The sequence below is a fragment of the Streptomyces longisporoflavus genome (genome assembly GCF_014649775.1).
GTDB classification, from domain to species: Bacteria; Actinomycetota; Actinomycetes; order Streptomycetales; family Streptomycetaceae; genus Streptomyces; species Streptomyces longisporoflavus.
Genome location: NZ_BMTR01000002.1, coordinates 1 through 56620, shown reverse-complemented (window position 1 = coordinate 56620; position 56620 = coordinate 1). Strand labels below are relative to the sequence as shown.

At 69.5% G+C, this 56620-nt stretch carries 51 protein-coding genes and 1 pseudogene (1 of these 52 cut by a window edge); 25 read left to right on the top strand and 27 right to left on the bottom strand.

Annotated features, from left to right (window positions below; all coding sequences use genetic code 11):
- The 3 genes from IE226_RS04275 to IE226_RS04265 form a co-directional block, all read right to left on the bottom strand.
- Positions 1–1954, bottom strand: partial view of a GxGYxYP domain-containing protein gene (locus IE226_RS04275; protein ID WP_190079636.1) — the 5' portion only. Its footprint begins 65 nt before the window's first position; only the first 1954 of its 2019 coding nucleotides appear in the window; the start codon lies at positions 1952–1954; the stop codon falls past the left edge of the window.
- A 297-nt stretch (positions 1955–2251) separates the two neighbouring features.
- Positions 2252–2461, bottom strand: coding sequence for a hypothetical protein (locus IE226_RS04270; RefSeq protein ID WP_190079635.1), 210 nt, complete (start codon positions 2459–2461; stop codon positions 2252–2254).
- A 484-nt stretch (positions 2462–2945) separates the two neighbouring features.
- Positions 2946–4448, bottom strand: coding sequence for a sulfatase-like hydrolase/transferase (locus IE226_RS04265; protein WP_229870477.1), 1503 nt, complete (start codon positions 4446–4448; stop codon positions 2946–2948).
- Positions 4449–4766: 318 nt separating this feature from the next.
- Between IE226_RS04265 and IE226_RS04260 the strand changes: the two genes are divergently transcribed.
- Both IE226_RS04260 and IE226_RS04255 read left to right on the top strand, forming a co-directional pair.
- Positions 4767–5741 (top strand): S8 family peptidase, encoded by a 975-nt coding sequence (locus IE226_RS04260; RefSeq protein ID WP_190079634.1) that lies wholly within the window; start codon positions 4767–4769, stop codon positions 5739–5741.
- A gap of 53 nt (positions 5742–5794) precedes the next feature.
- Positions 5795–7009, top strand: a complete 1215-nt coding sequence (locus IE226_RS04255) for a cation:proton antiporter (RefSeq protein ID WP_190079633.1) — start codon at positions 5795–5797, stop codon at positions 7007–7009.
- 48 nt (positions 7010–7057) lie between these two features.
- Here the strand turns inward: IE226_RS04255 and fxsT are convergent, their stop codons facing one another.
- Positions 7058–10753 (bottom strand): FxSxx-COOH system tetratricopeptide repeat protein, encoded by a 3696-nt coding sequence (fxsT, locus tag IE226_RS04250; RefSeq protein WP_190079632.1) that lies wholly within the window; start codon positions 10751–10753, stop codon positions 7058–7060.
- A 130-nt stretch (positions 10754–10883) separates the two neighbouring features.
- On the opposite strand from fxsT, the gene IE226_RS04245 reads away from it, so the two are divergent.
- Positions 10884–11021: a hypothetical protein gene (locus tag IE226_RS04245; protein ID WP_190079631.1), complete on the top strand. Its 138-nt coding sequence runs from the start codon at positions 10884–10886 to the stop codon at positions 11019–11021.
- Positions 11022–11133: 112 nt separating this feature from the next.
- Entirely contained in the window at positions 11134–11901 is a 768-nt protein-coding gene (locus IE226_RS04240; protein ID WP_190079630.1) for a MerR family transcriptional regulator, read from the top strand.
- 97 nt (positions 11902–11998) lie between these two features.
- Here IE226_RS04240 and IE226_RS04235 read toward each other — a convergent pair whose 3' ends face one another.
- Entirely contained in the window at positions 11999–12562 is a 564-nt protein-coding gene (locus IE226_RS04235) for a GNAT family N-acetyltransferase (protein ID WP_190079629.1), read from the bottom strand.
- 631 nt (positions 12563–13193) lie between these two features.
- On the opposite strand from IE226_RS04235, the gene IE226_RS04230 reads away from it, so the two are divergent.
- Positions 13194–13682 (top strand): hypothetical protein, encoded by a 489-nt coding sequence (locus tag IE226_RS04230; RefSeq protein ID WP_229870475.1) that lies wholly within the window; start codon positions 13194–13196, stop codon positions 13680–13682.
- Positions 13683–13821: 139 nt separating this feature from the next.
- Here the strand turns inward: IE226_RS04230 and IE226_RS04225 are convergent, their stop codons facing one another.
- The gene (locus IE226_RS04225) at positions 13822–14055 is read right to left on the bottom strand and encodes a DUF8825 domain-containing protein (protein WP_190079628.1); all 234 of its coding nucleotides are present in this window, start codon (positions 14053–14055) and stop codon (positions 13822–13824) included.
- A gap of 410 nt (positions 14056–14465) precedes the next feature.
- On the opposite strand from IE226_RS04225, the gene IE226_RS04220 reads away from it, so the two are divergent.
- Positions 14466–15176, top strand: coding sequence for an alpha/beta fold hydrolase (locus IE226_RS04220; RefSeq protein ID WP_190079627.1), 711 nt, complete (start codon positions 14466–14468; stop codon positions 15174–15176).
- A gap of 19 nt (positions 15177–15195) precedes the next feature.
- On the opposite strand, the gene IE226_RS04215 is transcribed toward IE226_RS04220, so the two are convergent.
- Positions 15196–15822 (bottom strand): ANTAR domain-containing protein, encoded by a 627-nt coding sequence (locus IE226_RS04215; protein ID WP_190079626.1) that lies wholly within the window; start codon positions 15820–15822, stop codon positions 15196–15198.
- 401 nt (positions 15823–16223) lie between these two features.
- On the opposite strand from IE226_RS04215, the gene IE226_RS04210 reads away from it, so the two are divergent.
- The 3 genes from IE226_RS04210 to IE226_RS04200 all read left to right on the top strand — a co-directional run bounded on the left by IE226_RS04210 (position 16224) and on the right by IE226_RS04200 (position 18450).
- Complete coding sequence (locus IE226_RS04210) at positions 16224–16967, top strand: GAF and ANTAR domain-containing protein (RefSeq protein WP_190079625.1); 744 nt, start codon at positions 16224–16226, stop codon at positions 16965–16967.
- Positions 16964–17692 carry a GAF and ANTAR domain-containing protein gene (locus IE226_RS04205; RefSeq protein ID WP_190079624.1) on the top strand — a complete coding sequence of 243 codons (729 nt, stop codon included), beginning with the start codon at positions 16964–16966 and terminating at the stop codon, positions 17690–17692. The genes IE226_RS04210 and IE226_RS04205 overlap by 4 nt, the downstream gene beginning before the upstream one ends.
- A gap of 74 nt (positions 17693–17766) precedes the next feature.
- The gene (locus tag IE226_RS04200) at positions 17767–18450 is read left to right on the top strand and encodes an ANTAR domain-containing protein (protein WP_190079623.1); all 684 of its coding nucleotides are present in this window, start codon (positions 17767–17769) and stop codon (positions 18448–18450) included.
- Between the two features lie 96 nt (positions 18451–18546).
- On the opposite strand, the gene surE is transcribed toward IE226_RS04200, so the two are convergent.
- The 4 genes from surE to IE226_RS04180 all read right to left on the bottom strand — a co-directional run bounded on the left by surE (position 18547) and on the right by IE226_RS04180 (position 23106).
- Complete coding sequence (gene surE, locus IE226_RS04195) at positions 18547–19593, bottom strand: 5'/3'-nucleotidase SurE (RefSeq protein ID WP_190079622.1); 1047 nt, start codon at positions 19591–19593, stop codon at positions 18547–18549.
- Positions 19594–19673: 80 nt separating this feature from the next.
- On the bottom strand, positions 19674–21014 hold the full coding sequence (locus tag IE226_RS04190) for an MFS transporter (RefSeq protein WP_190079621.1): 1341 nt from the start codon (positions 21012–21014) through the stop codon (positions 19674–19676).
- A gap of 210 nt (positions 21015–21224) precedes the next feature.
- Positions 21225–22256: a LacI family DNA-binding transcriptional regulator gene (locus IE226_RS04185; protein ID WP_190079620.1), complete on the bottom strand. Its 1032-nt coding sequence runs from the start codon at positions 22254–22256 to the stop codon at positions 21225–21227.
- Between the two features lie 37 nt (positions 22257–22293).
- On the bottom strand, positions 22294–23106 hold the full coding sequence (locus IE226_RS04180) for an SAM-dependent methyltransferase (protein ID WP_190079619.1): 813 nt from the start codon (positions 23104–23106) through the stop codon (positions 22294–22296).
- 292 nt (positions 23107–23398) lie between these two features.
- Between IE226_RS04180 and IE226_RS04175 the strand changes: the two genes are divergently transcribed.
- Positions 23399–25138 (top strand): chitinase, encoded by a 1740-nt coding sequence (locus IE226_RS04175; protein WP_229870473.1) that lies wholly within the window; start codon positions 23399–23401, stop codon positions 25136–25138.
- 126 nt (positions 25139–25264) lie between these two features.
- On the opposite strand, the gene IE226_RS04170 is transcribed toward IE226_RS04175, so the two are convergent.
- Together IE226_RS04170 and IE226_RS04165 are read right to left on the bottom strand one after the other, a co-directional pair.
- Positions 25265–26161 (bottom strand): SigB/SigF/SigG family RNA polymerase sigma factor, encoded by an 897-nt coding sequence (locus IE226_RS04170; protein WP_229870471.1) that lies wholly within the window; start codon positions 26159–26161, stop codon positions 25265–25267.
- A 180-nt stretch (positions 26162–26341) separates the two neighbouring features.
- The gene (locus tag IE226_RS04165; RefSeq protein ID WP_190079617.1) at positions 26342–26686 is read right to left on the bottom strand and encodes an STAS domain-containing protein; all 345 of its coding nucleotides are present in this window, start codon (positions 26684–26686) and stop codon (positions 26342–26344) included.
- A gap of 753 nt (positions 26687–27439) precedes the next feature.
- On the opposite strand from IE226_RS04165, the gene IE226_RS04160 reads away from it, so the two are divergent.
- Positions 27440–28759, top strand: coding sequence for an amidohydrolase family protein (locus tag IE226_RS04160; RefSeq protein ID WP_229870561.1), 1320 nt, complete (start codon positions 27440–27442; stop codon positions 28757–28759).
- Between the two features lie 56 nt (positions 28760–28815).
- On the opposite strand, the gene IE226_RS04155 is transcribed toward IE226_RS04160, so the two are convergent.
- From IE226_RS04155 to IE226_RS04145, 3 genes are all read right to left on the bottom strand, one after another.
- Complete coding sequence (locus IE226_RS04155; protein ID WP_229870470.1) at positions 28816–30357, bottom strand: MFS transporter; 1542 nt, start codon at positions 30355–30357, stop codon at positions 28816–28818.
- A 123-nt stretch (positions 30358–30480) separates the two neighbouring features.
- A complete protein-coding gene (locus IE226_RS04150) occupies positions 30481–31308 on the bottom strand; it encodes a GntR family transcriptional regulator (protein WP_190079616.1) in 828 nt (275 codons plus the stop codon).
- A 227-nt stretch (positions 31309–31535) separates the two neighbouring features.
- Positions 31536–32324 carry a SigB/SigF/SigG family RNA polymerase sigma factor gene (locus IE226_RS04145; RefSeq protein WP_229870463.1) on the bottom strand — a complete coding sequence of 263 codons (789 nt, stop codon included), beginning with the start codon at positions 32322–32324 and terminating at the stop codon, positions 31536–31538.
- A 317-nt stretch (positions 32325–32641) separates the two neighbouring features.
- On the opposite strand from IE226_RS04145, the gene IE226_RS04140 reads away from it, so the two are divergent.
- Positions 32642–32869 carry a DUF5133 domain-containing protein gene (locus IE226_RS04140; RefSeq protein ID WP_190079614.1) on the top strand — a complete coding sequence of 76 codons (228 nt, stop codon included), beginning with the start codon at positions 32642–32644 and terminating at the stop codon, positions 32867–32869.
- A 97-nt stretch (positions 32870–32966) separates the two neighbouring features.
- Complete coding sequence (locus tag IE226_RS04135) at positions 32967–33488, top strand: hypothetical protein (protein ID WP_190079613.1); 522 nt, start codon at positions 32967–32969, stop codon at positions 33486–33488.
- Between the two features lie 82 nt (positions 33489–33570).
- Here IE226_RS04135 and IE226_RS04130 read toward each other — a convergent pair whose 3' ends face one another.
- Positions 33571–34335, bottom strand: coding sequence for a hypothetical protein (locus IE226_RS04130; RefSeq protein ID WP_229870462.1), 765 nt, complete (start codon positions 34333–34335; stop codon positions 33571–33573).
- A 213-nt stretch (positions 34336–34548) separates the two neighbouring features.
- Between IE226_RS04130 and IE226_RS04125 the strand changes: the two genes are divergently transcribed.
- On the top strand, positions 34549–35130 hold the full coding sequence (locus IE226_RS04125; protein WP_190079611.1) for a DUF6328 family protein: 582 nt from the start codon (positions 34549–34551) through the stop codon (positions 35128–35130).
- A 79-nt stretch (positions 35131–35209) separates the two neighbouring features.
- Here IE226_RS04125 and IE226_RS04120 read toward each other — a convergent pair whose 3' ends face one another.
- A complete protein-coding gene (locus tag IE226_RS04120; RefSeq protein ID WP_190079610.1) occupies positions 35210–36061 on the bottom strand; it encodes an SDR family oxidoreductase in 852 nt (283 codons plus the stop codon).
- A gap of 2 nt (positions 36062–36063) precedes the next feature.
- A complete protein-coding gene (locus IE226_RS04115) occupies positions 36064–38598 on the bottom strand; it encodes an ATP-dependent Clp protease ATP-binding subunit (protein WP_190079609.1) in 2535 nt (844 codons plus the stop codon).
- Positions 38599–39032: 434 nt separating this feature from the next.
- Here IE226_RS04115 and IE226_RS04110 point away from each other — a divergent pair.
- The 3 genes and pseudogenes from IE226_RS04110 to IE226_RS04100 all read left to right on the top strand — a co-directional run.
- A pseudogene (locus IE226_RS04110) lies at positions 39033–39305 on the top strand (hypothetical protein); the annotation flags it as partial.
- Positions 39306–39334: 29 nt separating this feature from the next.
- Entirely contained in the window at positions 39335–39727 is a 393-nt protein-coding gene (locus tag IE226_RS04105) for a hypothetical protein (RefSeq protein WP_190079608.1), read from the top strand.
- Between the two features lie 41 nt (positions 39728–39768).
- Positions 39769–41598 (top strand): thiamine pyrophosphate-requiring protein, encoded by a 1830-nt coding sequence (locus IE226_RS04100; protein ID WP_190079607.1) that lies wholly within the window; start codon positions 39769–39771, stop codon positions 41596–41598.
- A 103-nt stretch (positions 41599–41701) separates the two neighbouring features.
- Here the strand turns inward: IE226_RS04100 and IE226_RS04095 are convergent, their stop codons facing one another.
- Positions 41702–42115 carry an SRPBCC family protein gene (locus tag IE226_RS04095; protein ID WP_190079606.1) on the bottom strand — a complete coding sequence of 138 codons (414 nt, stop codon included), beginning with the start codon at positions 42113–42115 and terminating at the stop codon, positions 41702–41704.
- Between the two features lie 346 nt (positions 42116–42461).
- Between IE226_RS04095 and IE226_RS04090 the strand changes: the two genes are divergently transcribed.
- Complete coding sequence (locus IE226_RS04090) at positions 42462–42728, top strand: DUF5133 domain-containing protein (protein WP_190079605.1); 267 nt, start codon at positions 42462–42464, stop codon at positions 42726–42728.
- A 183-nt stretch (positions 42729–42911) separates the two neighbouring features.
- Here the strand turns inward: IE226_RS04090 and IE226_RS04085 are convergent, their stop codons facing one another.
- Entirely contained in the window at positions 42912–43436 is a 525-nt protein-coding gene (locus IE226_RS04085; RefSeq protein ID WP_373306872.1) for a DoxX family protein, read from the bottom strand.
- Positions 43437–43693: 257 nt separating this feature from the next.
- Here IE226_RS04085 and IE226_RS04080 point away from each other — a divergent pair, with 257 nt between their 5' ends.
- The gene (locus IE226_RS04080; protein ID WP_190079603.1) at positions 43694–44809 is read left to right on the top strand and encodes an acetate/propionate family kinase; all 1116 of its coding nucleotides are present in this window, start codon (positions 43694–43696) and stop codon (positions 44807–44809) included.
- 283 nt (positions 44810–45092) lie between these two features.
- Positions 45093–45755 carry a phosphoribosyltransferase gene (locus IE226_RS04075; RefSeq protein ID WP_190079602.1) on the top strand — a complete coding sequence of 221 codons (663 nt, stop codon included), beginning with the start codon at positions 45093–45095 and terminating at the stop codon, positions 45753–45755.
- Positions 45756–46151: 396 nt separating this feature from the next.
- Here the strand turns inward: IE226_RS04075 and IE226_RS04070 are convergent, their stop codons facing one another.
- On the bottom strand, positions 46152–46559 hold the full coding sequence (locus IE226_RS04070; protein WP_190079601.1) for a four-helix bundle copper-binding protein: 408 nt from the start codon (positions 46557–46559) through the stop codon (positions 46152–46154).
- Between the two features lie 517 nt (positions 46560–47076).
- Here IE226_RS04070 and IE226_RS04065 point away from each other — a divergent pair.
- The 3 genes from IE226_RS04065 to IE226_RS04055 all read left to right on the top strand — a co-directional run bounded on the left by IE226_RS04065 (position 47077) and on the right by IE226_RS04055 (position 49194).
- On the top strand, positions 47077–48216 hold the full coding sequence (locus IE226_RS04065) for a baeRF2 domain-containing protein (RefSeq protein ID WP_190079600.1): 1140 nt from the start codon (positions 47077–47079) through the stop codon (positions 48214–48216).
- 41 nt (positions 48217–48257) lie between these two features.
- Positions 48258–48665 (top strand): DUF2795 domain-containing protein, encoded by a 408-nt coding sequence (locus tag IE226_RS04060; protein ID WP_190079599.1) that lies wholly within the window; start codon positions 48258–48260, stop codon positions 48663–48665.
- 295 nt (positions 48666–48960) lie between these two features.
- A complete protein-coding gene (locus tag IE226_RS04055; protein ID WP_190079598.1) occupies positions 48961–49194 on the top strand; it encodes a hypothetical protein in 234 nt (77 codons plus the stop codon).
- Between the two features lie 177 nt (positions 49195–49371).
- Here IE226_RS04055 and IE226_RS04050 read toward each other — a convergent pair whose 3' ends face one another.
- Positions 49372–50487 (bottom strand): amidinotransferase, encoded by a 1116-nt coding sequence (locus IE226_RS04050; RefSeq protein ID WP_190079597.1) that lies wholly within the window; start codon positions 50485–50487, stop codon positions 49372–49374.
- A gap of 215 nt (positions 50488–50702) precedes the next feature.
- Between IE226_RS04050 and IE226_RS04045 the strand changes: the two genes are divergently transcribed.
- Positions 50703–51059: an ANTAR domain-containing protein gene (locus tag IE226_RS04045; protein WP_229870459.1), complete on the top strand. Its 357-nt coding sequence runs from the start codon at positions 50703–50705 to the stop codon at positions 51057–51059.
- 233 nt (positions 51060–51292) lie between these two features.
- On the top strand, positions 51293–51988 hold the full coding sequence (locus IE226_RS04040; protein ID WP_190079596.1) for a UdgX family uracil-DNA binding protein: 696 nt from the start codon (positions 51293–51295) through the stop codon (positions 51986–51988).
- A gap of 58 nt (positions 51989–52046) precedes the next feature.
- On the opposite strand, the gene IE226_RS04035 is transcribed toward IE226_RS04040, so the two are convergent.
- From IE226_RS04035 to IE226_RS04020, 4 genes are all read right to left on the bottom strand, one after another.
- Positions 52047–53300 carry an MFS transporter gene (locus IE226_RS04035; RefSeq protein WP_190079595.1) on the bottom strand — a complete coding sequence of 418 codons (1254 nt, stop codon included), beginning with the start codon at positions 53298–53300 and terminating at the stop codon, positions 52047–52049.
- A gap of 229 nt (positions 53301–53529) precedes the next feature.
- Positions 53530–54525: a sigma-70 family RNA polymerase sigma factor gene (locus tag IE226_RS04030; RefSeq protein ID WP_268251274.1), complete on the bottom strand. Its 996-nt coding sequence runs from the start codon at positions 54523–54525 to the stop codon at positions 53530–53532.
- A 13-nt stretch (positions 54526–54538) separates the two neighbouring features.
- On the bottom strand, positions 54539–55282 hold the full coding sequence (locus tag IE226_RS04025) for an SDR family oxidoreductase (protein WP_190079593.1): 744 nt from the start codon (positions 55280–55282) through the stop codon (positions 54539–54541).
- Between the two features lie 157 nt (positions 55283–55439).
- Positions 55440–56489 (bottom strand): hypothetical protein, encoded by a 1050-nt coding sequence (locus tag IE226_RS04020; RefSeq protein ID WP_190079592.1) that lies wholly within the window; start codon positions 56487–56489, stop codon positions 55440–55442.
- Positions 56490–56620 lie beyond the last annotated feature (131 nt).

The following is a 56620-nucleotide window of genomic DNA, read 5'->3' as shown; positions in this document are numbered from 1 at the left end:
GCAGCGCGGCCAGCTCGGCGATGTCGCTCGGTGTCCAGCTCCAGGCGTTGATGGCTGCGGCGATGAACAGGGGTTTCGACTCGTCCCTGCCCTCGATGCGGCGCAGCAGTGAGTCGCGGAACTCCGTGCCCTTGCCCTGCGGATAGAAGTTGCCGATCACCGGAAGCCCGGCCGGTCTGATCTGCAGGTCACCGGTCTCCCAGGACTGGATGATCCCGCGCAGCGGCGTGTTCTTGCGGTACGAGCCCACGACGCGCTCGTCGAAGGGGAGCCAGCCGTCGTTCGCGGCGTTGCGGGGGTTGTAGGCGTAGGCCAGGTCCATGCCGGTGCGGCGCAGGTATCGGCCGGAGAGTTCCGTGTAGGCGTCCAGGTCCTTGTCGGGCCAGGAACCCGGGTAGGTGTAACCGGCGCCGGAGGGGCCGCAGATGAGCAGGTCGTTGTCGGTGGCGGTCTTCTGGTAGTAGGCAAGGAGGGCGGGGCCGATGTCGGCGAGCAGCGGGCTGACCGTCCAGTTGACGGGAACGCTGCCGCGCCGGGGATCGTCCCAGATGTCGCGCATACGGCGCTGGCAGTACTGCACGTTGTCACCCTCGCCGACCGTGAACGTGACGTACACGCGGTTGCGCGGCTCGGCCTTCGGACGGCGTCGGATCTTGCCGGAGACCTTTGCGGGGACGCCCGCGTGGACGGTGCCGTTCATGTAGAAGTCGGCGGGGACGACCTCGATGCCGTGCTGCGAGGCGCGGTCCACGCCGCCCCACTCGCCTGCGACGTCATTGGAGAACCAGCCGGTGTACGGGGTGGTGGGCCTGAGTCGGGCGAAGGTCTCGTCCAGCAGCTTTCCGGTTTCACCGGACGGCGGCAGCCACAGCACCATGGCTTTGCTCGCCACCACGTAGTCACGGAAGTAGGGGAAGGGCTCGACGCGGGTCGGTGCGGTGCCCGTGGCGGTGACCAGGTACTGGTTCCACAGGTCGACCTCGATCGTCAGGTGCTGGGTGCCGGCGGGCGCGGTGAAACGGTAGATGAAGTAGCCGCCGCCGTCGCTGAATCGGTTGGACTGCTCACCCAGGGAGGAGTTGAGGCCGTCGAAGAGGTAGGGCTTCTCGCCGTCCGTGCCAGGAGTGAACGAGGCGATCTCCCTGCCGTCCGCCTCGACCAGGACGGCGGCGACCGACGCGCCCCACCCGTCGTCCTTGAACGAGTCCTGGAAGCGTACGTAGACATCGTTGTCGCCACTCATGCCGCCGCTCATGTCCGCGCTCAGGTCGAAGGTGCGTACCCGGCGGTTGGACACATCGCGGATCCGCTCGGTCTCGCGCGCCACCTCCCGCCACCCCACGTCGTCGACGGACACGGTCCGCGTGGGCGGCAGACCGGCGAGCAGAGCGTGGCTGCACCGGGGGAAGAGGTGGTCGAGCTGCCAGCGGTAGGTGGCGAGCGCATCGTCGGCGTCGAAGCGGCCGCGCAGATCCATGACGGTCCGCAGGCCGTGCTTGTGCGCCTGCTCGGCGGTGGCGGCGACGGCGTTCTCGAGTCCGGCGAGTGTGGTGGCGATGTTGACCGAGTCGGGTACGTCCGGGTCGAGAAGGATCGCGCCGCGCACCTGTTTGCGGTAGAGGCGGACCAGGTCGAGCGCGTCGTCGTGACGGGTGACGGTCGCGCCGGTGGCGGGGAGCCAGCGCAGGTCGACCTCGCTCTTGTCGAAGTTGAAGTACAGGCGAGGCTCATGCCGGTTGACGACGCCCTGGAGGGTGGTGAGCAGCAGTTGGTCGTGGCCGTCCAGTGTGCTGACGTCGGCGACATCGAGGCGGACGGGGCGGCCGAAGGACGGCAGGAGGCGGGTAGCGGCGCCGGACTCGGCGGCACCGGCCGGCTGTTGATACGTGAAACCCAGCCCTGCGCCCGCGAGGGCCGCGCCGCCTGCTTGCAGAAGGATTCTCCGTGACACCATCGACGATCACTGCCTCTCAAAGCCGACCGGAACGTCACTGACATCGTTGTCAATCGGTGAAGTCAAGCGGGGCGGTGGGGAGTTGTCCATGGGGTGCACAGACATTTCTGCGTCCGAGGGTGCGTCCGCCCGGCATCCGGGGGCGCGGAGCATCAGCCCAGGGGTGACACACCGCAGGCGGCCCCGCCGCAGCTGCCACTGCACGTGACGGGCCCGGAGGTCTGGCACCCCGGGCCCGCACGCACCTCCTGCTAGACGACCGCCCGGCCGTCGGCAACGGTCACGAACCGCCGAGGATCACGCCCGGTTGGGCGGTGGCGGCGCATAGGCGTACAGCTCCACGGCGACTCCCTCCTCTCCGACGGCCGGATGGGGTTGCGAGGGGCCGGTCGCGTCGAGACGGCCGGCGATCTCATAGGCGACGGCCACAGCGGTATCAGCTGTCCCGGCGTGGACGGTGATCCGGGCGAGGTCGGGCTGGGTGAGGTGCTCAGCGTTTGAGGTCATGCCCGGGCCGACGCTGCTGTGGCATAAAGCGGTTCGGCTCTGGCGGCGGGTTCATCCGGATCAGGGATCTGCGGGGCGCGGGATACGGAGTGCGCGGTGTGGGCGGCGAGCTGTTCGGCAGGGACCTGAGTGTTGAGGACCGTGCAGACGAGCGGCCTGCATCCGCCGCACGTACTCGGCCCGCCACTGTGGCGACGGGCGTGTGCCCGGCTCGGTCCGGTCCAGTACTCCCGCCCGGGCACGATCCTGCCGCCCCGAACGGTCCAGACCGACGCCACGCGGTGGACCCCCCACGGTGCAGCGGGGGCCTCCACCTCCTGGAGACCACCGCTTCGCCACCGGCCGCGATCCGCAGCACCACCCGGATCTACCGCCGTTCCGCGCACTGCGCGTTGACGCGACGCAAGGTGGCGACGACGCCGGTGGTGATGCCGGACAGCCGGCGGGGGCGTGCATCGCCCTTCGGGCACGCGATCGGCCGGTGTTACTTGCGTCGGGTGGTTTCGGAGATCTCCAGGCCGGTGGTGTAGTCGAGAAGGCGGGGCACGTAGGCGGGATCGTCGGGGCGTTGGCGGGTCATGCCGTCGTGGTCCCAGGTGGCCGCGGGGGCGTCGGCGCGCCAGGGGCGGCGTTGCCAGTGGTAGCCGCGAAAGGGGTCACGCGTGGTGTTCATCCAGTGCAGCAGCCGATCGTGGAGGTCATCGCGCACGGAGGTGTGAGCGGGGGAGCCGATGAGGTTGTTCAGTTCGCCGGGGTCGGTGCCCAAGTCGTAGAACTCGTCCGAGGAGAGCAGGTTGACGACGAGTTTGTGGCGGCCGTCGAAGATGCCGCGCATCGGCTGGAAGCCGCCGAAGCCGTCGTGGTCGACTTCGTAGCGCCCGAACTCGACGAACACCTCGGAGGTGACCCGGGCCGCGGGATCGCGCAGGGCGGGCAGCAGGGAGGGGCCTTGCAGGTAGGCGGGAACGGGGAGGTCGTGGTGTTCCAGCACCGTCGCGGTGAGGGAGATGTGCGAGGCGGGGTGCGGGTTCACGCTGCCCGCGGGGGTGGTGCCCGGCAGCCGGACCAGCAGGGGGACGCGGGTGATCTCGTCGTACATGGCCGGCCCTTTGGCGTACAGGCGGTGGGAGCCGAGCATGTCGCCGTGGTCGGAGGTGTATATCACCAGGGCGTTCGGAGCCTCGGCGTCTACCCGGTCGAGGATGCGGCCGATCTGCGTGTCGACGAACTCCTGTGCGGCGAAGAACTGGCGGTTGCGGCGCTCGTATTCCTGCCGGTCCTCGCTCAGCCGTTCCCCGGCCCATACCTGCTGGTGGGACGGTTTTCCGGACAGTCCGTCGGTGACGTTGTCGTCGTGCGGGAACGTGTGATCCGCGTACCGGTCGCTGTAGGCGCGCGGGGTGAGTGCCGGATCGTGGGGTTCGTCGAAGGACACCACGAGCAGGAAGTCGCGGTCGCGGTGTTCTTCCAGGAACCGTAGCGCGCGGTCGGCGCACCGGTGCGCGTAGGTGAAGTCCGGTGCGACGTCGATCGCGTCGACCGTTTGCGGGTTCCGGGAGGCGGTCCGCTGTTCTGGGGTCAGCTCCTGCAGGTAGGCGCGCATGTCGTACCAGTACTCGGGGTCCCAGCCCTGCGGGCAGCGGCCGGAGCCGAAGTAGTCCGTGCCGTCCAGGTGCCACTTTCCGATGAACCCGGTCGCCACGTCGGCGTCGGAGAGCCGGGTGCCCAGCGTGGGGACGTCTCGTCCGGGCGCCTGGTTGTTGGCCCATACCCCGTTGGTGTGCGGCCAGGTGCCGGAGAACAGCGCGGATCGTGCCGGGGCACAGACCGGCTGGGTGGTGTAGGCGCGCTCGAAGCGCATGCCGGATCCGGCCAGTGCGTCCAGGTGCGGAGTGGCCACCCCGGTGTCGCGGTAGCAGCCGAGCATGTCCCAGCGCGTCGCGTCCGTCATCAGTACCACCGTCTGGCGCGGCTCTCGCTGCGTCACGTCCTGCCTCCCCATTCCGTTCGGAACACTCGGCACGCCGGTGCGGCGCGCCGGTCTGGGGGTCAGCATGATCGCGCCGTGCCGCCCGTGGCCATGGACGGACAAGCGCGCTTGTTGGACGGAGGAGTTGTGGCCCGACCCGGCTGGGACCGTTGCAGGCGGGAGAAAAGAGTGGCCTGGGACCTGCCCCGCAGCGCGCCCAGAGCGCGCGCCGCCCGCCACGCATCCGGGCCCGGTCGGCGAAACAGCCTCCGGCGCCGTTCGCCCGCACGGTCCGCCCCGCATGCGCCGCGCCTCCGCCGCCCCGAGGCTCGGACCATGCGCACCCGTACTTGTTCCCGGACCCGTACACCATTCGCCGTTGCCCTGGCCGCTGTCCTGCTGGCGGCCACCGCATGCGGCGAAGACAGCAAGCCCGACCCGATGCGGGACAAGCAGTGGGCGCTCGACGCGCTGAAGCTGCCCGAGGCGTGGGACAAGGCCAAGGGCGACGACACGGTCATCGCGGTCGTCGACACCGGCATCGACCTCGACCACCCCGACCTCAAGGGCCGCCTGGTCGCCGGCCACGACTTCGTGGACGGCGACGACGAGCCCAAGGACATGAACGGCCACGGCACACATGTCTCGGGCATCGCGGTCGCCCACACGGACAACGGAACCGGTATCGCGGGCGGCGCCCCCGGCGCCAAGATCATGCCGGTGCGGGTGCTGGGTGCGGGCGGCAGCGGGGACAACGCCGACATCACCAAGGGCATCGTCTGGGCCGCCGACCACGGCGCCGACGTCATCAACCTCTCCCTGGGCGAAAGCGGCCTGATGGCCCGCCTGCTCAAGGGCGGCACCCTCAACGACGCCATCACGCACGCCCACGACAAGGGCGCGGTCGTGGTCGCGGCGGCAGGCAACGAAGGCACCGCGCTCCGGCCCTACAAGGTCGGCACGCCCGTCCTGGTGGTCGGCGCCAGCGACCGGGACGGCAAGCCCGCCGACTTCTCCAACTTCGGCGCCCAGCAAGCGGTTTCCGCGCCCGGCGTCGGCATCCTCTCCACCCTGCCGACGTACAAGACCAGGGAAACCCTGAAGAACGACAGCGGCTACGGCGAGCTGGACGGCACCTCGATGGCCGCTCCTTACGTCTCCGCTGTCGCCGCCCTCCTCCACCAGCAGGACCGCACCCCGGACCAGATCATGACGGCCATCCGCAGTACGGCGAAGAACCCGGACAAGCTGGCCAAGCTGGGCCTGGGGATCGTCGACGCCAAGGCCGCAACCGCCTCCGCCAAGGAGTGATACGCCGTGCATGAGGCGACGACACGGACCGGCGCGCGGGTGCGGACGGCGACATGACTCATCCGGGGACCCTCATCCTGATCGCGGCCGTCGCCGTGCTCGCGCCCCTCCTCGCCCACGGCGCCGGCCGCCGGGTACGCATCCCCCTGGTCATCTTCGAGATCGTGCTCGGGATCCTCATCGGGCCCGACGTCCTGGGCTGGGCACATCACGACGAGGTCATCGACACGCTCTCGGAACTCGGCCTGTCCATGCTCATCTTCCTCGCCGGCTACGAGATCGAGTTCGCCGCCGTCCGCGGCGACACCCTGACCCGCGCCGTCCGGGCCTGGGTGATCTCCCTCGCCCTGGGCCTTGGCATCGCCCTGGCGCTGACCGGCATGGACCTCTCCCGCAGCGTGGTCATCGGCACCGCGCTCACCAGCACAGCCCTGGGAACCGTGCTGCCGATCCTGCGCGACAGCGGCGATCTGCGCGGCCGCTTCGGCACCGTGATGATGGCCTTCGGAGCGGTCGGCGAGTTCGGGCCCATCATCGCCATGGCGGTCCTGCTCAGCGGCCGTGAGCCCGGAGTGTCCACCCTGGTTCTCGCCGCCTTCGCGCTCATCACGGCGGCAGCGATCTTCTGGTCACTGCGCCCCCGACCGCCCTGGTTCGCCCAGATCATCCGTACGACGTTGCACACCAGCGCCCAGTTCGCCGTCCGCTTCGTGATGCTGCTGCTCCTCGCGATGCTCGCCCTGTCCGCCGCACTCGGCCTCGACGTGCTCCTGGGCGCCTTCGCAGCCGGACTGCTGACCCGGCTCGTGCTCCAGGGGGCCGCCCCCGACAGCAGCGAGGAGGTCCTGGGCAAGGTGGAGGCGATGGGCTTCGGGTTCCTCGTCCCGCTGTTCTTCATCGTCACCGGCATCAACTTCGACCTCGCCTCGCTGCTCGACGGCGGCAGGCCCCTCCTGCTGCTGCCGGTCTTCCTGCTCCTGTTCCTCCTCGTGCGCGGGCTGCCTGCCTACGCACTGGCACCGCGTGACCTGAGCATCTCCGAGCGCAGAGCCCTGACCCTGTACTCCTCGACCTGCCTGCCGCTCGTGGTCGCCATCACCACGATCGGCCTGGACGACGGCGCCGTGCAGAAGGGCGAGGCCGCCGCCCTGGTGGGCGCCGCCATGCTCTCCGTACTCCTCTTCCCGCTCCTTGCCCTGCGGGTGCGGACCAAGGCGGGTAAGACCACGACTCCGGACGGGCCCGCGCCGGAGTCCGAGGCGTGGTGAGGAGGAGATCCCCTGCGGCCGCCGCGCACCGACTCTCGCCCGGCGGCATCAGGCGGGTAGCGCGTCGAAGGTCCAGACGGGATGGCTGAGGGCCCGGGCGGCCGCGGTGAGACGGTGTTCCTCTCCCAGCGTTTGCGTCAGGTCCGCCAGAGCGCGTGCCTGTATCGCGTCCGCTTCGCGGCCGGCCCCGGTGGAGCCGAGTTCCGAGGCGAGGGCCACGTGCGCGAGCAGTGTCTGCGGGTGGCGGGGACCCAGCGCCGCGGACGCATCTCGCGCCGTGTCCCTGGCCAGCCGCAAGGCTGCCTCATGCCGCCCGCGGTGGCTCCAGTCCGAGGCGAGGTTGTACGCGATGCCCAGGGCCCAGGGGTGCCGGGGGCCGAGGGAGGCCACAGCGGACGTCAGTGCCTGTTCGTCCAGTGCCACCGCGCCTTGCGTGTCGCCTCCCATACGCACGGCTGTCGCGAGGTTGGTCAAGGCTCCTGCTGTGTAGGGGTGTTGGGGGCCGAGCAGGGACCGGTAGCGCTCGACCACGTCCTGACACAGCGCTGTGCCGTTGTCGAGGTCGCCGTGCGAGCGCTCCGCGGCCGCGAGGCTCGTGGCGGCCCTGAGCGCCAGCGGAGTATCGGGCCCAAGCAGTTCCTCGGCGGCCTGACGCACCTCCCGCAGTCTGGTCAGGCCTTCTCCCACGGCATCGTTGAGCAGCTCGCACAGGGCCAGTTGATGCTCCGCGCACAGGGTGGCGGGGTTGTCGAAACCGAGCAGTTCACGGTGTCCGAGCGTGGCCTGCAGTTGTCGGTCCAGAGCGTTCCCGTAGTGGCCCAGCAGGCGCAGGTCCATCGCATGGCGTGCCTCCGCCAGGAGACTGCCCGTGTCCGGAGGTTCCGCGAGCCTTTGATACTCCGCCAGCGCCCGGCGGTCCAGGAGCAGCGCCTCGGTGTACTGCCCGAGCAGCCGCTGTGAGTCGGCCAGGCCGATGACGGCAGCGAGGGTGCAGGGATGGTCAGGGCCGTGCAGGTCCTCGCACCCCTTGCACGCGGTGCGATCCTGCTGCAGCGCCTCCTCGTAGCGGCCGAGCCCCCGCAGGTCCGCGGCCACGCCCCCCGTCGTCTCGATGGGGTCGGCGCACTCGGGGCGCTCTGTCGTACGAAGCCTTGCCTGCTCCTCGTAATCGCCGTCCAGGGCCCGGCGGTAGTGGCCGAGCCCTCTGAGGACTTCGCCGCGTCGAACTGCGAACACGTGTGCGTGGGGCGGATCGCCGTCGCCCGGTCGGCTGGTCCACGCGCGCTCGACCCGCTCGACGAGGGACAACGCGGATCGGGACTCGCCGCGCAGATGGAGGTAGCGCGCGCAGTTGAGGATCAGTCCCGAATCCTCCGCGATGGCGTCACCCGGCGCCGCCGACGCTTCCAGGTGCGGCACGATCTGGGCGTACTGGGGCCACATCCGTACGTTGTCGGGGTCGCGCGGGTCCGCGGCGACCAGGGCGTGACGCACTCGCCGAAGGAGCGTGGAACGATAACCGCCGGCCATGTCGTCGCGGACCACCCGGCGCACCAGCGGATGCATGCGCAAAGTGGCGCCGGGCGTCTCGAGCGTTTCCTCGTTCTCCTCGACGGCCTCCACGTCGGCGAGGGAGTGCGCCACGAGGGTGCCGACCATCTCCTGCCACCGGAGCGAATCCAGGCACTGCCCGCGCAGGGGCTCGGGAAGACTGAGCCTGAGCAGGCCGAGCGGCGCCCCGCTGTCGGCGAACAGGACACAGACGTGCAGGAGGTCCACGGCCTCGGGGGAAGACGCGCGCAGCCGACCGAGGACGGCCAGCAGGGCGCGGCTGAACGTCGTGGGGTAGTCGCCCGTAGCCCGCAGGGGCGCCCATTCCCACGAGGTGTCCCGCAGCCGCTCGAGGTACTCCGGCACGGCGATCCGGGTGTGATCGAGGTAGGCGAGCGCCTGGGCGATGGCCAGCGGATGGTCACCGAGTTCGTCGGCCAGCCGATCGGCCCGGGCAGGCTCCATGCGGGGAATCCTGCGGTGGATCAGCCGAACGCTCTCCGGCCGGTCGAGGGGGAGCACCCGCATGGTCTGCACCTGGTGCTCGGCCCAGTCACTGTTCTGGGAGGTGATCAGTACGTGCCCCGGGCCGTCGGGGAGGGAGCCCGCGATATCAGCGGGTTCGTCGGCGCCGTCGAGGATCAGCAGCCAGCGACCGTAAGGGCTTCCTCGCCGCAGGGCCTTGAAGACTGTGTCGGTCGCGTCGCCGCCTTCCTGGCCGCCCACCCCCAGGGCCGGAGCGACGTCGGCGAGCCCCTGCCGTAACTCCTCCCGCGTTCCCGCCGGAACCCACCACACCACGTCGTACTGAGCGGCGAACCGGTGGGCGTATTCGGCGGCACACTGTGTCTTGCCGATGGCCGGCATGCCGACCAGTGCGGCCATGGCCGCGCCCGGCGGGGCTTCGTCCAGCCAGTGGCGCAGTTGTCCCAGCTCCGTGTTTCTGCCGGTGAAATGGGGGTTACGGCGGGGGACGCCGCCCCACACGGGTGGCGGCTCGGCGGGGTAACGCGGGGCGCTGGCGCCGGTTTTGACGCCGCCAAGAGCCGGATCGACGTTGAGCCGCTGGAGGATGCGGCGCTCGTCGTCGTCCGCGTCGGCGCCGAGCAGACGCGTGCTCGGCAGTACGGCGAACAAGTGGGGGAACTCGCGGTCGGTGAGGGTGAACGCGGTGAGCCGATGCGTCTGCCCCGAGGAGGAGGCGGCGCGCAACGCCTGTACCCAACTCTCCTCCGTGTGGCTGCCCGCCAGCACGAACTCGTCGCTGAGGAGCAGTATGTGGGTGCCGTCCACCACCAGCAGCGCCCCGAGGGCCTCCTGCAGGGACAGGCCGAAGGGCGGATCCCAGCTTCGGATGGCGGCGTCATGGCCGATGGTCTCCAGCCGGTGCCGTATCCACACCGCCCACGGCCGGTCCGGTCCCGCGTAGCTGATGGTGAAACGGCCCGGTTCGATGCCGGAACGCGCCTCGGCCTCCGCAGCCAGCGTCTCCTCCGCCGCCAGCATGTGGTGCTCGAGCGCCTCGCAGCGCTGCTCCGCCTCGATGACCTGGTGTTGTGCCTGGTCCAAGGCCCGGCGAAGCTGCGCGATCTCCCGTAGCAGCCGGTGGTACGCGGTGCGCAGATACTCCGCCTCCCGCCGGTCTTCGCTCTGCTGGACGCTGAAGGTCAGCTGTAACCGCTGCTGTTCGGCGTCCATCTCGGCGATCCGGCGTTTCTTGTCCAGCAACACCTCGGAGAGCGCTTCGACGTTGGCTTCGGCGGACTGCAGTTTCCTGTCGGCGTCGAGGAGTTGGTCCTTGAGAACCTGCACCTCGTAGCCCATTTTGCTCGTGGCCTTCAGCGCGGTCCGTTGCAGCACGGTCACGCGGTCGGTGACCTGGACGGACACGGATCGGCGCATGGCCTCGCCGGCATCGGTCAACAGCCGTTCGACGAACTCCGCCGGGGCGACCGCCGTGCCGTTGAGGTAGCGGGAGACCGTGCCGGGGTCGTAGTGGGTACGGACCGCGTAGCGGCGCACAGATACCCGCAGACCGGCGAAGATGCTGCGCAAGGCTTGGGCCAACTCGCGGCACTCCGGCCCCACATGAGGTGGTATCGCCTTCAGGACGCTTCCCTCTGCCGCCTCTCCCGGTGCCGGCACGAGGTTCTCGTGTGTCGTACTCCCCGGCTGCTCCACCAGTTCGTCCACGTCCCACCCCCGTCGGATGCGCACGCCGTTGGGAGGACTCGCAACGCGTGCGTACCTCCGCAACACATGCTCCGCGAAGGAGAGTGCATATACCCGGCAACCATGCCGCTTTCACCAAGGGACTTTCAGAATGCCACGTTCGAGCCGCAAGAGCCCGGTCCGGGAAGAGGACAGCAGGCACCCCGCTCTCGCCATGGCCACCGCAGCCGTGTCCGGCGCGGTGGGTGCCGTCCTGGCATGGCTGCTGGAGGCGATCCCCTGGCCGTGACGGACCGTGGCAGACGCCTGCCGCCGGTATCCGGCTTGCGCTTTCCGTTGCGTCAACTTCTACGGTCTTCTGTGGGGCCGGAAAGACTGGCCCGGCGATGGGAGGCAGGGCAATGGCCTGGTCGATCGCGGATGTGGCCCGGATGTCGGGCGTGACGTCCCGGACACTGCGGCACTACGACGAGATCGGCCTGCTGCCACCGGCGTGGATCGGGAGCAACGGGCACCGCTACTACGAGGAAGCCGGGCTGCTGCGCTTGCAGCAGATCCTGCTGATGCGTGAGCTGGACGTGGGACTGCGCGAGATCAGGGCGGTCCTGGAGAGCCAGGCCGATCAAGTGGCCGTACTCCGCGAGCATCACAGACGGCTGCTCGCGGAACGAGATCGGCTGGAAATGCTCGCCCGCACGGTCGGCCGCACCATCGCCGAACTCCAGGAAGGCGAGGACAACAACGACATGGTGAAGATCAACAGGCCGGAGAACCTGTTCGAGGGCTTCGAGGCCTCGAACCCCCGGATCGATGCCGAGGTCCGGGAGCGGTGGCCCCGGGCCTGGGAGCAGTCCCGGCAGGCCGTCGAGGGGATGACGGCCGAGGACACCGAGCACTACCAGCGCGAGGTGACCGCGCACCTGATCCGCATGGCGGAGTTCATGGCGGCCGGCACACCGGTTGCCGACGGCGCGGTGCAGGACGCGGTGGACGCCCAGTACCAGTTCGTGTGCCGGTACTGGACCCCGAACGCGGCCGCATACAAGGGGATGGGGGAGCGCTTCGCCGACGACCCGCAGTCTCGCGCGAACTTCGACAAGATCGCCGAAGGCCTTGCCGACTACCAGCGCGATGCGATGGTCTTCTACGCCGATGCCCGGCTGAGCTGACCGGCGGACCCGCTCGCCGGGGGCTGCAGACCCCGGCGGCAACGGCAATGCCCCCGCCACCCCTGACGCAAACGCCGACCGGCCGCGCACACCCCGCCTACGGCTGCTTCCACTGCTCCCGGGTGATCTCGTACCGTACGCCTCCCCGCTCGGCACCCTCGATCAACTCCATGTCCGCGGGCATGGGGATGGTGCCCGCGAGTGTCATCTCGAGCTTCTCCATGACGTTGCGCGAGCCCTGGTTCACCGACATCGTCTCGGCCCAGACCATACGCACACCGAGCTCCGTGAATGCCTTGCGCAGCAGGGCCCGCGAGCCTTCGGTGGCGTAACCCTTGCCCCAGGCCGCCTGCCGCAACCGGTAGCCGAGCTCGACTTCGTCCGGCGGACCCTCCTGCTTCGGCCGGAGGATGAACCAGCCGGTGAACGTGCCGTCCTCCTTCTCGTGGGCGGCGAACAGTCCGAGGTCGCCGCCCCACTTCTCGTAGCCATCGAGGATCCTCGGCAGGTGGCGCTCGCGGATGACCTCCGGCGCGGTCGGCTCGCCGCCGCTCAGATAGCGCATCACCGCCGGATCGCTGTCCAGCTCGATCAGGAGGTCCGCGTCATCGGCAGTGAAACGGCGCAGGGCCAGACGCTCGGTCTCCAGGTAGGTGTCCATGGGCCGATCATGTCTGACGCAGGTCGGGCGGCCCAATGGTTTTGGGTGTGGATGGTTTTGAGTGTGGCCCGGGTCCGCTTGACACGTGTTGAACGAACGTTGACCAGGGGTACGTAGGGCCGGTACCGATCCTGTCGCAGGCGAGGACCGGTTCAAGTCGACGGGTTGTGTCCGTGCCTCGGCCAGTCAGGATCGTCATCGGCGACCGGAAGTTCCTGATGGCCCTCGTCCCACGGGTTGGTCCAGCCGCACACTCCGCAGGCGTAGCGCCCGCTGATGCCTGACACCTGCGAGCCGCAGCCTCGGCAGTCCGTCGTGGTGATTCCCGAGGGCTCCGAGGGCTCCGCGGCCGGCGTGGGGGGTTGATCTGCCGTCATGTCGTCGACCCTACCCACGAGACAGGCCCTGAACGGGTGATGGGACCACACTGTCCGCAGGCCCAGGAGCCGTCCGGACCCTGCTGTGCCGCGCCTCCGCACGATGGGCAGTTCACTGCGCTCGGCCTCCTTCCCCCGACGACCGTCGTGCACTGTTCTCTATGGCTGCCCAGCAGATGAGGTGATATGCGAACGGCCGTCCGTATCAGGCCAGCAACTCTGCCTTCTCGGCGGCGAGTTGAGAGACTGCTGCCATGGGATCTTGGGGAAGCTTGGGGCCGGCGTTGTTCTCTCTGGCAGGTGTTGTGCTCGGTGCGGGCGGGTCGCTGTTCGGCCAGTATCTGGTGACACGGGCGAGCACCCGGCAGTCGGAGATCGAAGAGGCGGCCGTGCACCGTGCGGAATTGAAGCAGGTGATCCTGAAGTTCCTGAGTATCGCGTCGCGGGTGGAGAAGGCGGTGCTCACGCCTCCGCACGCCGACGTCGGCGCAGCCGGTACTGCGATCGAACCCCTCGTCGATGACCTGTGGCTCGCGCAGGCGGAGATCGACCTGTCGGCCAGAAGCGAGCCTCTGCGAGGTGCTGCCTATCGGTACGCGGCCCGCCTGGCCGAGGCGGCCCGGGGCGAGCTGACCGACGCGGCTGCGCTGCGCGCGCCGCAGGTGCAGTTCTTCGACGCCGCGTATGCGGACATGTGGCCCGGTCAGCGACGGGCGGCCGGGGGGATCTCCACGCCCCGGTGAGGCGCGGCCGGAGGTGAGGCGAGCATTCCGTGGGGTGGCGGGGCCGGGGCGTCGGCGCCCCCGGCCGTCCCTGGAGCCTGGCGCCGGCGGGCCGCCTGCTGTCCTTCGGAGCGCACCGCATCCAGATCCGCGTCGCGCGTCACGAGCCCGTCTGCGTTCGGGCGCGGGCAACCTCCTTCAGGGCCACCCGCGCGGCCGGTGTTCCGGCAGGTGTCTCCCAGAAGGGATGCCCCACGACGCGGCGGGAGAGTTCCAGCAGGCGGCGGCGTGCGGAGGTACGCGATCCGGCCGGGGCGAGGGCCAGCTCGTCGTAGGTGAGGTACCAGGCGGTCTGAGCCTCGAGAAGGTCCTTGGGGAAGTGGTCACGGTCCATGCCCCTCAATAGATCATACGTTCGATTTCCGAGGCAAAGTCGCGGACCGGGGGTGAGGACTCCTTGATCGTCCGGTGGGCCCCGAGCCTCTCTGGTCTCAGGGGGGGCGGGCGGCTGGTCCTCCGGCCGAAGCGGCTTCGGCGCGCCCGCCGGTGGGGCGATCTTCGCGTACCGCCGAGTCGTGGTCGGGGCCGATTGCCGAAGACACCCGCCGCGCCACCGGTGAAGAAGTGCGGGACCAGGCCCGGCCTGCGCCCGCGGGCGCGAAGGCGCGCCGCACCCCGGAGGCGTGTGCGGGTCTCTTGCCTGCCGGGCGTTCTGTGCTCAAGGATGCTTACACGTGTAATCACCTTGTAGGCACCTGATGTGTAAGCACCTGGCTGATCACCTCTGCAGAAAGGCTTCCGTCGATGAAGCTGAACGTCCATGACAGCGGTCCCCGTGACGGCGCCACCGCCGGTGACAAGGTCGCGCTGCTGATCCACGGCGGCATGTCCGACCACCGCACCTGGCATGCGGTCGAGGAGTACCTCGTCGGTCTCGGATACCGGGTCGTGGCCCCCGATCTGCGCGGCCATGGTCACAGCCCGCGCGGCGAGTACCGTCCGGAGCTGCTTGCCGGGGACCTGGTGGAGAACCTGCCGACCGGCGCCGATGTGGCGATCGGGCACTCGCTGGGCGGTCTGTCGCTCGCCCTGGCGGCGTCCAGGCTGCGCCCGAAGCGCGCCGTGTACTGCGACCCCGGGTTTCTGCTGGGCAACCTGCCGGCCGGGGCGATGGCGGGCATGCGGCAGATGGTCGCCTCGGCGACAGCCGAGAGCGTCCGTGCCATGAACCCGCGGTGGTCACAGGAGGATGTGGCGGCGGAGCTGGCGGGCTTCTCGCTGTTCGACCCGGAGTTTCTGTCTGCCGTGGAGCGCTTCGAGCAGCAGTACCTCCCGGAGTCGGCCGTAGTGCCCTCGTTGGTGCAACTGGCCGATCCCAGCCTGTGCATCGACTCCCGGGGCGTGGCGCGTCTTGAGGAACGCGGCTTTGCGGTGTGCCGGGTGCCGCGGGCGGGGCACTGCATCCACCGCGACGACCCGCAGGCATTCCTGAAGTCCCTGGAGGGCTGGATCTGAGCTTCTTCGCTGCGGTCCTTCAGGGGTTGCTGGGGTCCGGCGGGGGGAGCTGCGGCAGACGCAGGCCGTCGTGGACGATGGCCTTGGCGAGATCATGCAGATCGCTCTGACCGGCGTGAGCATGGGCACGCAGCAGTGCCAGTGCCTGGCTGGTGGTGACCTGGTGGCGGGAGCTGATCATGCCGGTGGCTTGGTGGACGACGGCGTCAGCCGGCAGGAGCCAGGTGTCGGCGGCGTCGTTCTGGCCGGGGCGGGGAGTGGTGAGGAGCAGGAGGTCGGCGGCGTGTACGTGGGTGCGTACGGTCTCCACGTCCTTCTGGGACAAGGGGCCGGGCCGATCGCGGTAGACGGACAGGACCAGGCCCGGCTGAGGGCCGGTGTGGTCGGGTTGGGTGACGGTGCAGAGCGCGAAGGCGGCCCGGATGCCGTTGGCGCGGGCACGTTGGGCGTAGACGGGCCAGGCCCCGGTGAGTTCCGGGTCGTCGAGGTCGGGGACAAGGACCGCCCTGCGCCGGGTGAGCGCCTCGATGCACGGGCCTTCCCCGAGGTTGATCTGCAGGGCTTCACCCCGAGCGGCCAAGGGGCCCTCTGCGGCAAGGGAGACGCGTTGGGCGAGGACGGCGTCCACCGCCAGCGTCAGGCCCACCGAGCAGGCGTTCCTCAGCTCCTCCCTGCACGACCGTACGAGGCTGCTGGGGGGATTGGGGCGATCCAGGTGTAGGGCGGCCAGCTCGACAGCTGTCGTCCGGGAGGCCGTCACGGGAAGAGAGCGAAAGAAGGAAGGGATGGGGAGCGCGAACTCCGAAGCCTGAACATGACGGTGCTTCCGATCTTTGGCACTCAACTGCCGATGCTGCCCGTGATCGGAAGCCAATGTCAGGGGTTGTCGTGCGAGACGAACCATCTGCTTTGTCGGGGACAGCCTTGCCGTCCACTCTACGCCCGCCGAGCCGAGCGGCGCAGGGTCGACCTCGTCATCCTCTTGTCCGCATAGACTGGCCGTGCCGTTTCTCGGACGGGTTCGATCAGGCAGGAGGGCGGCGGACCATGGCCATGGACGACCTTGCTGCCGTACTGGAGAGCTTGCGCCCGGCGCCCGGCAGCGGGGGGATGGCCGGCGTGGATGCCCAGCGGTGTGCCCGGGCGCTGGGCGTCGACGGGGTGGCCGTGTCCGTGACACCCGGCAGCGGCCTGAACGAACTGCTGTGGGTGACCCCCGGTGCCAGTACGCGGCTCGAGGATCTGCAGTTCACGCTGGGGCAGGGACCGGGCCCGGAGGTCGCCTCGTCCGGCGCGGCTGTCGTGGTGCCGGATCTGGCGGCGGAGCCGGCTGCCCGGTGGCCTGTCCTGCTGCCCGAGGTTCTGGCTCTGGGGATCGGAGCGGTGTTCTGCCTGCCGCTGCGTCTGGGAGAGGTCTGCCTCGGCACGATGACTCTGCAGCGGGCGAGGCCCGGACCGCTGGCGCAGACGCCGATGAGCGACGCGCGGATCATCACGCACGCGCTGACCGCCGCGCTGGTCAAGGACGAGCAGTCATGGGATGCCTTTGCCGCCGCACATGACAGTTCACACTTCTACCGGGCTGCCGTGCACCAGGCCACCGGGATGGTCAGTGCGCAGGCGGGCGTGTCCGTGGCCGAGGCATTGATCCGGCTGCGGGCGTACGCCTTTCAGCAGGGACGGTCGTTGCTCGAGGTCGCTGAGGACGTCGTGGCCCGACGGGTGCACTTTCGCGATGATGATGGAGATGAGCCGGGCCCCGCGCCCGGCGGAGGGACTGAGGGGCCATGACCCGAGAAGAACGCCTGCTGGCGGCCGTCATCGACGCCGTCGACACACTCGTCGACGATTTCGACCTGATCGACTTCCTGCACACCCTGTGTGATCGCTGCGTCGAACTGCTCGATGTGTCGGCGGCAGGAGTCATGCTCGAAGACCCCGGAGGTGAACTACAGCTGATCGCTGCCTCCGACGAGCACACCCGGCTGCTGGAAATTTTTGCCCTGCAGCACGACGAAGGCCCCTGCGTGGAATGCCACCGCAGCGGCATTCTCCGGCTGAACATCGACCTCACCTCGCCGGCGGAGACGGGTACCTTTCCCGTCTTCGCGGCCCGCGGTCGCGAGAGCGGTTTCGTCACCACCCACGCGCTGCCGATGCGCCTGCGCGATACGGTCATCGGCGCGCTGAACCTCTTCGACACCCGCCGGCAGAACCTTTCCCCGGCGGACGCGCGGGTCGCCCAGGCGCTGGCGGACGTGGCGACCATCGCCATCCTCCAGCACCGCACCGCCGCCCACGCCAACCAGCAACGCGCCCAGATGCACGCGGCCCTGAAAAGCCGTATCGCCATCGAACAGGCCAAGGGCATCCTCGCCGAACGCTGGAGCACCACCGTCGACGAGGCTTTTGACGCCCTGCGCCGCCATGCCCGCTCCCACCGGCTGGGCCTGACCATGGTCTGCCGTCAGATCATCGACGGCCAACTTCCCACCGACGCCATAGACCGGCCCTGACCCGCACCCGCCTGCAAGCCCGGCGATTCGTACAGGCCGCCCGGCCCCCGACCGCTACGTGTGATGAGGCACCGATGGATGACGACCATGCCGCCGCCTGGCGCCGGATCGGCGCCGCTGCCAGCGGCATCAGCCTCGCCTCCGCCGCCCGGGCCTGCGCGGCCGATCTGGCCGTCGACAGCCTCGGCGTGAGCCTGGTCGCCGCCGGTGAACTGCGCGTCATGGGCTACGCCAGCGACGAGGACGCCCGGCTGTTGGAGGATGCCCAGCTCACCGCAGGAGAGGGCCCCTGTACCGACGCGTACGTACAGCGCACCCTCGTCGAAGAAGCCGACCTGCACCAGGCGTTCGAGCGGTGGCCGGCCTTCACCCACGCCGCAGCCGGGCACCAGATGCGTTCCGTAACGGCCCTGCCCCTGGCCACCGGCCACCTGTGCCTCGGCGCCCTGGACCTCTACCGCGCGGCGCCCGGTCTCCTGACCGCCCGGCACAAATCCCGGGCAAGGGCTTACGCCCGCATTCTCGCCCTGCTCGCCTTCGACGAACACCCCCACCTGCTGACCGCCGCGCACCGAACCACCCAGCCCGGCCCGCAGGGTTTCCCTCCCAGCGTCCACCTGGCCGCCGGTGTCCTCGCCGAGACGGAGCAGCTTCCCCCGGACGACGCCCTGGCTCGTATGCGCGCACACGCCTTCCGCCACGGCCGGTCCCTCCACCAGACGGCGGACCACATCCTGGCCCACCACACCCTCGACTGACCCGCAGCGGACCGGAGCCTCGCGGCCGGATTTGGTCTGCCTTCCGAGACAGCTGAGGGCCAACAGCGCGCAGTGGGGCGGCGGTTGGGAGTGTCTTCAGCGCCCGTCGCGTACGAAGCGTTCGAGTCCCCGGGTCGCCCGGCCGGTGTGTGTGCGGTCCGGGCTGACCGGTGTCACGGTGACGTAGCCCTGCTGGAGCAGCGTGAAGTCCGCTCGGTGCTTGGTCTCGGGGCGGCAGTCCGGTGAGCCCGCAACGCACAGTCTTGAGCCGATGGTGAACGTGTCGCCCGTAGCCGTGTAGTGCAGACCGACGATCTTCTGCGTGCCCACGGACGTCCAGGCCGTCCCCCGAGGCCGCTGCCGTTCCGCACGGTGCGGATAGTTCACGTTGATGACGTACTTCGATGCGAGCAGGTCACGTTCGCGCAGACCGACGATGAACTCGGCCCCGAACGTGGCCGTCCGGCGGTAGGTGTGGTCCGCCACCTCGAAGGAGTCGGCCACGGCGGGGGCGTAGGCGCTGTTGAGGGCGACGGCGGGTACGCCCTCGTCGATCGCGGCGAGCGCGGCACCGAGCGTGCCCGACTCGTTGACGACAGAGGCGACGTTCGGGCCGAAGTTGCTGCCGGTGACCACCAGGTCCGGGCCGTCCTTCCAGCCGGCCTTGGCGGCGAGCCCGCCGTTGATGCCAAGGCGCACGGTGTCGGCGGGCGTCGCGCTCGGTGTGGACGTTCCGCAGGGCGCCGCCCCCTTGCAGACGCCGTACACCGCGCCGCCACCGGGTGCTCCCGAGCAGTCGTTCGCGTACCCGGCGGGCAGCGCGGTCCGTCGCTCGACGGTCAACCGGCCACCGCTGGTGGCGCTGGTTCCGGCGCCGCTCTGGTTGGCCCACGGAGCCATGACGACGACGTCCGCGCCGGCCGCGCACAGGGCGCGTCGCACCTCGTACAGGCCCTTGCCGTCGGAGGCGTCGGGGCGGGCCATCTGCATCGAGTCGTCGTTGCTGAGCAGGACGCGCAGGCCGGTGAGCGAGGGCCGGACAGGTCCGGTTTCCGGTCGGCCGTGGGCGGCCTGCGCCTGTGTGCAGGCGAGCAGCATGGCGCTTGTGGTGGCAAGGGCGGCGAGTGTTCCGCGTCGGTTCATGGTGAAGCTCCTCAGAAGACGGTGGCGGATGGGGCAAGTGCCGGAAGGGCGGGCGGTGTTGCGCGGGACGCCGGAGGGGTTCACCGGACGCCGCGCACGCGCAGTACGCCCAGCGCGCCGATGAGCGAGAAGAGGGCGGCGATGGGGAAGAGGGCTTCGTAGCCGCCGGCGGCGACTATCCAGCCGGCGATGGAGGGAGCCAGGATCTGCGGGCCGGCGTTGGCGATGTTGATGACGCCCAGGTCCTTGCCGGCGTCCTCGCTGCGCGGAAGGACCTTGGTGATCAGGGCCATGTCGACGGCCATGTACACCCCGAAGGCCAGTCCGCCGGCGATGTTGTACGCGAGCATGCCGTTCTCGGTGGGCCACAGCATCGGCAGGGTCAGCGCGAGCGCCGCGGCGATCCCGGACGTCAGCACGAAGGGCTTGACCCTGCCGACGCGGTCGGCGATCGGTCCTGCCAGGACGGAGGCGATGACCGTGCACAGGGCGTTGACGATCATCAGGAAGCCGACCGTCGGCAACAGGTCCTGCGCTGGGATCTTGATGTGCTCGGCGAGCAGGAACATGTTGTAGGTCAGGACGATGAAGTAGCCGAGCATGACGCCGAGACGCGAGAGGAACGCCCAGCCGAAGTCGGGGTGTTTCCGGGGACTGACCCAGAAGTTGGCGAGGAATGCTTTGAAGGAGAACCTCTCGTGGGGCAGGGCGCGCGCGTCCCGGTCCGGCGACACGATCACGAAGACGGCGGCGGCCGCGACGACGGCCAGCGCGATCAGGTAGTACCCGTTCTCCCCGGCGAACCGGCCGCCGAAGCCGCCGATCACTCCGTCCAGGCCGAACCTGCCGCCCGGCACACCGCCGATCACCAGCGCCGCTGCCATCGTGCCGAGCGGTATGCCAAGGCCCACCAGTGCGGAGAAGGTGCCGTACTTGGCGGGCGGTACCCGGTCGGGCAACGTGGCGGTCAGGGCGGCCTGGTAGCCGTTCATGATGAACTGCACCACGCCCCAGCTCAGTCCGAGCATGGCGATGCTCGTGGCGTGCGCCTGTGCTGTCAGGGCCAGGGCCCCGAGGAAGGCGCAGAGCAGGATCCAGGGGGCCCTGCGGCCGAGGCGGGAGCGGGTGCGGTCGGAGAGCTGGCCGAAGACCGGGTTGCCGACGGTCGCGAGTACAGCGCCGATGGTGCTGGCCGTGGACAGCGCGGCGGTGTCGTTCGTGCCGGTGATGCGCGCGACCTGGAGAGGCAGCAGGAAGCTGCCCACGCCGAACCAGAGCAGATACAGGGCGACGTTGGCGACCGGCAGCGTGAGGTACAGCAGGCGCAGCCGCGAGGCGGTGACGGGATCGACGCCGTTTGCGCTGCCCGCACGATCTGCCGCGGCGGCTGCGGGCGCGTCTGCAGGAAGTGAATGAGTCATGAGGGGCCCCTTGGAAGGCGATTCCTGAGAGAACGGGACGCGTCTGGGGGCACGCGTTCCGCAGGAGCGTAGATGACACGTGTAACCAGCGGAAGGTGTCGTACTGCCCGCGATGGTTTCGTTACTTGAGGCGGTGGTGCCCGTATACCGAGGCCGCGTTGAGGAGTTGAAGGAACGCCAGGGGCGCCAGGAGCGCCAGGAGCGGCGGGGTCAGGCGGATTCGCGTACGACGAGTCGCGCGCGGAGCATGTCGTGTGTTTCCGGCGGCGTTTCGGGGGCGCCGATGAGCCGGTCGAGCAGCTCGGCGATCTCGCGCGAGGGCATGTAGTCGAGACGGACGGTCGTGAGCCGGGGGCGGAGCAACCTGCCGATGAGCAGATCGTCCGCGCCCACGACCGCGATGTCCTCCGGCACGCGCACGCCGGTGTCAAGGAGTGCGCGTACGGCCAGCGTGGCGTACTCGTCGTTGTACGCGAACAGGCCGTTGACCCCGGCGGCCGCGCATTGACGGGCCCAACTCGGCGCCGCTTCCTCGTCGAGTGCGAGCTCCTGCCGTACGACGGTGCCCGCGCCATGGGCCCGCACGGCCCGCTCGGCACCGGCAAGGCGGGGCTCGGCGAATCCGCGCAGCGAAGGATCGGCGGGCATGATCACGCCGAGGTTCCCGCGGCCGGTCGCCAGCAGGTGACTGGCCGCGCGGAAGCCGACCTGCTCCTCGTCGGTGATGAGTGCGTGGGCGCCCGCGACCGGCTCAGGGCCGAGGCCGAGTACGACCTTGACGCCGGCCTGGTGCAGTACGGCCACCGCGTCCTCGTCCAGGCTGTCGTCCATCAGCGACAGCACCGCGTCGGGCCGCAGCTCGGCCCAATGCCGGCCGGCCGCCGCACCGCGGGTCCCGGTCGGGCCGTACAGCACGGCCGTGTGGCCCAGATCCGACAGTGTCTGCTGCAGCTCGGAGAATGCCCGCGCGAACAGCTGCCCGACCGTCACCGCCGGCGCGGTCAGCAATACGATCCCGCTGCGCCCGGACCTCAGGGCCCGCGCCGAGGCGTGCGGCACGTAGCCGAGCTGACGGGCCGCCTCCCGCACCCGTGTGCGCGTCCCTTCGCTGACCCGTCCGCCCTCGGTGTTGTTGAGGACATAGGAGACCGTGGCCCGTGACACTCCGGCGGCACGTGCCACATCACTACTGGTGGGCGGGGTGCGGACGGCGCGGGGCGGGGGCGGGGCCATGGCGGTCATCTTCGCAGAGGAGGGGCCCATGAGCCCGACCCCCGGGTCAGGGTTTGCGGGCGAGGGCGCCGAACTGCGGGAGCACGGGACCGGAGTCGGGCTCGGCGCGCCATCGCGAGCACGACACCAGGCCGGGGGCGACCAGGTCCAGGCCGTCGAAGAAGGAGCTGATCTCCGCGCGGCTGCGGGCGGTGATCGGCGGGGTGGCGTTCTCGTTCCAGAACGCCATGGCCTCGACGTTGCCCTCGCCGCCCAGGTCGGTGTCGGTGGTGGGGTGCGTCAGGGCGAGGTAGCTGCCGGAAGGGACCGAGGCCATGATCCTTCGTACGATGTCCCGTGCCTCGTCCGTGTCGAGGACGAAGTTGAGGATGCCCAGCATCATGACCGCGACGGGCTGGTCGAGGTCGAGGGTGGCCGCCGCGCCCTGCATGACTTTGTCCGGGTCGCGGACATCGGTGTCGATGTAGTCGGTGGCTCCCCGGGCGGTGCCTGTCAGCAGGCTGCGGGCGTGGACCAGCACGATGGGGTCGTTGTCGACATAGACGATCCGGGATTCGGGTGCGATCCGCTGGGCGATCTCGTGGGTGTTGTCGAGGGTCGGCAGGCCGGTTCCGATGTCAAGGAACTGCCGTACCGCACAGTCGGCGGTCAGGAATCGGACCGTGCGGCCGAGGAATCGGCGGTCGGCGCGTGCCACGTCCCGGATCACCGGGAACATCGTGGCGACCTGGTCGCCCACGCGTTGGTCGATCTCGTAGTTGTCTTTTCCGCCGATCCAGTAGTTCCACACGCGTGCGTTGTGCGCGACCGCGGTGTTCAGCCTGCCCGACACAGCTGACGGGTGCTGGCTCTCCCTCACGTCATCTCCCTTTCTCGTTCGCCCACGAGGTGTTCCGGACGGGCAACCGCCGTGACGGCAACGAATTGTTGGTCATTGTGGTGTACGTAGATCACGGTGTCCGGTGAACGGGGGTTCCGGAGGAGGGGTTTCGTGGTGCCTCCGTGTGCTCCGCGTTCGAAATGTCTGACTCCGGCGTCGGCGCGTTTCGCCAGAGGTCTTGACAACTCGATTGGTCTGGACCAGCTTTGCGCACAGTAGCGGTGGCCACCGGCTCTCACCCTCGTTCTTCGCTTCTCCCTGGAGGCATTCCGTGGACCGTGTACGTAAGGGCAGATCCGGCGTTCGCCGGAGAATCGGCGCAGCGATCGCCGTCGGTGCGGCCACGGCACTCGCCGTCACCGCGCTTGCCGCGCCCGCGCAGTCGGCGGACGCCGGGGTGGCGGACTCCGCGGCGGCGGACGTCAACGTCGCCAAGAACGCCGGGTTCGAGTCGGACCTGAGCAACTGGACCTGCGCCGCAGGCAGCGGCGCCGCCGTCACGTCACCCGTGCACGGCGGGGCGAAGGCGCTCAAGGCCACGCCGTCGGGGCAGAACCACGCCGAGTGTTCCCAGATCGTCAAGGTGAAGCCCAACTCGACGTACAAGCTCAGCAGTTGGGTGCAGGGCTCCTATGCCTATCTGGGTGCCCGCAGTACCGGCACCACCGACGTGTCGACCTGGACGCCGGGCAACTCGTCCTGGCAGCAGCTTTCCACCAGCTTCACGACCGGCGCGAACACCACGTCGGTCACCGTGTACACGCACGGCTGGTACGGGCAGAGCGCGTATCACGTGGACGACGTGAGCGTCCTCGGCCCCGACGGGGGCGGCGGCACCGACCCGGTGGAGATACCGGCTGTGCCCGCCGGCCTCAAGGCGGGCACGACGACATCCACGTCGGTCGACCTGTCCTGGACCCCGGTGTCCACGGCCACCGGCTACACCGTCTACCGCGACGGCACGAAGGTCGCCGCGGTCAGCGGCGCTTCCGCCACCGTCACCGGACTTGCGCCGGAGACCACCTACAGCTTCCAGGTGAGCGCCACGAACGCGGCGGGGGAGTCCGCGAAGTCGACGGCGGTGTCCGCGAAAACCGCCAAGGGGGACGGCGGCGGAGACGGCGGCACCGTACCCAAGCACGCGCTGACCGGCTACTGGCAGAACTTCGACAACGGCGCGACGGTGCAGAAGCTGCGGGACGTGTCCTCGCAGTACGACATCATCGCCGTCTCCTTCGCCGATGCCACCACCACGCCCGGCCAGATCACCTTCAACCTGGACCCGGCCGTCGGCTATGCCTCCACCGCCGACTTCAAGGCGGACATCGCCGCGAAGAAGGCCGCGGGCAAGTCCGTGATTCTCTCGGTCGGCGGCGAGAAGGGCACCATCTCGGTCAACAGTGACGCCTCCGCGACGGCGTTCGCCGACAGCGCCTACGCGCTGATGCAGGAGTACGGGTTCAGCGGCGTCGACATCGACCTGGAGAACGGCCTCAACCCGACCTACATGACCAAGGCGCTGCGCCAGCTCTCGGCGAAGGCGGGCCCGAAGATGGTGCTCACGATGGCGCCGCAGACCATCGACATGCAGTCCACCTCCGGCGGGTACTTCCAGACGGCGCTGAACGTGAAGGACATCCTCACGGTCGTCAACATGCAGTACTACAACAGCGGGTCGATGCTGGGCTGCGACGGCAAGGTCTACAGCCAGGGCAGCGTGGACTTCCTGACGGCGCTCGCCTGCATCCAGCTGGAGGGCGGCCTCGACCCGTCGCAGGTCGGCATCGGCGTGCCGGCGTCGACGCGCGGCGCGGGCAGCGGCTATGTGGCCCCGTCGGTCGTGAACAACGCCCTCGACTGCCTGGCCCGCGGCACCGGTTGCGGCTCCTTCAAGCCGTCGAAGACGTACCCGACGCTGCGCGGCGCCATGACGTGGTCCACGAACTGGGACGCGACGGCGGGACACGCCTGGTCGAACTCCGTCGGCCCGAAGGTCCACAGCCTTCCCTAGCGGACGGCCTGGCGGGGCGCAGACATCCGGGCCCCGCGGCATTCCGGGCTGCGGCTCGGCCCTCCCGAGCGGGGGCCGGGCCGCACCGCAGTGCGGTCCGTGCGCACTGTGCGGGCAAGGCGCCGCTCACGGTCTCGTCTTGGTGGCGCCCCGCGGCGTGGGGACGGTGCCCGGGTCCTTCGTGTGCGGCGGCGTGCTGTCCGTTGCGCACGGTCGGCCGGATCGCCGCCCCGGCGCGGGGGAGTGCGGCTCGCCTGCCCGGGAGTACTCGCGGACCCGGGCGCAGCTGCGGAGGATGAGGCGGGATACGTGCATCTGGGAGACGCCGATTTCCTCGGCGATCTGTGACTGCGGCATCTCTTCGAAGAAGCGCAGGTAGAGAATTCTGCGTTCCCGTTCCGAGAGTCGGGCAAGGCCCTCCCTGGCGGCTTCGCGGTCGGTGGCCAGGTCGTAGCCGGGATCGGTCTGTCCGAGGGTGTCGGCGAGAGTGAAGCCGTCGCCGTGCTGGGCGGTGTCGGCGTCCAGGGACAGGCTGCTGTTGCGATCCCAGGCCTCCATGCCGTGGTGCACTTCCGGCAGGGTGAGTCCTGCCTGCGCGGCGATCTCTTCGAGGTCGGGCTCGGCGGGGTGGTCGGGCCGGTTCATCAGGTCCTGGCGGACGCTGCGGACCCTGTTGCGAAGTTCCTGGACCCGGCGCGGGACGTGCACGTCCCAGCTGTGGTCGCGGAAGTGGCGGCGCAGTTCGCCGGTGATGGTGGGGACGGCGTAGCAGGCGAAGGCGCCGCGGTCGGGGTCGTAGCGTTCGACCGCTTTGATCAGACCCAGGGCCGCGACCTGGACCAGGTCCTCCATGCTCTCGCCCTTGTGGCGGAACCGGCCGGCCAGGCGGCGGGCCATCGGCAGCCAGGCCTCCACCAACTCCTCCCTCAGCGCGTCGCGTTCGCGGCCCGCACGAGTGACGGCCAGGTGGCGGAAGGTCTGCTCGGTGGCGGGAGCGTCGTCATAGGGATACCGGGCGGGCATGGGGATGCTCCTCATCGCGGTCGGGGTGACCAGGGTGGGGGCGCCTGGTCTTCACCTTGAGCAGCACCTGTTGTCCCAAGCACTCCAACGACCGTCTGCCCCTCGCTTTTAGGGACAAACCACCCATTCGAACCCCTTGTGGGCGACAGTGAACTCGCCTCCCGCCCTGCCGCCGCTCGTTCAGGTCTTGGCCGCGCAGGCGTGATCCGTCGACGGGTAGATGTTCAAGACCCGGTCGGCGCCCGTGACGTGCAGCACGCGCATGAGCTGGGGTTGGGGTGCCGCCACGCGCAACGCGGTGGAGTGATGGAGGAGCAGGAGCAGATTCAGGGCGGAGGAATCGGCGAACGTCACCGCGCCCAGGTCCACGACGAGCGTGGGAACCGCCGCAACCGCAGCCTGCGTCGCTCGATCCAGCGGAGCGATGGAGTCGGCGTCGAGCTCTCCCCGGGCTGCCACGACCCAGGAGCCCTCCCGTGCGTACTGCTCCACGGTGAGCCGGGGACGGCCGACGCTGCCGGACATAGGTCAACTCCTGACGTGCGGGGACTGGCCGCGTGGGAACAGTCGCTTCCTCACCTCTGCCCATCACTACACGGCCTTGACCCTGCGTGGCTGCCACTTTGCGGGAAACCCGACTGCGCGTGGGGGTGCGCCCGTGTTTGCAAGGCGCTTCCCGTGCTCTGCGGTACTTCGATGTACGTTTCCGCTGTTCATTCCCTTGCCATATGGCTTTCGGGTATGCAGGCTCTCGGGCTGCCCGGCCTACGCCATGTTTCGGTGAAGTTACGCCACTTCGGGCAGGTCGGTTGTGCGGCTTGACCAGGGGCTCGGTGATTGCGCGCGACGGTTGCGCCACCTGTCCTCTCGGGCACCTGAATGCCGCATGCCGGAAGTCTTGTTCCACAACCGAGGGTCGTCCTAGGGTCGGGCCACTCCGCACGACCGGCCTCGCGTAGGGCTGACGACGGATTTCGCCGTATGTACGGCGCACTGCTGTCGCCCGCACGCGGAGTCCGGCGTGCGTGGAATCAGGACTGCGCAGGCATGTGAAGGGCGAGTGAGTTGACGAGCGAGCAGCAGGACGAGCAGTCGGCAGAGCAGGGGCAGGGCGAAGGGCATGAGCAGGGGCGGGAGGGTGTGGGGGCGCAGCCGGGCAGACGCGGAATTCTCTTCGGGGCGGGGTTGGCGGGAGCCACCGGGCTCATCGGTGTTCCGGCCGCCGGGAGCGCCGGCGCGACCACACGCCCCGCAAGCAGGGCCGGCACTTCCGGTGCGGTGCGGGCAGAACAGTTCAACGGGGCCCGGAAATTGCTCGTACCGGAGCTGCTGCTGCTGCCGGAGGGGCCGAAGCGCGGCCAGGCCGTGCTCGTCGACGGCACCAAGTTCCGGGCGGTGGGTCCTGCGCGCGAGCTCATGGCCGCGCATCCCGGCCTGCGGCCGGTGCGGCTGGACAACCACTTGATCATGCCGGGCTTCGTCGACGCACATCATCACTTGACGCAGAGTTTCGGCAAGGCCCAGTCGTTCGGGCAGCCTTCGGAGATCTTCAAGACGATATGGGAGCCGCTGGAGCACGCCCTCGACAAGGAGAGTGCCTACATATCCGCGAAGCTGGCCTCCCTGGAGGCGCTGCGTGGCGGCTTCACGACGGTCGCCGATGCCGGGACGCGGGCGCCGGTCGACGTGGCCGTGGTCGCGAAGGCAACGGAAGAGGCCGGTGTCCGGTGCGTCCTGTCCAAGGTCGTTTCTGACGGCAAGGGCGGGCCGGAACATCTGCGCCGGTGGGAAGCGCATCCGCTGATCCACCCCTCACTGGCCATTCCCGTGCCCGAAGACGCGCCCGCGAGAACACTCAAGCGGACGGCGGACTTGTGCCGTGAGGCCGGCGCGGTGTTCCAGATTCACGTCAACGAACACCTGGCCTCCGTGGAGAGGTCGTTGAAGAGCGTGGGGCGGCGGCCGGTCGAGTACTTGCGTCATCTCGGGGCGCTGGGCCCGCATACGCTCGGCTCGCATGCCACTCTGCTCACGCCCGGCGAGATGCGGATGCTGGCCGACTCCGGAGCGGCCATCAGTTACAACCCCGTGGCCAGTGCCTGGAAGGGCAACGCCGTTGCACACGCCACGATGCTGGCCGCGATGGGGGTGCGCTTCGGTACCGGCACCGACGGCACACGCGGCGACGGATTCCGTCTGGTGGACGCCGCGGAGACGGCGCAACGGCTTGCGTACGGCATCGCGGCGGGGGATTCCTCGTGCGGCGCGGGACGGCTGTGGCTGGAGCACGCGACGTCACTCAGCGCCGACGCGCTCGGTCTCGGCAAGGTGACCGGGGAGATCGCGGTGGGCAAGGCCGCGGACTTCCTTGTCGTGGACGTCAACGTCCCCGAGCTCACCCCCTCGTGGGACCTGGAGTGGGAACTGGTGCGTCTGGCGAACCGCGACCAGATCACCGCCGTCGTGGTCGACGGCAAGCTGCGGTTGTGGGAGGGCTGGCCGCCGGACTGGGACGGGCGCGCACTGGTGGCACAGGCGGCGAAGACCGGTCCCGAGGTGGTGCGTCGCGCCGGCCTGCAGCGGGTGGAACCGCGGTAGGTGTAGCCGGGGGCCGGGAGGCAGCACGGGGGCCGAGGAGACGGCCCCGTGCTGCCTCACCTCCGCGACGGAAGCCACCATGCGACAACGAACGCGACCAGGGTGACCGCGGCGGCCAAGGTCAGCGTCGCGGTGTGCAGGCCCGCGGTGAACGCGTCGACGACCGCCGTACGCAGGTGGGGGTCGGAGGTGCGGGACGCGGCTTGCGCGACCGTCGTCGGCCGGTCGGGGCCCGACAGCGTGGAGGGGAGGCGGGCGGTGAAGACGGCAGTGGTGATGGTGCCGGTGACGGCGATGCCGACGGCGCTGCCCAACTCCCTTGCAAGGCTCTGCACCGCGGACCCCGTTCCCGCCCTCTCGGGAGGCAGCGCACTCATCATGGCGTGCGAAAGCAGCGGACTTACGGTTCCGCAGCCGAGCGCGGTGAGCCCGGCACCCAGGGCATAGAGCGCGTAGGGGGTGCGGGCATCGGCTGCCGAGACCACGCACAGCCCGGCGGCCAGTACCAGCATCCCGGTGAGGACGGTGCCGCGTCGGCCACAGACCCGCTCGAGCAGCAGGCCGAGGCGCGGACCGGCAAGGAGCGCCACGGCCATCGGCAGCAACCGCAACCCGGCCTCAAGCGGGCCGTATCCCTTGGCGTACTGCAGATATTGGCCGTTGAGGTAGAAGAGGCCGAACATGCCCGCGAAGAGCGTGGCCATCCCTGCCGCGCCCGCCCGTACGGCCGACCGCGCGAAGATCCGAGGGTCCAGAAGCGGGTCACGTGCACGCAGTTCGTGCCGGGCCCAGGCGGTCAGCAGCACGACCGCCGCCGTGCCGGCGGCCAGCACCGGCGGGGCGCTCCAGCCGGACTGCGGGCCGGAGACGATCGCGTAGAGCAGCGCCAGGAAACCGGCGGTGAGCAGGGTGCCGGCGAGCGGTGCGGCGGGGCTCGGGCGGCGGGCGGTCACGGGAGCCACGGCGGCGACCAGGAGCAGGGCGCCCAGTGCGAGCGGGATCAGGCAGATGAAGAGGGTGCGCCAACTGCCGTACTCGATGGCGGCGCCACCACCCACGTTCCCCAGGACGGCGGCGAGCCCCGTCATGGATGCCCACACCCCGACAGCCTTGCGGCGCGACTGCTCGGGCAGGCCCTCGACCAGCAGGGCGAGGGTGGTGGGCAGCACGGCGGCCGCGCCGGCCCCACTGATCATGCGCCCGGCGATCAGTACGCCGACGTGCGACGCTACGGCACAGATCACGGCGCCGAGCGCGAAGACTCCCATGCCGCACATGAGGGTTCCCTTGCGGCCCCTGCGATCGGCCAGTGCCCCTGCGGGAACCAGCAGGCAGGCGAAGATGACGACATAGCCGTCCACGACCCACACCACGGCCTGAGCGGAGGGGCGAAGCTCGTCCGCCGACAGGTCGGGGATGGCCAGATTGACGGCGGAAACCATGCCGATCACCAAGGTGACGCACAGGCACATGGCCAGTGTGGTCAGCGTGGGCGGACGGTGCGGGCGCCGTTGGGCGGCCTGTGGGGGAGGGGCGGCGGACGCGGGGCGAAGGTCGGTGGTCGGAGCGGTGGCGGGGGCGGGATCGGCGTGATCCAACGAGACCTCCGTGGAAGAGGAACTGGGCGCGGCGCGTCGCACGGCGTACCTGATGAGACGGCGTACCTGATGCGACGCCGGAACCCCGTCACGAAGGCGTGCCCGCGGTGGCCGGCGATGCGGTTACAGCAGGGAGCTGTCGGCGGGTGCGGTGTGCCCGGCCGCCCGGTCGAGAGTGGCGTGCAGCGTCAGCCGGTCCCCGCGCAGATGAAGGAACTCCAGGTCGGCGGGGCGTCCGTCGGCCAGGAGGGTGAGGCGTTCGACGGCGAGGAGCGCGCAGCCCTCGGGCATCTCGAGGACCGCGCAGGTCGCCGGGTCGGGGACCGTCGCGTGGACGGACACCTCGGCCGAGCCGAGCGGCGTGCCCGTCGCGGTCTCGATCAGATCGAAGACGTCGTGGTTCTCCAGCGTGCGCGGCGTCCTGCCGGCGTGTGCCAGCAGGGGTTCGCCCACCTCGGGGATGAGGTAGGTGCAGTCCAGGGAAAGGGGGATGCCGTCCACCCGACGCAGCCGCTCCAGGTAGACGGCCTTGCTCCCGTCGGGCAGGGCAAGCCGACGGGAGACCGTGAGCGGCGGCCGGATGACGCGGGCCTCGCGCACCTCGTTGACGACCTCGCCGTGCCGCTGGAGCACCTCGGCGAGTCCCGACAGCGCGCCCAGCGGATGTTCGTAGGCGCGGCCGACCACGACCGTGCCCACGCCCCGGCGGCGTTCCACAAGACCTTCGTCACGCAGGAGCCCCAGCGCCTGGCGGACAGTGTTGCGGGAGGCACCGAACTCGGCGATCAGGGCACGCTCATCGGGCAGGACTCCACCGAAGAAGGCGCCGCGCATGACCTGCCTGCGCAGCACGCTGGCCACGGTTCGGGCCCGGTCGGCCCGCGTCAGCGGCACGGCGGACCCGGCCGCCTTCTCCTCTTGTTCCTCCCCCTTCGGCTTCTGATCGGGCATGGCTCCCTCGCGGTGGATGTGTCGGTACCCGGCGCGGGCGACACGTCGCGCCGGGTACCGACGCTAGGCGAGCAATATTGCCGCGAAGTTACGCCACCCCATGTGACCTGCATTGATTCCGTGACCTGGGGCTTTGCCGGGCGGCGAGACGGGTGCGCCACCAGCACGGAGCGGGGGGCGAAGGGGGAAGGGCGAGGGGCGGGGCGGCGCTTTTTGGGCGGGTGCGTTCAGGCGGCCTGCTGGACAGCGTTGCGGGTGGCGTCTACGCGGACCTTCTCGCAGCTGCGGGTGATGAGGCGGGAGATGTGCATCTGGGAGACGCCCATTTCCTCTGCGATGCGGGACTGCGTCATGTCCTGGAAGAAGCGCAGGTAGAGGATGGTGCGTTCCCGCTCGGGGAGCTTCTTGAGGCCGTCCTTGGCTGCTTCCCGGTCGGCGATCAGGTCATAGCCGGGCTCTGCACGGCCCAGCGTGTCGGCGAGGCTGTATCCGTCCTGCGCGGTGCCGATTTCGGCATCCAGGGACAGGCTGCTGTAGCTGTCCAGGGCTTCCAGTCCCTCGCGCACCTCCTCCAGCGTGAGTCCTGCCTGCGCGGCGATGTCTTCGAGACCGGGCTCGGCACGCTGGCCGGGCTGCTGCATCAGGTCCCGGCGGACGGTGCGGACCTTGTTGCGCAGTTCCTGGACCCGGCGCGGGACCCGTACGTCCCAGCTATGGTCGCGGAAGTGGCGGCGCAGCTCCCCGGTGATGGTGGGGACGGCGTAGGCCTCGAAGGCGCCGCGGTCGGGGTCGTAGCGTTCGACCGCTTTGACCAGGCCCAGGGCCGCGACCTGCTTGAGGTCCTCCAGATTCTCGCCCTTGTTGCGGAACCGGCCTGCCAGACGGTGGGCCATGGGCAGCCAGGCCTCCACCAGCTCCTCGCGCAGCGCATACCGTTCGTGGCCTTCGGACGTGGCAGCGAGGCGGCGGAATATCTCTTCCGTGGCGGGGGCGTCGTGGTGGCGGCGAGCAGGCATCGAAACACTCCTCATCACTGTGATCAGCGGGGGCGACCAAGGGCCCGCAAGCCCTGGTCTTTCCTTGAGAAGCGCCTGTTGTCCCAAGCACTTGCTGACCGCCTGCCCCTCGCCCCCGGAGACAAACAGCCTGAATCACCGGCGGGTATACGCCGGACCGGGGACGGAACTGAGCCTCGTTCCCGTGGTCCTGAGGGTCCGGCCCGTGGTCCTGAGGGCCCGGGGCAACAAGGCGATGGTGCGGGTGAATATCGCTTCGGCTTCGGGGCACAAGGTGCGGCGCGTACCCCTGGTAGTGGCTTTGAAGGAGGCCCCCGATGCTGATGGCACACCCGGTCGTGCTGAAGAACTTGCTCCAGCAGTACGAAACGCTGAGCGCCCTGCATGCCGAGAACGGCACCAAGGAAGCACGTCAGCGCATGGAAGACGTCGCCTACACGCTCTGCGTATCGACCGGGACCCGTCACATCGACGCAGCCCTCATCGCCGCACGGGGCCGACTTTCCGCGCCTCACCTCGAAGGCGAAGCCGTTCCCACCGCCTGACGGCCCAAAGCCTGACGGACGGGGGAGGCCACGCGGTTGGCGGCCTCCCCCGTCGTTCGTGGGTCGGTGTCGCTCCCGGCAGGTTCATACTGCCGATATGGACACGGACCCCTCGGACAGCCCGTACGCGATAAACGACGCCGCCCAGACGGAGAGACCGGAGCAACCGCTACGGGCAGCCGGGGCAGCGACGCCCGCCCTCCGGCAACGCTCGTACGAACAGATCGACCGGGCCAACGATTTACTGGCGGCAAGCCTGGCACGTCTGAACCGCGGCCAGGCGCGACGTCACCGCTCGGACGGCGCTCACCAGCGCGAACAGGACGCCACCAGCCGGGAACCGGAGGCCTCCGGCACATGGCGGGCGATGCAGGCCCCGCCCCTGCTCGACATCATGCAGGGCCGGGCCAACCGGCTTCGGGAGCAGGCCGCTGCGGCGGCCCACGCGCTGGCCAGAGCCGAGGACACTCTGGCCCACGAGCATGAACGCCGGCACCGGGCGCAGCAGGCCGCCGATCACCGAGAGCACGCCGTACAGGCCCGCACGGCGGCCGGCGCACTGCACGCCATCGGCAAGCCGCCACGGGACGTCACCGGCACCGCGCCTCTTCCCGGCTGACGGCGCTGCGGGCGGCTGTTCAAGCGGTCCGGTCAGTAACCGCTGCCTGATTGACGTCCGACGCCGTTGTCCGAGTCTCTGGTCAGGACTCGACCTCGAATTCGAGTTCGTCGTAGCGGCGCTCCGCGATCTGCTCCCGGGACCCCGAGACGAGGGTGATGCAGTCCCCGCCGAAGACCGCGCTCTCCGGGATGGACACGAACAGTACGTTGCCGCGGTCTTCCAACGGGTCGTGCCAGGCAGGGGAGAAACCGCCGAGCTGAATGCCGTGGCCCCAGCGCACGGCGAGAACGGTCCCCATCTCATCTATCAGGTTGTCCACAAGGCGGGCTCGCTCGGCGTCCCCTTCGGCATAGTCGACCGCTTCCGCCACATGCGACCGGTGCAGGCGGCCGGGCATGGTGGTTCCGGGTACCGCGTAGAGCGGGAACGACTCGTGAGACTTCAGGGCGTCCGGCTCCGCCTCCCGAGGGTGGCGTTCGACGGTTTCGGCCCCCGGCGGCAGGTGGAAGAGGAAGCCTTCGTCCTGGTCCGTGATTTCGGCGAGGATCACCACATGGCCTTCGGCGGGAAAGTCGATGTCGAGGACGCCGGTGGGTATGGCGGCGCAGTCGATGGTCATCACGTGCGGCACGTACGCGGGCACGACCACATCCGTTGGCAGATGGGCGGGCCCGCCTGCCCGAGCGGCCGGGCGGGCGCCTTTGCGCAACTCTTCCGGCAGTTGCTCGTAGGGGCAGAGGTAGACGCAGGGGCGCAGGAGGCGGACGAACGCCTCGGTCACCGGCTCGGGTACGCCAAGAGCCCGCCCGGCATCGCGGACGGTTTCACGTGCGGTTACAGTCATGAACATCACCGTGCCATGCCCCACTGACACCACGGAGCCGGCTGTCGTCACGGGTGGGCCTCCAGCAGCGTTCGCACAACGCGTGGGCGGTGTACGGCAGTTCTCCGGTGTCGAGGCGGGGGCCCGCACGGCCTGTATAACTTGCGCAGCCCGCACGGCCTGCATAAATCGAGCAGCGTGGGGCATCCGGGTTCTCTGGCAAAGGAGGAGATCATGTCCACGACGGAGCGACCGGTCGAGTTCGCCGACGAAACCCCGATCTGCCACGGATGCCAGGACGGCGACGCCACGGAGCGCTCCCTCGAACCGCCCGAGCCGCCCGAGCACGCACGTCAACGAGTCAATCGGCGCTGGAACGAGATCCTTCAGGAGACCCGGGTCGCCCAGACCGGGGTACAGATCCTTTTCGGGTTCCTGCTCAGTGTCGCCTTCACTCCCCTCTTCCGGGACTTGGACACGTTCGACCGGGTCATTTATGTGATCACGGTCGTCCTCGGCGCGTCTGCGACGGGTTCGCTGATAGCACCTGTCTCCATTCACCGCTTCCTGTCCGGTCAGCGCATGAAGGACGAAGTGGTCGAGGCCGCAGGCCGTTTGATGATCTTCGGCATGGTGCTGCTCGCGCTGACCATCGGTTGCACGCTGCTGCTGATCCTGCGTCTGGTGGTTCCCGGCGTGCTGGCCGAAGTGCTCGTCGGCGCGGTCATGCTCTGGTTCGGATTCTGCTGGTACGTACTGCCGATGCGCCTGCGCCGCCGCGCCGCCCTGCGCCGTTCCGGCAAGATCGAGGCGTGACATCCCGGCAGTGCTCTTCGCCCGCCGACGACGGCCCGTCGGGTGCCGGTCGTAGCGGGCTCGGTGATTGGGCCGGTGCTTACGGGCGCCGCCACTCCTGGCTTTGCAGGTGGGAGCCTGCCTGTGGCCCCATGCGCACCATGCCGCCGTCCACGACCCAGGAAGCGCCCGTCACGTACGAGCTTTCGGGTCCTGCGAGGAAGGCGATGACCGAGGCGATCTCACGGGCGTCGCCGGGGCGGCCGAGCGGGATGCCGGGGCGATCTGTCTTGTGTACGTCCGTGTCCTCCTGCCCGGTCATCGGCGTGGCGATCTCGCCGGGTGCGACGGAGTTGACGGTGATGTCGTGCTCCGCGAGTTCCAGGGCCATCACCTGGGTGAGCAGCCCGAGGCCGCCCTTGGCGGCGCAGTACGGAGCGGCGCCCACCCGGGGCTGATGCTCGTGTACGGAGGTCACGTTGACGATGCGACCACCGTCACCCTGACGGATCATGCGGCGTGCGGCGTGCTGGCCGCACACGAACGGTCCGACGAGGTCGACGTCGAGCACCCGCCGCACATCGTCGAGGTCCAGGTCCAAAAACGGGGTCGCGGTGCCCGTCCCGGCGTTGTTGACCAGGACATCGATCCTGCCGAGGCGCTCGGCGAGCTCGTCGATCACCTTCGCCGCGTCGGGCGGTTCGGTCAGGTCCATCCGGGCGATCGCCGCGCGCCGGCCGTGGCGGCGCACTTCGGCGGCGGTACTTTCGGCGCCCTTCTGATCGCGGTGCCACGTGATGCCGATGTCCATGCCGGCAGCGGCGAGGCGGACGGCTGTGGCCCGGCCGATGCCGGAATCCGCGCCGGTGACGACGGCCACCTTGTCGGTGGCGCCGGGGGAGTGGGCGACGGGGGTCGTCTCGCGCGGCGCCTCGTGTGCGGGTTCTGGCATCGTCAGGCCTCCGGTGACGTCGGTTCTCGGACCGGGCGGATGGACAACGCTTCGCCGTCGACGTCCACCAGGACACGGTCGCCGGCGGTCAGTTGCCCGTCCAGGAGCAGGCGCGAGAGTCGGTTGTCCACCTCCCGCTGGATGGTGCGGCGCAGCGGACGGGCGCCGTACTCGGGCTGGTGACCCCGCTGTGCGAGCCAGTCCACCGCCGCGGGGGCGAACTCGATGGTGATGTCCTGTGCCTTCAGCCGGCGCCGGGTCTCCTCGAGGAGCAGATCGGTGACCTGCCGCAACTGCTCGCCGCTGAGCCGCCGGAAGATGACGATCTCGTCGATGCGGTTGAGGAACTCCGGCCGGAAGTGCTCGCGCAGCGGCCGCAGCACCTGCTCGCGCCGGGCCTCCTCGTCGGAGTCGGTGCCGTCCGCCCGGAAGCCGAGTGCCGCGCCCCGTCCCGTGATCGCCTCGGAGCCGAGGTTGCTGGTCATCACGATGACGGCGTTGGTGAAGTTCACCGTCCGGCCCTGGGCGTCGGTCAGCCGGCCGTCGTCAAGGACCTGCAAAAGGATGTTGAAGACGTCGGGGTGGGCCTTTTCCACCTCGTCGAGCAGCAGCAGCGAGTACGGGTGGCGTCGTACGGCCTCGGTGAGCTGGCCCGCCTCGTCGTGGCCCACGTATCCGGGCGGTGCTCCGACCAGGCGGCTGACCGTGTGCCGTTCCTGGAACTCGCTCATGTCGAGCCGGACCATGCGCTCCTCGCTGCCGAACAGCGCCTCCGCCAGGGCCCGCGCGAGCTCCGTCTTGCCCACGCCGGTGGGTCCGAGGAAGAGGAAACTGCCGATGGGCCGATCGGGGCTGGAGAGGCCGGAGCGTGAGCGGAGCACCGCCTCGGCGACGGCGCTGACGGCCTCCTCCTGACCGACGACGCGCTCGTGAAGGTGCTGTTCCAGGCCGAGCAGGCGCTGCTTCTCCTCCTGGGTCAGGGTGCTGACGGGGATGCCCGTCTGGCGCGACACCACCTCGGCGATGTCGTCGGGAGCCACCTCCACGATCTGCCCGTCACCCGGCTCGCGAGTCCGTCCGGACTCGATCTTGCGGGCCAACTCGCCGATACGGTCGCGGAGTTCGGTGGCGCGTTCGTAGTTCTCCGCAGCCACGGCCTGATCCTTGTCGCGGACCGACTGCTCCATCTCCCGTTCCAGGGCCCGTACGTCGGTGCCCTTCGTGCGCGAGCGCAGGCGGACCCGCGCACCCGCCTGGTCCATGAGATCGATGGCCTTGTCCGGCAGGAACCGCTCGGTGAGATAGCGGTCGGACAGTTCGACGGCGGCGAGCAGGGCCTCGTCGGAGTAGCGCACCTGGTGGTGCGCCTCGTAGCGGTCGCGAAGGCCGCGCAGGATCTCCACCGCGTCGGCGGCCGTCGGCTCCGCTACGAGGATGGGCTGGAAGCGGCGGGCCAGGGCGGCGTCCTTCTCGATGTACCGCCGGTACTCCTCCAGGGTGGTCGCCCCGATCACGTGCAGTTCGCCCCTGGCGAGCGCGGGTTTGAGCATGTTGCCCGCGTCCATCGAGCCGCCTTCGGAACCGCCGCCGCCTGCTCCGACCACCGTGTGCAGTTCGTCGATGAAGACGACCAACTCGTCGGAGTGCGCACGCACCTCGTCGATGATGCCGTTCAGCCGCTCCTCGAAGTCGCCGCGGTAGCGCGTGCCGGCCACGACGCCCGACAGGTCGAGCGCGATGACACGGCGGTCGGCGAGCGTCTCCGGCACGTCGCCGTCCGCGATCCGCTGGGCGAGGCCTTCCACCACGGCGGTCTTGCCGACGCCCGCGTCGCCGATGAGGACCGGGTTGTTCTTGCCCCGCCGCGAGAGCACCTCGATGGTCTGCTCGATCTCCTCGTCGCGGCCGATGACGGGGTCCACCCGGCCTTCTCCGGCCAGTGCGGTCAGGTCCCGGCCGTATTTGTCGAGCGTGGGCGTGGCGCCGCCCGCGCCCTGCTGCCGTTGTTCGGCGGCGCCGGGCTGTCCCTGCGGTGCTTGTGGCGCGGGGCCCGGATCGAAGCGCGCCGCGTTGAGGATGTGGCCGGCCGCGCTGTCGGGATTGGCGGCGAGCGCCATGACGATGTGCTCGGGGCCGATGTACCCGGCGCCGAGAGCCCGCGCCACCTCGTGCGCGTCGAGCAGCGCCCGTTTCACGGCGGGCGTGAGCGCTACCGCCTGCGGGGGCTCTACGTTCTCGACCTCCCCGGCATGCCGGTCGATCTCGGCGGCGACGGTGTCGGGGTCGGTCCCCGACTGCTCGATCAGATTCCGCGTCGGCTTGAGTGTCAGGGCCGCTCGCAGCAGGTGCTCGGTGTCGAGGTTGCTCTTGCCGTGTTCAGCGGCGTACGAGGCTGCCGTGGCCACCAGCTGGCGTGCGGGCCCGCTCATCAGTCTGCCGATGTCGATCTGCCGTCGGCCGCTGCCGAAGAACCGTGCGAAGAGATCCTCGAAGGGATCCTGCCCGAGTCCTTCGGGCCCCGTGAAACCGCTGCTCATGGCTGTCCATTCCGACGCCCCGGCCGTTCGGGGCGCGCTCGTGCGTGGTCGTGTGATGGGTGGTCTGCCGGGCCTCCGTACGGCGGCTCCACCGTCGTGGTCCGCGTGCGGTGGCCACGGCCTGTTCACTGTCCTGGTCGCTCGTGACCACCTCGTGCTCGTGCGTGCGGAGTGCCGCGTTCCGCCCTCTGATCATCGCGCGTCGGTGCTCGGGGTGCCCGCGAAGCGGAGCGTCAAACGCGCCGTCGCCCCGTCGGCCGGTGCCGGGGGCAGAGCCGGACGATCTGGATGTTTTCCCGGCTGTCCGGGCGGATACCCGGCGTGCGGACGGAGGCCCGACCGGCAGCGAGTCGACGCTGATGGAGCAGCGGGGCGCGGGCGTTTCACGCTGGACTCCGGTTGTCGGACCCCGCGGCAAGGGAGTGAATGAAGTCATGAGAACGGCGCCAGGCCCCGGCACGGGTGCGGGAGGCACAAGAGTGAACGACGCGTCCCCCGACACCGCCGGTCTGGAGCGTGCGCTGCGGAAGCGGGCCGACGGCGAGGTGCGCTTCGACGCGGGCAGCCGTGGCGCGTACGCCGCGGACGGTTCCGACTACCGGCAGGTGCCGATCGGGGTAGTCGTACCCCGTTCGGTCGATGCCGGTGCGCAGGCCGTCGGTGTCCGCGTCCGCTTCGGCGCGCCCGACCTGTCCCGCGGCGGCGGCCCGTACAGACCCACTGCCCCCAGCACGCCGTGACGAAGGACGACGCGGACCGGGAGCCGTTGCGCCGTGCGGGCATCGAGGCCGGTGAGCCGGCCGGGGAACTCGGGGTCCTGCCCGGGGTACGCGAGGCCGCGCCGAACACGTTGGTGATCGCGGACGGTTTCAGTTGCCGGACCCGGAGCCGGACCCGGACCCGGACCCGGATCGAGCAAGGCGGGACAGGCCGCCGGGCGATGCACCTGGCAGCAGCGTCGGCCCTCGGCCTGGACGGCCCGCTCCCGGCCCCCTGTCCGGAGAAGGCCGGCTCCCGCCCCGCCGCCCCATCCCCGGGCCCCCCGCAGGGGCGCCGCCCCTTCGGCGCCGCCATCGGCGCGTCAGCGGCTGCCGGCGCGACCGCTCTGGCCGTCCAGCACCGCAGCTGAGGGCCCTCCACCCGCCCCACCCCTAGAGAAAGGCCGATCCTGTGTCCACGAAAGTCTCCGACTACATCCTCCAGCGCCTGCGCGAGTGGGAGGTGGAGCGGGTCTTCGCCTACGCCGGAGACGGCATCAACGGTCTGCTCGCCGCCTGGGAGCGAGCGGACAACAAGCCGCAGTTCATCCAGTCCAGGCACGAGGAGATGTCAGCCTTCGAGGCGGTCGGATACGCCAAGTTCTCCGGCAAGGTCGGTGTGTGCGCGGCGACCTCGGGGCCGGGCGCGATCCACCTCCTGAACGGCCTGTACGACGCGAAGCTCGACCACGTGCCGGTGGTCGCGATCGTCGGGCAGACCAACCGCACCGCCATGGGCGGCTCCTATCAGCAGGAAGTCGACCTGTTGAGCCTCTACAAGGACGTCGCCTCCGACTTCTGCGAAATGGTGACGGTCCCCGAGCAACTCCCCAACGCCATCGACCGGGCGATGCGCACCGCGTACGCGCGCCGGACGGTGACCGCGATCATCGTCCCCGCCGACGTGCAGGAGTTGGACTACTCCCCGCCGACCCACGCGTTCAAGATGGTGCCTTCCAGCCTGGGCATGGCCTCCTACGCACCCGTCCCCGCCGCTGCGGAGATCACCAAGGCCGCCGAAGTGCTGAACGCCGGGGAGAAGGTGGCCATCCTCATCGGCCAAGGCGCGCGGGGAGCCCGTGCCGAGGTGGAGGCGATCGCCGAGCAACTGGGTGCCGGGGTCGCCAAGGCGCTGCTGGGGAAGGACGCGCTGCCCGACGATCTGCCGTACGTGACCGGATCGATCGGCCTGCTGGGCACCCGTCCTTCCTACGAACTCATGCAGGGCTGCGACACGCTGCTCGTCATCGGCTCCAGCTTCCCGTACAGCCAGTTCCTGCCCGATCTCGACCAGGCCCGGGCCGTACAGATCGACATCGATCCGCACATGATCGGGCTGCGCTATCCCTTCGAGGTCAACCTGGTGGGCGACGCCAAGGAGACACTCAAGGCGCTGCTGCCGCAGTTGCGGAAGAAGAAGCACGGCTCCTGGCGGAAGAAGATCGAAAAGGATACGGCGCGCTGGTGGGAGGTCATGGAACGGCGGGCCGCCGTGGAGGCCGACCCCATCAACCCCGAGTACGTGGTCCACGCGCTCGACGCCCTGCTGCCCAACGACGTGATCCTCGCCGCCGACTCGGGCTCCGCCGCGAACTGGTACGCCCGGCATCTGCGCATGCGCGGCACGATGCGCGGCTCCCTCTCGGGCACCCTGGCCACCATGGGGCCCGGCGTTCCCTACGTGATCGGCGCGAAGTTCGCCCACTCGGAGCGCCCCGCCATCGCCCTCGTGGGTGATGGCGCCATGCAGATGAACGGGATGGCCGAGCTCATCACCATCGCCAAGTACTGGCCCGAGTGGCAGGATCCGCGGCTCGTCGTGGCGGTGCTCAACAACCAGGACCTCAACCAGGTCACGTGGGAGATGCGGGCGATGTCCGGAGCCCCGCAGTTCCTGCCCTCGCAAGCGCTGCCCGACGTGCCGTACGCCGACTTCGCCCGCTCCATCGGGCTCGACGGGGTGCGCGTGGAGAAGCCGGGCGACGTGGAGGCCGCCTGGCACCGGGCGCTCGGCTCGGACCGTCCCTTCGTGATCGACTTCCGCACCGACCCGGCGGTGCCGCCGATTCCCCCGCACGCCAGCCTTGACCAGATCGAGGCCGCCGCGTCGGCCATCGTCAAGGGCGACAGCGACCGTGTCGGCATGATCCGGCAGGGGTTCAAGGCCAAGGTGCAGGAAATGCTGCCGGGGCGCGGGCCGGGCGGCGACTCCGGAGCCCGTGGGGGAGCGGACGAAAAGTAGATCCAGGCGCCCGCTCCAGTGCGGATCCCGCGCTGGAGGGTGTGGACATGGCGTGGCCGTTCGTACCGTCCCCGGCGGGGTTCGCGGGGAGAGCAGCGATCACTCAGCCCGCCGCGTTGTCGACGCGCAGCCGTACCTGTTCCTCAAGGCGCTGCAGGCTCCGGTCGAGGGCGGTGTGCACGGCTTGTTCGCCAGGGTCATGCGCCCCCTCGAAGAACGACAGGTGCACCGTGACCTCGCTCGTGCCCTCGTCCAGACCGGCGACCTGGAGCCAGCCCGTGTAGTCGCCTTGCTCGCGCGTGCCCCACTCGAGCCGCAACTGCTCGGGCCGGGCGCGCAGCAGGGCGGACACGTCCTGTTCGGTCCGGTCCTCATGCACGCTCACCGCGGGCGGATCCCCGGCATCCACGTGCAGGTTCTGCGGCAGCCAGGCGTCCATCTGATCGACCTCGGCAGCCTGATCGAAAACGTGCTCCGGCAGAGCGGGCATCGTGCGTGAACGTTCGTACTCAGTCATCAGGTCACCTTCCCGGCTTTTACTGACATACGAGACAACGCATGCCCGGCCCGGCAGAAGTGAATCTGCGACGCCACAAGACAACCCGTTCGCCGGGCGAGGCGACCTCGCCCGGTGGCCGAAGGGCGTCGAGTGGCGTGAGACGCCGTTTGGTGGGCAAACTGATTTCGAGGTCAGGAAGCCGGCCATGTCACTGAGCCCTGCTTCCGCGGAGCGAGTGTTGTCCTTCCTCGACTACCGTCCTGACCCGTCTCCCATCGGCGCTGCCGAGAACGGCTGCCGTCGGCTGCTGTGCGGCAGCCGATCATCCCTGTGTGCTTGCCCTTCGAGAGGTAAGGAGACCGCCGTGCTGATGGCTCACCCGTCCGTACTGCGCGAACTGATGGAACAGTACGAGGAGCTGAGGGCGCTGCATGGGCGCAGCGGGAGTGCAGAGGCCCGTCAGAGGATGGACGACCTCGCTTACACCCTGTGCGTCTGCACCGGCACCCGTGAGGTCGGGTCGGCGCTCGACGCGGCCCGGATGCGGCTGAGCACGATCGGCGGGGGGCCGCCCACAGCAGCGCCGGCCCGCGCGACGGAATCCACCGGCGCGGTCCTTCCCGCATCCTGACGGTCGGCCAAGCTGCGACAGGGTCCGCGCCCACGTACGCGAAGCAGCAGATCCCCACGTTTCCGCCTGGGCATCGCGTTGCCCGTGACGTGGACGCTGCTCGCAGGCGTACGAGGCCCGGCGCCGGGGCGTGCGCCGAGCCCCTGCGCGCGATACGCGATGGGCGCGGGTGGCGAGCGAGGCTCAGAACTGCCGCGCGACTGTCTGCTGTGCGCTCTTGGACATCGACCGGAGGGACCCGGCCGCGTCGGTCAGCGTGCTCGACGCCTCGCGCCGGGCATGTCGGGCACTCCGGCGGCCCGCGACCGCGGCGGCCTGGGTCCGGTAGGCGAGGGAGGGCTTGCCGTGCGCGTCGGCCGCCGCGATGAGCAACCCGCCGAGCAGCGAGAGGTTCTTGAGGAACTGCGTACGCTGAGCCGCCCGCTGCTCCTTGTCCTCCTCCTTCCACCAGGCATGACCGGCGAGGGTCGTCGGCACCAGCGAACCGGCCAGCGCCAGGGCGGCGAGGCGCGGAACGCGTCCGGTCGCCAGCATCAAGCCGGCTCCTACCTGGACCGCGCCGTTGACACGGACCAGCTGTTCCGGATCTTCGGTGAGCCGGGGGATCCGGAAGGCCAGCGGAACCGCAACCGGTTCGGCTGCGGGGGCCACGGGTTTGGGGTTTCGAAGAGTGCTCCATCCTCCGGTGAGGAAGACGGAAGCGAGCATGGGGCGGGCAAATTTCCTGAGAACGGCCATGCCTACCGGTCACCCACAATTCGCGAATTCAAACAGACGTTACGCCTGGAGTGTGAGGTCGAGGGCGAGGCCCGACCGACCCCTCCTTCGTCCGCCGGGCTCATACGGTGTCCGTCTTCGTTTCCTGCGGGACCGGGTCGGGTACCTCGGTGCCGCGGCATGCACGCCGGCCTCCCTGGACGCACTTCTCGGCCGCGTGCTCACGAAGACCGCGGGAAAGGATCAATGTGTGCGCCCAGAGCAACAGCCCGGTCCTGGTGGCAGACGCGGGCTCGTCGAGCCTGCGTCTGACCGTGTTCGATGCGAACGGCAAGATCCTCGCCGAACACCACAGCGACTCTCCGCCGGGCGACGACGCATCGGGCCCGTTGAGGAAGCTGCTGGACCAAGCGCCCGCCCCCACCGCCGTCGGTCATCGCATCGTCCACGGCGGACCGGATCTGTACGGCCACACCCTGGTCTACGCCGAGGTCCGCGCCGAGCTGGATCAGGTGGCCGATCTCGCGCCGCTGCACGTCCCGCCCGCCCTGACGGTTCTGGACGCGGCCCGCGAGCTGTTGCCCGACATCCCGCACGTCGCCTGCTTCGACACCGTCTTCCACGCTGATCTGCCGGCTGCCGCGCGCGAATACGCGGTGCCCGCCACCTGGCGCGAGGACTACGGCCTGCGCCGCTACGGCTTCCACGGGCTTTCCTACGCCTGGGCGCTCGGCCAGGCCGCCGGTCTGCTCGGCCGCCGTCCCGAACAGCTTCACCTGGTGATCGCCCATCTCGGCGGCGGCTGCTCCGCATGTGCGGTGCGCGACGGGTGCAGCGTCGACACGACGATGGGATTCACCCCACTGGAGGGGCTGGTGATGAGCCGTCGCAGCGGCAGCGTCGACCCCGGAGCCCTGACATGGCTGCAGACCCGGCACCACCTGTCTGCGGGGGACATGGAGAACGCGCTGAACCACGAGTCCGGGCTGCTCGCCCTGTCCGGCACGTCGGATGACACGCGGGACCTGGTACGCAGCCGAGCCGCGGGGGATGAGCGTGCCGCTCTGGCCCTGGAGGTCTTCACCCACCACTGCCGTCGTGGCATCGCCGAGATGGCCGCCTCGCTGGACCGGCTCGACGCAGTGGTCTTCACCGGTGAAATCGGTGAGGACCAGCCCGAGGTGCGCGTGGAGGTGTGCGCGCGCCTTGCCACGCTCGGCGTCACGGGCGATCTGCGGGCGCTGGTCGCCGAGCGCCCCGAGATCGTCAGCAAGCCCGGGGCGCGTGTCCCGGTCATCGTCGTACCCACCGGGGAGGCTCAACAGGTCGACAGAGAGACCCGAGCACTGTTGGCGCGCCGCTGAGAGCTGCGACGGACGCCCGAAGGCGGTGCGCTGGCACAGGCCGTCGTGGCCGCCGCCGACTGGTTCCGTGACCACTTGACCGACGGAGCAGACGATGAACACCTCAGCTGAGAGGGGACCTGGCCCAGGGGGATGTGACCGCCGTGAGGTTGGCCCATGGCGCGCGCGAGGCGGAGCGCGGTTACGTTGAAAAGCCAGAACAGGGAACGCGGAACAGGGAACGCGGAACCGGGGGCGGGATGACCCTTCGAACCCTCCGAGGGAGGAAGGCAGGCATCAGGTCATGCGATTGCAGAATCGCCGAGCAGCCGGCCGGGAACTCGGACTTCGGCTCGCGGAGCGGGCTGCCGAAAGTGAACTTGCGCATGCTGTCGTCCTCGCGCTGCCCCGCGGTGGCGTACCGGTGGCAGCCGAAGTGGCGCGCGCCCTCGGCGCACCACTGGACGTGCTCGTCGCGCGGAAGATCGGCCTCCCCGGACGTCCCGAGACCGGCATCGGCGCGATCGTGGGTGACGACCCGCCGCTCTTCGACCGACGGGCACTGGACATGGTCGACCTCAGCGAGGATCGCCTCGCCCTGGACGTGGTCCGTGAACGGCACGAACTGAAGCGCCGCGAACAGCTCTACCGCGGCGGTCGGCCCATGTGGGACGTCAAGGACCGCAATGTGATCGTCGTCGACGACGGGCTGGCCACGGGCGTCACCGCGCGCGCCGCTCTCCGCCATCTCCGGAGTCTGGAACCCGCCCGGCTGATCCTCGCAATCCCGGTCTGCGCTCCTGAGGCCGCGGCAGGTATGCGCGCGGAAGCTGACGACGTCGTCTGTCTTCAGCAGCCGCCTGATTTCGGGGCAGTGGGCTTTTGGTACGACGACTTCGAGCAAGTGACCGACGACGAGGTCATCGAAGCCCTGGACGAACACCGCGCCACGGCGCCCGAGACGTGACGGGCGCTGCGCTTGCGCCAATGACGCAACTCGTAGCGACCCCCGGACACCTGAACCGACAAACAAGCCCGACAAACAAGGAGGACCTGATCGTGACTGTCCCGCAGCCGCCCGGCAGGCCCGACCCGACGCGCCCTGACCCGGTGCCGCCGGCCCCGACGCCCCCCTCGCCGCCTCCGGGCCCGCAACCGGGCCCCGCCCCGTCCCCGGTGCCTCCGCCGGGCCCCGACCCCATACCTCCCACGCCTCCCGGTCCGAGCCCAGTGCCGCCGACGCGACCCGAGCCGCCCCGTCCGTAAGCGTGGGGATGCGCCGCAACGGGGATACCGAGGTCCTGGGTCGGCACGTCGTAATGCAGTGCGGCCAGTCGCGTGCCATTCGGACGCAGTGAACCGATCAGAGGGAAGCGATCAGGTCATTGCACGCCTGCTCGCAGCGGCGGCATGCCTCGGCACAGATACGGCAGTGATCGTGCTTCTCGGCGTGGCTCTTGCACTCGTCCCCGCAGGCTTTGCAGATGGCTGCGCACGCCTGCAGCATGGCCTTGGTGACCTTGGCGTCGTAGCCGGTGCGTCGGGAGAGCACCGCGGCGGTCGCGCTGCAGATGTCGGCGCAGTCCGCGTCGGTACGAATGCACTTGACCAGTTCGGCAGGCGCTTCCTCCGCGAGGCAGGCATCCGCGCACGCCGTGCATGCCTGGGCACAGATGATGCACTCTTCGATACAGGAGGAGAGTTTGTCGACCGCGACCTCGCTGAGGTCGGCAGGGTAGGCGTCGAGCATGTCCTTGACGGCAGTAGCCATGAGAGACCTCCGGTGTGCTGAGCGGTCCTTACCTGGATTGTTGCCGCTCGGCTGCCCCCGCGCCGGGCGGCATCAGTGAAACTCACGGAAATGGAAGCGAGGGCCTTGCATCCGTGCAGCCCGGCGGGCGAGGCGAGCAGATTGCGCGGTCCGGTCCATTCGACTGAAGCGCCGGAGCGGCTCGCCGGAGCTACTCCTGCCCTATCGCTTCACGATCTCAAATTTCATGGCGAGCGGTAGTTTGCGCTATTTGCACCAGGGGACTCGCGAAACAAGAGGTGATCGTCATGCCGGAACCCGGCAGCAAGAAGTACGACACCCGACGCGCGCGGATGTGCGACATCGCCGAGAACACCGACCTCTGCGACCAGGACGTGGTCGCGGCCCAAAGGGCGAACGCCCCGGAAACCAGCAGACCGACCGAACCGACCGAACCGACCGAACCGATCAACTGGCACCGACCGCCGAATCCGATTGCGGGCCGGCCTCGAAGGCCGGCCGGGAGGAGCGAGTCACCATGCGTCTTTCGTTTTTGCAACCACTCCTGGACAGGCCCGGCCCCTGGGCGACCGTGTACTTCGACCCCGGCCAGGCAGACGAGTCGGGCGCCAAGCGGCGTGAATTGTCCGTGCGGGAGATATGCCGGACCCTGGAAGAGGAGGGTGCGGACGAGCCGACCATCGCGGCGGTCCGCGACGGTCTGACAGGGCTCTCGCCCGCCGAGAACCCCGCGGGGCGCGTCCTTTTCGCCACCGGGGGTGAGGTAGTCCTCAGCCACCGTCTGTCGCGGCGGCCGCAGGGGGAAATCGCCTCTTGGTCGGCTCTGCCGCGGCTGACGCCGCTGCTGGAGTTGTGCGGCCAGGACCCGGTGAGTCTCGTCGCCTACATCGACCGCACCGGCGCCGACTTCGAGTTGCGGGCCGACTCCGGGCCGGAGGAATCCGGGCACGTGGAGGGACGGCAGTGGCCGGTGCATCGCACCACCACCTCCGACTGGTCGGAGCGGCACTTCCAGCTCAAGGTCGAGAACACCTGGGAGCACAATGCCGCAGAGATCGCCGAAAAGCTGACGGCGGCCTACGAAGGGTCGAACGCCGATCTCATCGTCTTGGTGGGCGACCCCCGCGAGAGGCCGGCGGTACGCGACAAGCTGCCGGAGGCGGTTCGCGCCGTGACGGTCGAGACGGAACACGGCGGACGCGCGGCCGGTTCCGGGTCCGCGGCCCTCGAAGAGGCCATCGAGAATGCCCGCCAGGAGCACCTGCACCGACGCATCGACGAGGCCCTCGATCGTTTCCGGGCAGGCCGTGTGGGCACCGACCGGCCGACCGACGCAGTGGAAGGTGTCCCCGCCGTGGTGGACGCAGCCCGCGAGCACCGCATCGACACCCTGCTGGTGTGGCCCGACGGGCCCGACCTCCATCGCGAGATGTGGGCGGGCACCGACCCGGACCAGGTGGCAGTGCGACGGACTGACGCCGACGCCCTCGGCGACGGTGACCCCGTCTCCGTACGCGCTGATGACGCGCTGCTGCGCTCCGCGGCGGCCACGTCCGCCGACGTCCTGATCATCCCGTCCGAGGAGGCGCGTGACGACGTCCCGGCGGGAGGACTTGGCGCCCTCCTGCGCTGGACGTACGAGCCGAGTGCGACCTGAGAGCCAGGACCGGAACCGTGTGAACTGGGAGGTGCGTTGCCGTGGACAGAGGCAGCAACCAGGTGAGCCCGCGTGAGGACGACGAAAGAAAGCACGAGCTCGAGGGCTATCTGCGCTCCGGTCAGCACACGCACGTCGAGGAGGCGAACGACCCCGAGCCGCCGGCGGACGACGACATCGTCCCGGACGCGGGCGGCCCCGTGCCGCCGCCGGGCGAGGACCGCGAACGGGCGCGCTCGGCCGCCGAGGCCGACGCCCTGCGCCTGGAGCTGAGCCGGCACCTCGAGCACAGCACGTTTCCGGCAGACCGGCAGTCGCTGCTGTCGACGCTGGAAGCGCACCAGGCGCCGGAACAGGCCCTCGAAGCAGTCCGGAAGTTGCCTGACGGAAAGACGTACGGCGACGTCACACGAGCTGTACGCGCTCTCGGCGGCGCACCGTCGGGTTGAGACAACACACCCCAAGTCGAGCCAGGCCGCCGGAATCTCCCCGCAAGGGTCGGGATTCCGGCGGCCTGGTCGGCTGATCCGCTGGACCGCCCGGAACCCGCGTCAGCCACCCTGCAGGTCCTGCGAGAAGGCGTGGCGCAAAGGGGAGGGGCCGATGCGGGGAAGCAGCCCGTCCGGGAGTACGCCGAAACCCGCTGGGTACTCGGCGATCGCTTCGTGCTCTGCCTGGCGGGCAATGGGCGACGTGCCCCCTGCTCGCCCGGAGCGTCCGACCCGAGACAAGGAGGCCTGAGCGATGACCAGCAATGCCGAAACCGGAAGTGCCACAGGCACCCGGGACAAGGACTACAACCTCATCTGGTACGTCGAGTCGTGCCTGAACAACGCGCTGCGCCTGGAGTCCTACATCCAGGACGCGGAGCGTGAGAAGGACACCGAACTGGTCGAACTTTTCCGCAAGGCCCAGGCGGACAGCCGTAAAGGCGCCGAGTTCGGCAAGCGGCTGCTGCGCACCCGTTTGAACGACTGATCGCTCCGATAGCTCTGTGAGGCCGCCGGAGCGTGAGGGTTTGGCTTGGGTGGTGCAGGGAGACCGGGGGTTTGCGGGCCGGGAGGTCACGACGCCCTGGGAGGTGGAAGGATCTCCCGGCTCGACCAGGGGCCGGGCCTGGGCCCCGCCGCCGTTGTGCAGGTTCGAGGGCCGTTTTCAGACGTACGTTTCCAGGGTGCCGCGTCGCCGGATGTCGAGCGTCGCGCAGTGGAATGAACCGCCGAACGGCGCGTAATGCAGAAAGTCGCAGGGGATGGGCTCGAATCCCCACCCCTCGAGGGCGCGCAGCATCCCGGTGTGGTGTCGCTCCGCGATCACTCGCGTCTCGTCGACCATGAGCACGTTCATGCTGAGCCACTTGCCGCACATCGAGGTGAGCTTGAGCAGCCGGGCGTCGATCGGGTCGGGTTCGGGGGCGACGAGGACATCCCAGGAGTCCAGTACGTCGGGCAGGCGGTCGACGTCGATGTACTCGGGATTCACCAGCACCTTGCCCGGCGCGAGCGGCAGGAAGGTCGTGTCGATGTGCATGGGTGCGCGGCAGCGGCTTTCGATCTCGTGGATGCGGTAGCTGGGGCCGAGGTGACGCCTCAGCCAGTCGATGCCCATGCCGTTGGTGACATTGCTGCGGGTGACGAACAGATCGCGCCCCGCCCGCACGAAATCCGCCGCATCGAACACCGGCTCGAACTCGGTGAGGATGTAACGCATGGGCTCGTCGGCTCGGGGGACGGAGAAGTCCGCCTCGAACAAGTCGTCGGTGAGCTGGGGTCGCGGCGCCGCGGTCCAGCGCGCGCCGCGCCGGAAGTAGTCCTTCAGGAGAGTTCGATAGGAGTGGGTCTCGAAGTACCGGCAGGGCCAGGCCATCGGCGTCTCGATGATCTCGTCGCCGATAACGAGCATGCTGTCTCGCGGGCAAGCGTTGCAGAAGCCGTGCGACGTCCACTCGGGAGTGCCGAACGTTTCCTTGTGTTTGACCGCGTCGGGGCGCCTGACGGTGATTCCGAGAGATTGCAGGAGATCAACGAATTGCTCGAGTTCTTCCTGCGCGGGCTCGACCAGTCTGCTCGGATATTCGAAGCCGGCGGCGAGCCCCTGCAAACGGGCCGCCCAGGACGGAATGTTGCAAGTCACCACGGGGTGACTGGACGGGATCGTCGCGCCTTCGACGCGCCCGACGACGATCTCCTCCAGTAAGCCCCACTCATTGTGGGTGCTTACCGGAGAAGCCGGAGACGTCGGCGAAGTCGGTTCCACTGCGTTCTGGATCATCGCGGCCAGCCGTCCTCACTCATAGAAGTCGGGAACGCGCTTGCGGCTGACTTTACCCAGAGATGCGGCTGAGAGCCTCGCGTCTCTGGAGAGGCGATTGGAGAGGGGAGAGGGGCGACGCCTTTCGGAGGCCCGGCCGGGCAGGGGCTTGCCTGCACGAAGGTCATCCGAGATTCTGTGAAGTGTGAACCGTCCCCAGACCCCGGAGGGCTCGCGTGTCGACCGACGCCAACACCAGCGCCGCCAGCAGTTCCGCGCCCGCGGCCGGCGAGAACGACGCCGTGGCGGAGTTGCAGGGCGAGGTTGAGCAACTGCGGCAAGCGGTATGGGCCCACGCCACAGTGGATCAGGCCATCGGTGTGATCATCGCGCTCGGGCGACTGAGCCCGGATGCGGCGTGGGACGTCATTCGCAACGCTTCGATGCACACGAATACCAAGTTGCGTGACGTTGCGCAGCAGATCATCACGTTTGCAACAACGGGTGAGGTGTCCAAAGAATTTCGGCGCGAGATCAAGCGCCAAATGCAACGGGAACAGGAGTCGGCCGCCAGGACGACAGCCGAGCAATGACGGCTCGATGGTTGTTCTCCTTCACGCGCGTACGTGACCTCCATCTGGCCCAATCGCGAATCTTCGACGGCGTGCTCACGCGACCGCAACCTTCGCCGAACTCGCATTCTCGGCGGTTTGCGGGACATGAGGCGCTCGGGCACCGTTGACCTGAGAGGCCCTTCCGCGCGGCTCAAGGCGGACCGGGCCCGGGACATACGAAGGTGGTCCGACGCCTTACGGAGGGAGACGCTGTGCCCGTTTCGCGAGACAGGACAGCGGATGGCGCTCTCCCTTACGTTCCCGCACGCGGCGGGTTACCGGCCCTTCGTCGGGCGGCTGCCGACTGCCGCGGCTGTTCGTTGTACGCGGACGCCACACAGACCGTGTTCGGTGCCGGTCGCGCTCGCGCTCGCCTCATGCTGGTCGGGGAGCAGCCCGGCGACCAGGAGGACAAGGCGGGCGAGCCGTTCGTGGGCCCCGCCGGACATCTGCTCCGCAAAGTACTCGATGAGGTCGGCATTGATGAAGAAGAGGTCTACTTCACCAACGCCGTCAAACACTTCAAGTTCGCGCCCATTACCGAAGGCCGAAAGCGCCGAATCCACAAGGCGCCCAACCTGAGCGAACTCACGGCGTGCCGCCCCTGGCTCGACGCGGAGGTCCGGCGAGTCAACCCGGAACTGCTGGTCGCACTGGGGGCGACGGCCGGCAAGTCCCTGCTGGGTCGCTCCTTCAAGGTGACCGAGGCGCGGGGCACCCTGCTTCCCCTGGCGGCGGGGCGGGAGCTGCCCCTGAACGTCGAAGGGGCGGACAGTGCAGACAGTGACGGCCACCGCCACTGCCTCGCCACCGTGCACCCCTCGGCGGTACTTCGGGCGAAGGACAGGCATGAGGCGTACGCGGGCCTCGTGTCCGATCTGCGGGTGGCCGCTCGGTTTCTCGGCTGAGTTCGGCCGTTGCCGCGCGCGCAGCGGCCCCCGCGATCCGTGCCGAACACGCCACGTCCTAGCAGTCGGTGAGCGAGCGGCGCTTCCCGCTCTGCGGACTCTGGCGGCTGTTCGCTGAACTGTTCGTGGTCGGCCGGTGTCCGGCGAAAAGAACGGTGAGGGCGGCGGCTGCCATCACCACGGACATCGTGGTGAACCCGGCGGAGAAAGTGGCTACTTGGGCTGCCAGGCCCAGCATGAGGGACCCGATTCCGGTGCCCGCGTCGTAGCCGATGTTCCACGCGACGGACGTCGTGTGCCGGTTTTCCGCCCCCGCGAAGGTGAACGCCTGCACCAGCGTGAGGCTCTGCAAGCCCCCGTACGCCGCTCCCAGCAGAAGCAGCCCGGCCAGCAGTACGAGCACAGAAACGCCCCCTGAACCGACGGCCACGGCGCTCAGCGCCAGGCCCGCACACGCGGCGGAGACGAGGGTGACACTGATGGGCCGCAGTGCGATCCGGTCCGCCAGTGCTCCGCAGCCCCAGCGGGCCACCGCGGCGGTAGCGGTGAGGGTGAGCAGGCCCGTGGCGGCCACCGCCGGGGTGGCGGTGAACTGCGGGGCGAAGGTGAGTACGGCGCCGCCCGCCGCCGTGACCAGGAGCAGCACGGTGAGCGGAAGCAGGATGCGCCGGAGCACCGTGACCGCGGGGTCGGAGCGCCGGGCATGGCCGTCTTGTGGCGCTGGACCGGCGACGCGGGCCTCGACCGCGCGGCCGAGCGGCCGTGTCCACGGCAGTGCAAGGACGGGGAGTATGCCGCAGGCGATGATCGCGGGGAGAGCGAACGTGCCCACCAGCCGCGGGGCCGCGGGGGTGAGGATGACCTGGGGGATGGCGACGGCCAGGCCGTAGAGGCCGATGGCTGCGCCTTGGCGTCCGCTCGGGGCGAGGGCGGCTGCGGCGATGGATCCGCAGACGGTGATGATGCCGAAGCCCGCGCCTCGCAGGGCGGTGGTCAGCAGGATCGGCAACAGCTGGTCGCTGAGCGCTTGCAGAAGGGCGGGCAGGCCGAGCAGGAGGGTGCCCAGGACCAGAGTGCGGGTCCATCCGAGTGTGCGCAGGGCCCTCTTGACGCACAGCTGGGCCCCGACGGTCGCGGCCATGAGGACGGCGGTGACGAGGCCGGCGCCGAACTCGTCGGCTCCGCCGTTGACGGCCCAGGCCGGGGAGACGGGCAGCAGGAGTGCGAATCCGGAGAAGCAGAACAGCACCACGGTGAGCAGGTGCGGTATGCCGGGGGCCCGTATGACGGAATGTTGCTCGCTTTCAGACATGAATCTCGGTTCATCCTTGGTCTTCGATGCCGTTGGTGGGGCGGGGCGGCGTGATCAGGAGGCAGGTTTCGCCGCCGTGGCCACCATAGGTGTGGGGGAAGTGGCCGCTGAAGGCAGCCGATTGCGCCGCTGGTCCGGGGGCCGGGGCTTCCTGCGGGCATGGCGGGGAGCGGCGCCAAGTTCTATCCCCGTCACACCACCATTCGGGCCGCCCCTCGGCGGCAGTGAGTCAGACCGCGATCGTCGACGTGAGCCCGAACGTCGGTACAAGACCCGGGTCGTTGAACGCCGTGATGCGGGCGATCCGCGCCCCGCTCAGGGTCAGGACCTGGACGCCGTGCGCCTCGAATCGGCCCTCGCCCGCTCTGTGATAGGCGACAAGGGCAGGCTGGCCGTTGGCGCGGGCGGGCACCAGATGCCACCGCTCCCCGCGCAGCACCCTGCGGGCAAGAAAGCCGACGACGGCCGGTCGGCCGGTGAACCACGTGGGCGTAGGCGGCATCTCCATCTCGACGTCAGCGCGCAGCAGGCGCACCAGCGCGTCGGCGTCGGCTCGCGTGAACGCCTCGACGTAGCCGTCCAGGATGGTCCGCACGGTTTCCTCGTCCGGCTCGGTCAGAGCGTCGGGGGCTGGTGCCACTTGGTCCAGGCGGGCCCGGGCGCGGCGAAGTGCGCTGTCGACGGCCGCGGTTGTGGTGTCCAGCATGTCGGCGACCTCGGCCGTGCGGAAAACCAGTACGTCGCGCAACGTCAGTACGGCCCTCTGCCGGGCCGACAGCACCTGCAGAGCGGCGATGAAGGCGAGCCGCACCCCGCTCCGGCGGACCGCGACGGCCTCCGGGTCGTCATGGCCGACCAGTGCGTCCGGGAGAGGCTGGAGCCACGCCACCGACGGTTCGCGAGCCGCCAGGGCCACCCGGTGGTCGTCCGAGGGCGCGCCAAGGCCGGAGGGGAGCGGCCGCCGGGAGCGGGTCTCCAACGCCGTCAGACAGGCCATGGTGGCGATCTTGTACAGCCAGCGTCGCACCGAGGAACGGCCCTCGAACCGGTCGAATCCTCGCCACGCTCGCAGGTAGGTTTCCTGTACGAGGTCTTCGGCGTCGTGTATCGAGCCGAGCATCCGATAGCAGTGCGCGAGCAGTTCCGTCCTGAACGGCTCGACCTGGGCGGCGAATTCGGCGTCCGAGGGCATGTCGGCCTTTCTTCGGTTCGGGGTGGCATCCACGCTAGGCAGCCGCTCAGCCGACCGGGAGCAGTCCGCCGCCGCCGACTCGGTATTCCGCGGCGCTGTCGGAGTCGTGTGCGACCTCCAAGACTGCTTTGGCCAGCTGTTCGGAGGTGAGGAGCGGCTGTTCCTGGCCCTCGATGAAGGTCTGCCGGTCCACGCCTTGGCGCGCGGCGTAGCCGCCGATCGCTGCTGAACCGACGCCTCCGGCCGGTGTCATGTTGGGCAGTAGCGCGTGGAAGCGGATGTTCAGGCCGGCCCGCAGCGCCTCGTCTGCCGCGTACCCGCGGATGTAGCGGATGGCCGCCTTGGCGCTGGCGTAGCCGCCGCTGAGCGGGGATCCGCCCAGGGCGGCTCCGCTGGACATCGAGACGACGACGCTGCCCGGCGACAGTGGCTCGCGCAGCGCTGCCCGCGTCCAGGCGAAGACGTGCTGTGTGTCGGACTGCCAGTTGCGGCTGAAGGTTTCCCAGGTCTGCTCGTGCACAGGCGCCATGTGCGGCGTGGCCCCGGCGTTGAGGACGAGCAGCCCGGGACGGTATCGGCGGATTACGTCATGGGCGAGCGTTTCGCCGGTGGCGTCGGCGGCGAGGGGTGTGAAGTCCGCGCCGAGTGCGTCGCGTACGGCGTCAAGCTCCCGGGCGTCACGGGCGATGCCGACGACGCGGGTGCCCGTCGCGACGAGCGCGGCGGCGATCGCGCGCCCGAAGCCGCGTCCGGCGCCGGTGATGACAGCGGTGTGGGAGGGAGAGGGCATGGGAAGCTCCGCAACGGTGGTCGGGTTCGGTCGCTGTCAAGACCAGCCGACGGAGGAAAAACCGTCGCCGCACGCAAGAAAGATTGGGCGCGGCTTTTCACCATCCGCTGTGTCCGCAGGGGCGATACCGCCCGTTATCCGTAAGGCAGGGTCGTGTTCAGATACGGAAGATGTGTACGACGTGCCGGGTGTCGGCCAGCGTGTGCGGGGCCAGCGCGTGGTACGCCCACACATGGACCCAGGCGTTGCCGGTCCTCAGGGTGAGTACCGACTTCATCATTCCCGGGGCGAAGTAAGTCAGGATCACAAAGGCCGCCGACAGCAGTGCCTCGTCGGCGGAACCGAGCAGCGTCCATGCGTCCCAGAGGTGGAAGGCGGCGTAGGCCAAACCGCCCAGGACGACGGTCGCGGCTGTCGAGCCGGTGAGGCGGAGTATGCGCGGCAGCAGGATCGCGTAGATGAAGACCATGGCCGGGAGGACCGCGCCTGCGAGGTAGAGCACGAAAGCCAGGGGCAGCCCCAGAAGCAGTTGGCGTCCGGCGAGGTCGAGGATGTCGGGTCGGAGCACCAGGAACTGGACCGCCGACTCGACCAGGAGAACGACGGTGATCAGGACGGCATCGGCCGTGCGGCCGGAGGAGCGCAGGCAGAGCTGTTCGGATGTGTAGCGGCGACGGAAGTACATCAGCGGTATCAGGGCGTAGACGACCAGGTTGTAAACCGCCCAGGTGACAGCCTCGGCCGCCGCGACGTGCTCGTGCGTTCCGTACAGCGTGCCGGCGAGGTGGAAGCCGAACGGGTGCCAGCCCAGTGAGCGGGCGAGGACGTATCCGAGCGCGAGACCGGCGGCTCCGTAAGCCAGCAACAGGAGGGTCTCGCGCAGAGCTTGTGCGCGCTCGGGGGCGCGGGCCGCGACGTCCGGGCGCCGACGGTGGCGGGTGAGCAACCAGACGAGTGCCATGAGGAGCAGGACTTCGGCGAGAGCGATGTTGGCGTCCACTAGGCGCTCGGTGGTTGTCCGCCCTGTGATCGAGGGCCAGTTGAAGGGCAACCGGTCCCCGGTTACGGCCAGGACGAGGGCATTGATCGCCAGCCAGCCGGCGGCAGCGGCCCATACGGCCCATATGGATCGCGAGCGCGGCAGGCGGATGCGGCGAGCGCGGCGCGGCTTCGGGTGGGTGGAGCGGGAGGAGCGGGTGAGCTGCATGGGAGCCTCCGCATTTTAAGTAGCACGACCGTGCCACAAAGAATGTAGCACGGCCGTGCTATAAAAAATCCATGCCTAAAGTCATCGACCCCGAACTCCGCCGCAGGGAGCTCGCGGAAGCGGTCTGGCGC

Coding starts and splice junctions, on each gene's coding strand:
- IE226_RS04120 (WP_190079610.1), bottom strand. CDS start 36,061: ATGCCAGAACCCGCACACGAGGCGCCGCGCGAGACGACCCCCGTCGCC.
- IE226_RS04035 (WP_190079595.1), bottom strand. CDS start 53,300: ATGTCTGAAAGCGAGCAACATTCCGTCATACGGGCCCCCGGCATACCG.
- IE226_RS04170 (WP_229870471.1), bottom strand. CDS start 26,161: ATGCCCGCCCGGTATCCCTATGACGACGCTCCCGCCACCGAGCAGACC.
- IE226_RS04150 (WP_190079616.1), bottom strand. CDS start 31,308: ATGCCCGATCAGAAGCCGAAGGGGGAGGAACAAGAGGAGAAGGCGGCC.
- IE226_RS04020 (WP_190079592.1), bottom strand. CDS start 56,489: ATGCAGCTCACCCGCTCCTCCCGCTCCACCCACCCGAAGCCGCGCCGC.
- IE226_RS04130 (WP_229870462.1), bottom strand. CDS start 34,335: ATGACTGTAACCGCACGTGAAACCGTCCGCGATGCCGGGCGGGCTCTT.
- IE226_RS04205 (WP_190079624.1), top strand. CDS start 16,964: ATGACCCGAGAAGAACGCCTGCTGGCGGCCGTCATCGACGCCGTCGAC.
- IE226_RS04125 (WP_190079611.1), top strand. CDS start 34,549: ATGTCCACGACGGAGCGACCGGTCGAGTTCGCCGACGAAACCCCGATC.
- IE226_RS04055 (WP_190079598.1), top strand. CDS start 48,961: ATGACCAGCAATGCCGAAACCGGAAGTGCCACAGGCACCCGGGACAAG.
- IE226_RS04230 (WP_229870475.1), top strand. CDS start 13,194: ATGGGATCTTGGGGAAGCTTGGGGCCGGCGTTGTTCTCTCTGGCAGGT.
- IE226_RS04095 (WP_190079606.1), bottom strand. CDS start 42,115: ATGACTGAGTACGAACGTTCACGCACGATGCCCGCTCTGCCGGAGCAC.
- IE226_RS04200 (WP_190079623.1), top strand. CDS start 17,767: ATGGATGACGACCATGCCGCCGCCTGGCGCCGGATCGGCGCCGCTGCC.
- IE226_RS04115 (WP_190079609.1), bottom strand. CDS start 38,598: ATGAGCAGCGGTTTCACGGGGCCCGAAGGACTCGGGCAGGATCCCTTC.
- IE226_RS04135 (WP_190079613.1), top strand. CDS start 32,967: ATGGACACGGACCCCTCGGACAGCCCGTACGCGATAAACGACGCCGCC.
- IE226_RS04245 (WP_190079631.1), top strand. CDS start 10,884: ATGCCACGTTCGAGCCGCAAGAGCCCGGTCCGGGAAGAGGACAGCAGG.
- IE226_RS04235 (WP_190079629.1), bottom strand. CDS start 12,562: ATGGACACCTACCTGGAGACCGAGCGTCTGGCCCTGCGCCGTTTCACT.
- IE226_RS04075 (WP_190079602.1), top strand. CDS start 45,093: ATGCGATTGCAGAATCGCCGAGCAGCCGGCCGGGAACTCGGACTTCGG.
- IE226_RS04220 (WP_190079627.1), top strand. CDS start 14,466: ATGAAGCTGAACGTCCATGACAGCGGTCCCCGTGACGGCGCCACCGCC.
- IE226_RS04190 (WP_190079621.1), bottom strand. CDS start 21,014: ATGACTCATTCACTTCCTGCAGACGCGCCCGCAGCCGCCGCGGCAGAT.
- IE226_RS04225 (WP_190079628.1), bottom strand. CDS start 14,055: ATGGACCGTGACCACTTCCCCAAGGACCTTCTCGAGGCTCAGACCGCC.
- IE226_RS04270 (WP_190079635.1), bottom strand. CDS start 2,461: ATGACCTCAAACGCTGAGCACCTCACCCAGCCCGACCTCGCCCGGATC.
- IE226_RS04070 (WP_190079601.1), bottom strand. CDS start 46,559: ATGGCTACTGCCGTCAAGGACATGCTCGACGCCTACCCTGCCGACCTC.
- IE226_RS04145 (WP_229870463.1), bottom strand. CDS start 32,324: ATGCCTGCTCGCCGCCACCACGACGCCCCCGCCACGGAAGAGATATTC.
- IE226_RS04085 (WP_373306872.1), bottom strand. CDS start 43,436: ATGCTCGCTTCCGTCTTCCTCACCGGAGGATGGAGCACTCTTCGAAAC.
- IE226_RS04210 (WP_190079625.1), top strand. CDS start 16,224: ATGGCCATGGACGACCTTGCTGCCGTACTGGAGAGCTTGCGCCCGGCG.
- surE (WP_190079622.1), bottom strand. CDS start 19,593: ATGAACCGACGCGGAACACTCGCCGCCCTTGCCACCACAAGCGCCATG.
- IE226_RS04065 (WP_190079600.1), top strand. CDS start 47,077: ATGCGTCTTTCGTTTTTGCAACCACTCCTGGACAGGCCCGGCCCCTGG.
- IE226_RS04255 (WP_190079633.1), top strand. CDS start 5,795: ATGACTCATCCGGGGACCCTCATCCTGATCGCGGCCGTCGCCGTGCTC.
- IE226_RS04025 (WP_190079593.1), bottom strand. CDS start 55,282: ATGCCCTCTCCCTCCCACACCGCTGTCATCACCGGCGCCGGACGCGGC.
- IE226_RS04140 (WP_190079614.1), top strand. CDS start 32,642: ATGCTGATGGCACACCCGGTCGTGCTGAAGAACTTGCTCCAGCAGTAC.
- IE226_RS04165 (WP_190079617.1), bottom strand. CDS start 26,686: ATGTCCGGCAGCGTCGGCCGTCCCCGGCTCACCGTGGAGCAGTACGCA.
- IE226_RS04050 (WP_190079597.1), bottom strand. CDS start 50,487: ATGATCCAGAACGCAGTGGAACCGACTTCGCCGACGTCTCCGGCTTCT.
- IE226_RS04260 (WP_190079634.1), top strand. CDS start 4,767: ATGCGCACCCGTACTTGTTCCCGGACCCGTACACCATTCGCCGTTGCC.
- IE226_RS04185 (WP_190079620.1), bottom strand. CDS start 22,256: ATGACCGCCATGGCCCCGCCCCCGCCCCGCGCCGTCCGCACCCCGCCC.
- IE226_RS04240 (WP_190079630.1), top strand. CDS start 11,134: ATGGCCTGGTCGATCGCGGATGTGGCCCGGATGTCGGGCGTGACGTCC.